Origin of the sequence: Polyangium sp. y55x31 (assembly GCF_029946505.1) — a bacterium.
Classification (GTDB): domain Bacteria; phylum Myxococcota_A; class Polyangia; order Polyangiales; family Polyangiaceae; genus Polyangium.
This window is the reverse complement of record NZ_JARZHG010000009.1, coordinates 1-57,671: the sequence shown is the minus strand read 5'-3', so window position 1 is coordinate 57,671 and position 57,671 is coordinate 1. Positions and strand designations below refer to the sequence as shown.

Sequence of the window (57,671 nt, the reverse complement as noted above, 5' to 3'; positions counted from 1 at the left end):
GGTCTTTTCGTCGGCCGAGCTTTCGTGGACCTACGTCCTCTGGGAGACGGGAAAGATTGCGATGCGTCCGATCCCCGAGCGCCCCGAGAAAGGCGAGGCGCTGCCGGATGGGGCGCTCGTGCTGCGTGAAAGCAAAGGCGCGCTCGAGCTCCGTCCGCAGGGGCCCGTGTGGGTACAGCGCGCGGACGGAGCTCGTTAGCAGGCTGTTGAGAAACTTGCTGCGCGCCCTGGATCGTCGGTCGTCGTCCTCGGAATACGCCTGTATTCCTGCGTCCTCCTCCCTAGCTCCAGGGCGCTCGCGGCGTTTCTCGACAGCCTGTTGGAGCTCAAACCGATCCGTACATCGCGGCGAACGCTGCGGCTTCGCCCCGCAGCAGGATGTCGATGCGCGAGCTCGTGTTCGCGGAGGTGTGCAGCTTGCCATTGCGCACGTCGAGCACGGCGGGCACGTATTCGGGGTGGCCCTCGCAGAGACCACGTGAAAGAAGCGCGAGGATCACCGCGGTTCGGCGCGGCGTGAGCGGCTCGCTGCGGAAATAGAGCTTGATCAGGTGCGGTTTGCCCGAGATGACGAGCCCGAGCTCGGGGTTCACGTCGATCTCGAGCGCGCCGAGCGAGAGGCCCGCGCGCGGGGGCTCGAAGAAATTCATCGGGCCCTCGGCGAGGAACGCGCGATATCCGGCGATGACGAGCGGATAATGCTTCAGCCGCTTCTCGTCGTCCTGCGCGCGCGCGACGTCCGAAAGCGTGGAGGCCGGCAGGCCGTTCTTGTGCATCTCGACGATGGCTTCCCGGATCGGACGATAAAAGTCCGTGCTGAGCTCGTCCTTGCGCTCCTTGTACTCGCGCACGCCGGTGAGCTTGGGCGTCCCAGATTTCAGAACGAAATCGACGAAGTACGTCAGCGAGACCTTGTCCATCGGATCCTCCTGGGCCGCGGAGGCGCGCCGGCCACTCTCCGTCGCGCGCCGTCCGTGTCGTTTGGAGATGATAACACGGAACCTCCGTCCGTCACGGTTTTTCATCTTATGCCGTGATGAACAATGTCCGGGCCGTTCCGAGGACGAAAAATGTCCTACCGATTGTCCTTCTCGAACACGGGGTAGAGCAGGTGGGGCCTGCGGCGCTCCGAAAAAGCCTTTAGATCCTGCTCGTAGAGCGCGACGAGGCCCGGGAGGTCTTCGCCGCGGACGAGCGCCTCGTGGACGCGGGCGCTGCCGAGCAGGGTGAGGAGGCCCGAAGGTTTCCATTCCTCGGGATGAAGCCTGCGCAAAACGATCGCAATCGCGAGGCCCACGCGGACAGGCTGGATCTTCGCAGGATCGGTGACGTCGAGCGAGACGCCTTCGCAAGGCAGCCCGGCGTGGGTGCTCGACGTGGGGGTGAAGCGGACGGGCGAGAAGCGCACGCCGGGGAGGCTGAAACGTGAGAGCTCGGCGGCGAGGCGCGCGCCGGAGAGGAAGGGCGCGCCCACGCGCTCGAAGGGCTTCTCGGTGCCGCGTCCGACGCTGACGTTCGTCAATTCGAGCAGGCCCACGCCGGGATAGAGGAGCGCCTCGGTGACGCTGCGCAGATTGGGCGAGGGATTCACCCAGGGAAGGCCGGTTTTTTCGAATCGGGTGGAACGAGCCCAGCCTTCGAGGGGCACGACGTGGAGATCGGCGCCGAGCTTTTTTTCAGCGTCGAAGAGCCGCGCGAGCTCGCCGACGGTCATTCCGTGGCGCACGGGGATCGAATGGTACGCGACGAACGAAGCGCGGCCAGGATCGACGAGCGGGCCGTCCAGGTCCACTCCGCCGAGCGGGTTCGGCCGATCGAGCACGACGAAGCGGAGGCTTCGTTTCGCGGCCTCTTCGAGCGCATATCCCATCGTGCTGATGTACGTGTAAAACCGGGTCCCCGCGTCCTGCACGTCGAAGACGAGCGTGTCGAGGCCGGCGAGCATGGCGTCCGTGGGGCGTCGATCGGCGCCGTAGAGGCTGTGAATGGGCAGACCGGTGCGGGCGTCTTTTCCGCCGGGGACGAGGGCATCCTTGTCGGCGCCGAGGCCGTGCTCGGGGCTGAAGACGGCTTTGAGCTCGAACGATTTCGAGGCCGCGAGGACGTCGATGGTGCGCTCGCCGCGCGCGTCCTTGCCCGTGTGATTCGTGATGAGGCCGATCTTGCGCCCGGCGAGGACGTCGAATCGGCGCGCTTCGAGGACGTCGATGCCGACACGGACGCGGGCGGCGGGCGAGCTTCGGGGGACGGCGGCCGCGGCATTCGCGACGTCGCGGCGCATGCGCGCGGCGTCGCCTTTGCCGTCCGGGTGGAGGCGGCTCGCGAGCAGGACGACGGCGTCGCCGCGGCGAACGTCGAGCCAAAAAGCCGTGCCGGTGAAGCCGGTATGCCCGGCGCCGCCGAAGAGCGAGCCGAGGGCGAGGCTGCGGACCGACGGTTTGTCGGGGCTGCCCTCGGGGAGGGGCACGGGCTCGAGCGTGGTCATGGCGCGGACGGTGGTTTCGGCGAGGATCCGGCGTCCCTCGAATTCGCCGCCGCCGAGCAGCATCCGGACGAAGCGGCCGAGGTCGTCGGCGGTGGAGAAGAGCCCGGCATGTCCAGCCACGCCGCCGAGGGCGCGGGCGCGCGGGTCGTGGACCTCGCCGACGAGGAGTTTGTCGTGGACCTTTTCGGTGGGCACCACGCGTGCGGCGAGCCGGGGCCCGGGGCGGAAGGTGGTGTCCTTCATGCCGAGGGGCCCGAAGAGGTTTGTCTGGGCGAACACGTCGAGGGGCTCGCCCGAGGCGCGACGGACGATTTCGCCGAGGAGGATATAGCCGAGGTCGCTGTAGACGTGGGCCTCGCCGGGAGGGTGGAGGAGCTTGGTTTTCTGGATGCGAGCGAGGGCGCGGGCTTCACCGTCGGCGTACGAGGTGATCGCGTCGCCGGCGGGGAGGCCGGAGGTGTGGAGCAGGAGGTGGCGGAGGGTGACGCGCTCGCGGCCGTCGCCGGTGAAATCGGGGAGCCATTTCTGCGCAGGATCGTCGAGGCGCAAGGAATTGCGTTCGGCGAGGAGGAGGATGGAGCTTGCCGTGGCAATGGGCTTGGTGAGGCTCGCGAGGTCGAAGACGGCATCCGTGGCCATGGGCGAAGGGGAAGGTTCCGTCGCGCGGAGGCCATAGGCTTTGCGGAGGACGACGTGGTGCGCCTGGACGACGAGGAGAACGGCGCCCGGGACTTCGCCACGATCGATGGCGCCGCGGATGGCTGCGTCGAGGCGGGTTTCGGCGTCGGGGGCGAGGGCAGGGAGGGCGGAGGCGGAGGCGGAGGCGGAGGCGGGAATGGTGGCGGAAGCTGGAGCGGATGCGGTTGCGGGAGCGGAGGCGGATGCAGAGGCGGATGCGAAAGCGGGAGCGGAGGCGGTTGCGGTCGTGGCCGTTTGGTTCGCCTCGGGGCGCCGCGCCTCGGCGCAGGCGACGCACAGGGTGAGCGCGAGGGTGAGGGCGTGGCGGGGCCGCGGGACGACCATCCCCTTTCTTACGCCTGGCCGCGGCGTATACGTTCGAGTTCGGCGCGAAGGCGTGCATTTTCCGCCTCTGCGGCCTCAGCCCTGGCACGTGCCTCGTCGGCCCGTCTACGCTCCTGCTCGGCCCGTCTACGCTCCTGCTCGGCCCGTCTACGCTCCTGCTCGGCTACATCCGCCTCGGTCGGCAACAGCTCGTCGCCGCTGGGTGCGAGCCCGACCCTCAGGCGTTGCGCCGCGCCGGTCCCGACCACGCGCACGAAGCAATCGAGCACTGTCGAGCGGACACGATCGGCATTCGTGACCTCGACCTGGACGAGCTTGCCGCGGGCGTTCCGGCGGTAAACGCTGAACCGGATGCGGTCGGGCAATTCGTCCGCGTGCGGATCGAACACGATGAGCTCCTTCACCCCGAGTTCGTCGTAGCGACGTGGCGATTGCTCCTGATCCTTCTGGTTCTCTTCCGCCATCACCTCGAGCGCAAAGCTCGGCACGATACCGGTTTCCCACACCTTCCAGCATTTGGGCGCGCTGTCGGGATCGACCCCCGGCAGGACGTAAAGGTCGGGCGCGACCGTCACCGTCGGGGCGTACTGGACCCAGTAGATGAACTGGTCTGCCCCCACGAATGCCCGGACGCCCTGCGACGCGAGGAAGCGGGCGAGCAAGGGGCGAAACAGCTCGATGATGAGCTTCTGAAGCGCGCTTTCACCCATGTCGTCGTGGGTCGGGTAGAAGGTCGGATCGTCGGTGCCGAGGTTGCGCGCCGCGTTGCCCATGTCCGAAGGGTACCATGGCGGACCCTCCGCAGGGAAGGGATCCACGGGATCGGGCGACGCAGCGGCGAGAGGGTCGCTCACCGAGCCCTGCTACCACGGGAGCCCGCCGTCCGGTCAAGAAAAACGTTTGTCCCAGCGCCTCCACGACTTCCAAGACAAACCCCGCGCGCATCCTCGCACGAGCCCCTTGCCATCGCCTTCGCCCCGGGCGATCCTCCCGCCGCTCCCCATGTCCACGCTCCTCCTGCCCCGCCGCGATTTCCTCCTCGGTTCCCTCTCCGCCCTCGCGCTCCCGTCCTGCGCCGGGCAGTGTGGTTCGCCCGGCGTCGTGACGCCCGAGGCCGCGCGGCCGACGATTCCGTTTGGCGTGCAGACCGGTGATCCCGCGGCCGCGGGCATCGTGCTCTGGAGCAAGACGGATCGGCCGGCGCGGCTCTTCGTGGAATGGGGGACCGACGAGCGGCTCGGCGACGCGCGGAAGCTCGAAGGGCCCGTCGCCACCGCGGAGAACGATTTTACGGCGCGCGTGGAGCTCACCGGGTTGCCGGCCGGGAAACGGATCCATTATCGCGTGGTCTTCGAGGCGGACGACGCGGGGCACGCGCGGAGCGAGCCGGTCGTGGGGTCGCTCCGCGCGCCGCCGGGGCCGGGCGAGGATGTGAAGATCGTGTGGTCGGGGGATACGGCCGGGCAAGGGTTCGGGATCGACGTGGACCGCGGCGGGATGAAGACGTATGCGTCGATGTTGAAGCTCGCGCCGGATTTGTTCCTTCATTCGGGGGATCGAATCTACGCGGACAATCCCTTGCCGGAGGTGATCGAGCTTCCCGATGGGTCTGTCTGGAAGAACCTCGTGACACCCGCGAAATCGAAGGTGGCCGAGACGCTGGAGGAGTTTCGCGGCAACTTCGCGTACAACTTCCTCGACGAGCACGTGCGGCGGTTGCACGCGGCCGTGCCGACGATCGTGCAATGGGACGATCACGAGGTGCGGAACAACTGGTGCCCAGGGCAGGTCCTGGAGGATCCGCGGTACAAGGAGCGGCGGACGTCGGTGCTCGCAGGATTCGCGAAGCAGGCGATGTTCGAGTATGCGCCGATGCGGCAAGGGCCCATTCATCGGGTCTTGTCGTACGGGCCGCGCGTGGATGTGTTCGTGCTCGATGCGCGGAGCTTCCGGGGACTGAATGGGCCGAATCGCGAGGAGAAGGAGCCCGCCGTCATCCTCGGGCAACCGCAGATCGAATGGCTGAAGGAGGCGCTCGCGCGGTCCGTGGCGACGTGGAAGATCATCGCGTGCGACCAGCCGATCGGGCTCGTGATTCCGGATGGGCCCACGGCGCAGGAGGGGTTCGCGAACGGAGAAGGGCCGCCACTCGGGCGGGAGCGGGAGATCGCTTCGATTCTGTCGTTCATCCAGGAGAAACGTATCCGGAACGTCCTCTGGGTCACGGCGGACGTGCATTACGCAGCGGCGCACCATTACGATCCTTCGCGGGCGAAGTTCACGAAGTTCGATGCGTTCTGGGAGCTCGTCGCCGGGCCGCTCCACGCGGGTACGTTCGGGCCGGAGCCGCTCGACGAGACGTTCGGGCCGGAGGTGAAGTTTCAGAATCGAAAGCAAGGGGATCCGCCGGTCGGGCCCGCCGGGGGAAAACAATCGTTCGGGGTGCTCGCGATCGACGGAAAAAGCGGGCGGCTGCGCGCGTCGCTGCACGATGGCGACGGAAATGAGATGTGGGTCGTGGACATCGAGGCGGTGAGCTGAAGCCCCGCGCTGCGTGCGTGGTTGCTCCACCCGTGTCGGGCAGCCTCTGATCGACGAACGCGCCAGGCGATCTAGCCTCCGCCGCCATGCAGAAAATGTTGGCCGGATTGGTCTTCGTGTTCGGAATCGGTTCCGTCGTGGCCTGCAACGACAGTGACGTGAGCGGCAAGGGCGGAACGGATGGACAAGGCGAGGGCGCGAATTCGATCGTGGCGCCGCCGCCCGAAACGGGCGAAGGTGGAGGCGGCGGATCCGGTGAAGGCGGCGGTGAAGCGGGCTCGCTCTCGTGCGTCGCCGACAACTTTTGCCACGAATCGTCGGGTGGCAATTGCTCCTGCAGTGGTACGTGCAACGGAGAGTCCGTCAGGATCGTTTGTGGATGGGCGACGGGTGAGCCCAGATGTTATTGCTTCGTCGATGGGGTCGAGATCGGGAGGTGCACGCACCCGAACGGCGGGTATCTCTGCGGGCTCGATACGACGTGCTGCAATCAGTTCTTCGACTGAATCAGAGCGCCTTCCATCCGAACGCGACCGCGCCTTGCGGCAATCGCGGCGGGTCGAGGGCGAGGATGTAATCGACGCGGCGGTTCTTCGCCTCCGCGACCTCGTCCGCCGTCTTGACGATCGGGCTGTGCTCGCCGAACCCCTCGTATGCGACCGGGATCTTCAGGCCGCGGCCGCGGAACCAGGCGGCGATCGCGCGCGCACGCTTGCGTGAGAGCGTGAGGTTGTGCTCGGGGCTGCCCACGGTGTCGGTGTGGCCCGCGATGAAGAGCGAGATGCCCTTCAAATCCTGGTGCTTCGAGAGCGCGTCCTTGACCTTGTCGAGGCTCGCTTCGAGCTTCGGCACCTCGGAGTCGCGGATCTTGTCCGAGTCGGTCTCGAAATTGACCTCCTCGTGGTCGATCTTCACGTTCCACGGCGTGATCGCCACGCCGACGTAGTTGCCCTCGGTATCGTGGCCCCAGACCTCGATACGCGAGACCGTCTCGGCGCGGATCGGGCTCCAGTCGATCGCGAGCACCGTGCCCGCCGCCGCGCCGTCGAACGCCTTCGCCGCGTTCGCCAGGATCTTGCCGGATTCACCGATGACCTGGAGCTCGACCTTGCACGCGGCCCGCGTGAGCTTCACTTCGAGCTTGTGGCCGTCGAGGTCGACGCGGGACCGATCCACGCTGATCTCGAGCTTCTTTTTCGGGCCCGCAGCCGCGCCGGCCTTGGGCTCGCACGTGATCGACGGCGCCTTCGGGGCCTCGCCGAGCTCGGTCGGGGCGGGTTTGTCCGGGGCAGGCTCGGCCTTCGCTTCCTCGGGCGGAGGCGGCTTCGGGGCCTCGTCCGTGTTCGCGGGCGGCGGGGCGGGAGGCGCGGAGGACGTGGCCTCGGCGGTGGGGGCCTCGGCCTGTGTCTCGGGGTTCGTCTGAGCGCCCGCGCCGCCGCAGCCGCAGGCGAGCGCCAGCAGCACGAGGGGCGCGATCGACGAGGTTCGGAAGATCGCCATGGAGAACGTCTACCAAAACCCGGAGGGCGACTCCAGGCTTTCGTGGACGTCCCCGACGGCGTGGATCACTTGGGCCAGCGGACGTCGAGGACGACGCGGCGGCCATTGCGGAAGAGCTCGAAGACGGCGCCGCCCTTTTCGCGGGAGGACGCGTAGCCGCTGAGCGCGCGGTCGGGGCTATCGACGCCGTAGCCATTGATGGAGACGAGGACGTCGCCCGGCTGGACGCCCGCGAGCGATTCGATCGCGTCGGCGCCGAGGCGGGAGTAACGCACGCCGACGGTCTTTCCGCCCTTCTGGACGGGGCTGATGCGCGTGCGGAGGTCGCTGCCGCCGTCGAAGACGTTCTTGCCGATGTTCGTCCGGACGAGGAAGATGTCGAGGCCGGCCTCGCGGAGCTTCTGGACCCGCGCGAGCAGGGCGTCCGGATCGTGGGCCTCGGGCCGGAGCTCGGCGAGCACGCTCGTGAGGGCCGGGATGCTCGTGTCGTCGAAGGTCTCCGCGCGCGGCGGGGGCGGGGCGGGCGTCGCCGCAATTTGCTTGGGCGGCGCGGGCGTCTTCGGTTTGCCCTTGGACTTCGACTTCGCGCGGTGCTTTCCGGCGGGGTGCGGCGCGGCGCGGAGCTCGGTGATGCGTCGCGCCGTGTCGACGAAGACGAGCGTATTGAACGACAGAATGCCCACGGTGAGGACGGCGAGCGCGACGGGCAGCCAGCGCAGGACCGCCTTGGCGCGCTTCGGGGCGGTTTTTTCGGCGCTCGCGCGCGCGACGACCCGGCAGGCTTTGCGGAGGCAAGGGTCGCAGGCGTCGGCGCCCGCGACGCTCGGGACGAACGGCTCTTCGCAGAGCTCGCAGATGCGCACTTGCTCGACGTGAGACGCAGCGCAGGTGGGGCAAGAGGGGGTGCGGTAAGGCTCGGGCGGCATGGAGCGGGAGGATATCAAGTTCGGTGCCAGGCCGGTACGAGCGTGTTTTGCAGAGAGAACCAGCGCCGCGTTCGCCAGGATCGCGACAATCCGGCGCGGCGGGCGCCCTGGTCTGCCAAAATGACACGCGCTCCCGGAGCAGGATTTTCTGCTGTGGCAAGATTCCGACCGGGGAGGCTGTTCCGACGGAATTGACGCGTTGTGCCCTGCGCGGTAGTCGTTCGGGATGGAGCTGCTCCCGGTCGACAAGGCCGAAACCACGACGACGGCGCGAGCGACGGTGCGGCTGTGGCGGCCCGCACGGCGCGTGCTCGTGACACGAGTGGCGGGCCACCTCGACGACCAATGCGCGACGGTGATCGAGGCGATCGCGCGCAGGGTCGTGGCCGAGGACGGGCGGATCATGGGCTTTCACGACTGGGAGGAGATGACCGATTACGATTCGCGGGCCCGCGCGCGGCTGACCGAGATGGCGCGCGATTTCGGGAAGGGGAACGAGGGGGCCCATTTCCTCGTGCGGTCGAAGCTCGTGGGGCTCGGCATCCAGGCGGCGAGCGTGGTGATGCCAGGGATGCGCGTGCACCCGACCCGCGTGGACTTCGAGGCCGCGCTGCGCGAATGCATCCAGCAGCGAAGCCGCCCGGCGTGAGCGTCGCAAGGGCGTCGTGCGTCGATATGGGGGACGGTCACCGGGGCGGAGCTCAGGCTCGCCGGGTTTGGCGCCGTGCGCCTCGGCGCCGAGGCCGTGCCCATTCCCGCGGAAGTGATGGCCGATCCATATCGTTCGCAGAGCGCCGGGGATCACCGCGGGGACCAGATTGTCACGTTTGTCGTGAGGGAACCGGACGAGGACGGGACGGACAAAACGTTCGAGCTCCAACGATCCTCGCAGAACCAGCGTCTTTTTCGGACGGTGGCGCTCGCCGCGGCGCTGATCGCGGCCGTGATCGCGGGGCTCGTCCTCGGGCGTTAACTTCGTAGCGGATCCAGGGCGCGAGCACGAGGACGGCGGGGCGGGGGACACGCCGCGGCGAAGCCTGGAACGGCTTCCCTTCCGTGCGGGAACGGGGTACAGGGGGTGTACGCGGCGCGACGAGCGCCAAATCCTTGTCCGAGATCACCGAAAACGTACTTCGCTCGCGGCGCTCGCCTGCGGGGTCACCACGAAGATTCTGGCGTGGAGGAATCATGAAGCGCTCTGCTCGATATGCCACGGCTCTCATCACGCTGCTCGCCGGCTCCGCGGCGCGCGCGGGCGACATGGATCTGCCGAATTACCATGCGTACGACGACGCCCCGGCGGTGGAGGTGAGCCCGCTGCAAAGCCTGCACGACACGGGCGTCGGCGGCGTGACGGGCGTGGACGAGAAGCGCGGCGTGCCGACGTTCTTCTGGGCGCCGAAGGGCGGCTGGAAGGCGCCGGGCGCGACGACGGCGACGCCCGCCGCGTCGGCGCGGCTCTACCTCGAGCACTACGCCTACCTCTACGGCGTCGGCAAGAAGGCGATCGACGCGGCCGTGCCCGTGGTGGTGAACGACGTGACGGGCGGGGGCATCATCGTGGTGTTCCGCCAGAACGTCGACGGGATCGAGGTCTTCCAGAACGACGTGAAGGTGCTGATGACGCAGAGCCGCGAGCTCGTGGCGATCGCCGGCAACCTGCACCCGTCGGCGACGCCGGGCATGAAGCGCGGCAAGAACTTCAAGCTCGACGCCGCCACCGCCGTCTCCCGCGCGTTCAACGATTTCTTCGCGACGAAGGTGCCCGCGAGCTCGTTCAAGGACAAAAAGCAGCCCGAGCACGGTTATGCCTTCTACGACCTCGTCGATTCGCCCGAGACGGTGCACATCGAGCTGACGCGGCCGGCGCGCATCAAGAAGGTCTATTTCCCGATGCCGGATCAGGTGGTGTCGGCGTATTACGTCGAGATCTGGGGCGGCCAGAAGGGCCTGCACAACGACGAGCTCTACGCCTACGTGATCGCCGCGGACGACGGGCGGCTGCTCATGCGCGCGGACCGGACGCACGACGCGGCGTACACGTACCGCGTCTGGTCGGACGGCGCGCCGAAGTACACGCCGACCGAAGGCCCGATGGCCGACTACGCGCCGCACCCGACGGGCGTGCCCGACGGCTCGGCGCCGGCGTTCATCTCGCCGATCCTGGTCACGATCGACGGCTTCAACACGAACCCGCAAGGGACGTTCGATCCGTGGCTGCCCGCAGGCGCGACGGAGACCTCGGGCAACAACGTCGACGCATACGTCGATCACCAGGATCCGCAGGGGCTCAGCTCCGGCGAGTATCGCGCGAACGTGACGGCGACGGGCGTCTTCGATCGCGTCTACGACACGGCGCAGAACCCCGATGTCACGCAGGATCAGGTGAAAGCGGCGATCACGCAGCTCTTCTTCCTGAACAACTACCTGCACGATTACTGGTACGACTCGGGCTTCAACGAGGCGGCCGGCAACGCGCAGGTGAACAACTACGGCCGCGGCGGCCTTGCCAACGACGCGATCCTGGCCGAGGCGCAGGACGGCTACCACAACGCGGATCCGTCGCTCGACAACGCGAACATGAGCACGCCGGGCGACGGCGCCCAGCCGCGGATGCAGATGTTCGTCTGGAGCGGCCCGCCCAACGCGAGCCTGACCGTGAACCCGGGGGGCGCGACCTATCCGACCGGCGTCGCGAGCTTCGGCCTGCAGACGTTCACCACCACGGCGGGTGTCGCGCTCGCGGTCGACAACTCCACGGACACGACGAATGCCACGCCCGGCACGTTCAATGACGCCTGCCAGACGCTCGTGGGCAATTACGCCGGGAAGATCGTGCTCGCGGATCGCGGCTCGTGCGATTTCAACGTGAAGGCGGCGAACATCGAGGCCGCCGGCGCGGTGGGCGGAATCATCGCGAACCACCTGACGCCCGGCCTGCCGCCGAGCCCCATGGGCGAATCGGATCCGCCCATTCCCGTCGGCATCGGCGTGCTCGGTGTCACGAAGGACGTGGGCACGGCGCTGAAGACGGCGCTCCAGACCGGCCCGGTCTCGGCCACGATTTTCCGCGGCGAGAACACGAGGCGCGACGGTACCATCGACAATGGCGTGGCCGCGCACGAGTGGGGCCACTACATCCACAACCGCCTCGTCGCCGTGGGCTCGGTCCAGTCCCGCGGCATGGGCGAGGGCTGGGGCGATACCGTGGCGCTCCACATGCTCATTCGCGAGGGCGACGATCCGAATGGCGTGTACGCGACGGCGGTGTACGGCGGCGCGACGTTCGGCGACAGCGCGTATTTCGGGATCCGGCGTTATCCGTACACGACCGATTTCTCGAAGAACGCGCTCACGTTCAAGCACATCCAGGCCGGCCAGGCGCTCCCGGCCGGCATTCCCACGCAGCCGCTCTCCGCCGACAACGAAGAGGTGCACAACACCGGCGAGATCTGGGCGATGATGGTGCTCGAGGGGTATGCGAAGATCCTCGAGGACGCGTACTCGGCGACGCCGCGCCACACGTTCGACCAGGCCAAGCGCAAGATGGCCGATTACCTCACCGGCGGCATGCAGCTCGCACCGGCGAACCCGACGTTCACCGAGCAGCGCGACGGCATCCTCGCGACGGCAATCGCGGCGAACGTGGATGACTTCCAGGACCTCGCGACCGGCTTCGCCATCCGCGGCGCCGGCTCCTGCGCGATCTCGCCGCCGCGCAACTCCACCGACAACGTGGGCGTGACCGAGAGCTACGAGGCGGCGCCGCAGCCGGTGCTGGTCTCGGTGAACGTCGACGACAGCGTGCTCTCCTGCGACAACGACGGCGTCCTCGACAACAGCGAGATCGGCAAAGTCACGATCGAGGTGCGCAACCAGGGCTGGGCGCCGCTCGTCGGCGGCACGGTCACGGTGAGCTCGTCGAACCCGAACGTGTCGTTCCCGAACGGCGCGTCCGCGGTGCTGCCGTCGACGAACATCCTCGCGTCGAACAGCGCGACGGTGCAGATCGCGCTCGCGGACTCGGTCGCGTCGATCACGGACCTGCAGCTCAAGGTCGACGTGGCCGCCCCCGGGTCGTGCACGCCGACGATCAGCAACACGGGCGTGCGCAAGGTCCATTTCGACAACATCCCGAACGCGGCGACGCAGGAGCTCTGGGAGAGCAACCTGGAGACGTGGGCGGCGAAGAACGCGTCGGGTCCGAGCAACAGGTGGGCGCGGATCCGGCCGCTCACGACGTCGTCGAACGTGGTCGCCCACGGCGAGGCGAGCGCGGGCATCTCCGACGAGCGTTACGAGTCGCCGGACTTCGTGGCGGGCAATGGCAACGTGACGATGTCGCTCGTGCACCGCTATCAGTTCGAGCGGAGCGGGACGCCGGCCACGAACTGGGACGGCGGCATCATCGAGCTGAGCCAGGACGGCGGCCAGACCTGGGTCAACATCAACACGTTCGCGAACCTCGGCGCGAACTACAACGGCACGATCGGCACCGCGAACGCGGGCAACCCGCTCGTCGGCCAGAAGGGTTTCACCGGGCAAAGCACGGGCTTCGCGAACGGCACGAACATCACGACGAGCATCAACCTCGGCAATCAGTTCGCCGGCAAGACCTTCAAGATCCGCTTCCGCATCGGCACGGACGAGGCGGTCGGGACCCAGGGATGGTTCGTCGAGAGCCTGACCGTCAACGGCCTCGCGAACAAGCCGTTCTCGAGCATCGCTTCGGATCAGGGGACCTGCGACGAGGCGAACCAGCCGCCGGTCGCGAACGCCGGCCCCGATCAGACGGTGACGAGCGGCGATACCGTGAAGCTCGACGCGGCGCTGAGCTCGGATCCCGATAACGATCCGCTGACGTTCGCCTGGACGCAGCAGGTCGGTCCGGGCGTGACGCTGACCGCGCCGAGCACCGTCAGCACGGACTTCGTCGCGCCAAACGTCCTGACGGAGACGCTGCTCACGTTCCAGGTGGCCGTGAACGACGGTCAGGCGTCGGCGACGGATACGGTCGACGTGCTCGTGCAGCCGCCGAGCGGGACGAGCAGCAGCTCGACCGGCGGTGGCGGAATGGGCGGTGCCGGTGGTGCCGGCGGCGCGGGTGGCGCAGGCGGTGAAGGCGGAATGGGCGGTACCGGTGGCGCAGGTGGTGCCGGTGGCGCAGGCGGTGCCGGTGGCGCAGGCGGTGCCGGTGGTGCTGGTGGCGCCGGTGGTGCAGGCGGTGCCGGTGGCGCAGGCGGCGCAGGCGGCGCGGGTGGCGCAGGCGGCGCGGGCGGCGTCGGCGGCACGGGCGGCGACGGCGGCATGGGCGGCGCAGTCACCGCAGTCACCACCGTCACGACCGGCGCGGGCGGCGCGGGCGGCGACGATGAGCCGGTCGTCGTCGGCGGTTGCGGCTGCTCGGTGCCGGGCGACGAGGCGCCGGCGCGCGGCGTGGGCGCCGTGGGCGGCTTCCTCGCGATGGTGGGCGCATTCATGGCCAAGCGCCGCCGCAGCAGCAAGCGGTCCTGAGACCCTGAACGGCCGAGGCGCGAGCCCCTCGCGCCTCGAAAAAACCGCCCGCGTCGTCCTCGCGACGGCGCGGGCGGCGCCTTTTTGTGGTTACGCGATTCTGCGTCGCTTCAATGCGAGGCCGGGTGGCGCGCGACGACCTCCAGCGCGCCCTCGAACGGCGCGCGCTGGGCCGCGAGGGCGCGGACGAGGTCGTTCATCGAGGGCAGGTCGTCGGCGACGAAGACGAATCGATACACGCCGGGGCTCTTTTGCGTCGAATACACGAACGCGCGGGCTCGCTGGGCCTCGGCGGTGATGGCGGCGACGGCGGCGGCGCCGATCGGGCCCTCGAAGCGGGCGAGGTCGGCGACCTCGGCGTGTGTCACGAAAAACGCGCCGCCCCAGTGCGGGCGAGAGGCGAAGAGGTTCAAGGTCTCGGGGGCGCGCATGGCGTCGGAGGCGGTGGAGCCGCCGAGCGAGGAGGCCATCGCGGCGCCGTCGAAGGCGTGGAATGCCGGCCATAGGTCCGGCGCGACGACGGCGACGAGGGGCCGGGCGTACGCGAGGGGCGGCAAGCCGTCGGGGAAGGCCTTGTGGACGGCGGCGAGGAAGCCACTGGCGAAGCCGGGGTCGTGCAGGCCTTTGCCTTCGGCGAGGCGCGCGTCGAGGAAGGGGAGCGCGGCCTTGGCGACGCGGTCGATCGTGGGCTCGGCGTAAAGGCCCATCGGCGCTTCGAGCTTTTTGGACAAACCCGGCGGATCGAGGCGCCCCATGGCCTTCGCGGTGCCGAGCGCCGTGGCGAGGGCCTCGTCGAGGACCGCATACGAGGCCGCGGCGAGGGGGTCGTTCGTCTCGACGAACGATCGCGAGAGGGCGGCGAGGCGCTCGTCGGTCGCGGCGGCGTGCAGGTGGTGGAGCATTTCGTGGACGACGACGGGGGCGCGGTCCTCGGGGGGTTCGCCGGTCGGCATTTCGATGACGGCGTGGCCGCCGATCTGGCGGGCGGCGTCGACGGAGCGGTGGGCCGGGCGGGCCATGAGGTGGAAATGGAGCGGCGCGCCCTCGGGGAGGTCTGCCTGGTAAAACCCGACGAGCGCCTCGACGTGGCCCGTGAGGCCCTCGCGCTGGAAGAGGGCGGCGAGCTTCTCGGCGGACGCCTCGCAATGGGCGCGGCCCTCGCGCTCCCAGTATCGATCGAATCGAGGGCGGAAATGGTCGACGAGGGCCTGGGCGCGCTGCGCGTCGACGGGCGTGGTGACGAGGCCGAGGTAACGGACGTGCTCGTCGGGCGTCCGCGCGACGAGGCCGGCGATGGAGAGGCGCGCGGCGACGGTGCGATCGGCGTGCGGCAAGGGGAGGGGCGCGGCGGGGGCGGGGGGGCGTAGCTCGATGCGGCCGTTCCAGGCTTCGCGGATCTTGCGGAAGGCTTCGAGGGTGCGGCGATCCTCGTCGTCCCAGCCGAGCTCGTTTTGCCAGAGGGCCTCGTATGCGGCGCGGGAGCAGGGGTGCCGGCCGGCCATGCAATCGAGCTGGTAGACGAGGTTCGGGAGGGGATCGGCGTGAAAGACGAGGCGGAGCTTCGTGCCGCGGGCTTCACGCTCGAACGAGGGGTTTTGGGGGGGCGCGGGCGTCGTGGCGGCGGCGGGCCGCTCGGGCTCGATGGGCGGGGCGCTCGCTTGCGAATCGGGCTTCGGCGAGGGTGAGCACGCGGCGAAGCCGAGGAGCGCGAAGCGGGCGAGGGACCTGGGCGCGAATCGAGGGGCCGGGGGGAAGGCCATGTGGCCGTGAGCGTGGATCGAATCGAGCAGGCGCGCTCGCGCCTTGGAGCGGCTTTTGCGTGTGGAAATAGCGAATGGCTCACCGTGTTACCATGATGTCGTGAAAATGGTGTTCACGGGATTCGTGCTTTCCGTGGTAGGGTGATCTCGGAAAGGGGATGCTTGTCATGATCAAGATTCGATCTTTTCTTCCCGTCGCGCTCGTTGTGGGGATGGCGACGCTCTCGGCGGCTTGCACGGACGAGGGCGAGAACGGCTCCGGAGGCAACGGGGGAGCTGGCGCGACCGGTGGCACGGGCGGTACGGGGGGCACCGGCGGCATTGGTGGAATGGGCGGTACGGGCGGAATGGGGGGCACGGGTGGAATGGGGGGCGCCGGTGGAATGGGCGGGGCCGGCGGGATGGGCGGCGCGGGCGGCTCGATGGCCGCGCCCGACCTGAATACGAATCTGCCGTGGTACGGGCAGAACCGCGATGCGCTCGACAAGATGATCGACGATGTCGGGGTGAACAGCCCGTCGTACGATCCCACGGAGAAGCCGGTCGCGATTTTCGACTGGGACAACACGGTCATCAAGAACGACGTGGGAGACCTCGTGTTCTTCTGGCTCGTGAAGAACGACAAGATCATGCAGCCGCCGAACAAGGACTGGCGCGCGACGAGCCGTTTCCTGACGAATGACGCGCGCAACGCGCTGAACCAGGCGTGCGGGAGCCTGGCCGAAGCGGGGATGCCGCTGCCGACGAGCACGAACGCGGAATGCGCGGACGAGATCCTCGCGGTGTATACGACGGCGAAGACCGTGGGCGCGAAGGCGGCGTTCGCAGGGTGGGATTACCGGACGATGGAGCCCGCGTATGCATGGGCCGCGCAGATCCAGGCGGGATACACGCCGGCCGAGATGAAGGCATTCGCGAACACGGCGATCGAAGAGGGGCTCGCCGCGGCGGAGGGGTCGAAGCAGACGATCGGGACGACGTCGGTCAATGCATACGTGCGGATCTACGAGCAGATCAAGGATCTGATCGACGTGATGCAGAAGAACGGGCTCGACGTGTGGGTGATTTCAGCGTCGCCGCAGCCCAACGTGGAGGCGTTCGCGGAGCGCGTGAGCGTGGGCGCGGATCACGTGATTGCGATCCGGAACCTGCTCGACGGGGGCGGAAAGCTGACGTACGACTTCGAAGGCTGCGGGTCGGTCGTGGATGGATCGGGCAACGGTGGGAACCCGGTCGGCAATACGATGATCACGTACATCGAGGGCAAGCGCTGCTGGATGAACAAGGTGATCTACGGGGTGGCCGGGGCCGAGGCGGAGATGCCGAACGCGGACATGAAGAAGCGGCCGGTGTTCGGCGCAGGCGATTCGGATACGGACATCTCGTTCCTGCACGACGCGACGGTGCTGAAGCTCGCGATCAACCGCAACAAGAACGAGCTCATGTGCAACGCGTACGCGAACTACATGAACAAGTGGATCGTCAATCCGATGTTCATCCTGCCAAACCCGCAGAAGGCCGCGCCGTACCCGTGTTCGTTGACGGGGTGCAAGGACGCGTCGGGCGCAGGCATTGCGTGTGCGAACGAGGTGGGAGAGGTGATCCCGGATCAGATGGATACGGTGTTCTGATCGAGGAAACGAATGGGGAGGGCTCCACGCGGGGCCCTCCCCGGCCGTTCACGGGTTCCGGACGCAACGAAAGCCGAGCCCGGGGACCTCGTAGGTGTGAATGGCGGCGCCGCGGAAGGCCGTCTGGATGCCGAGGTTCGAGCGATTCCAGCCGCCCCCGCGCACGACGTGCACGAGGACGCCGGGCTTTTGCACATGGGGATCCGTGACCGGGTCCGCGCCATATTTGGCGTAGGTGTCGTCGCACCATTCCCAGACGTTGCCCGCGAGGTCGTGGAGGGTGCCCGTGGGCCAGGCGCGGTCGCCCTTCGGATGCGAACGCACGGGCGAGGTGCCGCCGCCGTGGCAGCCGGAGTCGCCGCCGGGCGAGACGAGGACGCCGATCGTGAAATCGGCGTGCTCGCAGGTGGGTTCGTCATTGCCCCAGGGCCATTTGCGTCCGTCGCCGCCGGTCGCCGCCCATTCCCATTGCGCTTCGGTGGGGAGGTCCTTTCCTTGGGCCTTGCAATACTTCTTGGCTTTGTCCCAGGAGACTTCGTTGGCGGGGTGATCGGGGCGGCGGGGATAGTTCGCCCAGACTTCGAGGGTCTTCGGCGGGTCGCAGGCCTTCGCGTCGACGCATTGTTTCATGGCGGCGACGGTGACCTCGGTCTCGTCCATGCAAAACGGGCGGGTGAGGACGACGCGGTGGGGGCGATCGGAGTCGGGCTGGTGTCCCTTGCGGAGGCGGCGCGCGCCGCCGTTCAAGGTAAAACCTTTGCCCATGACGAACCCATCGGGGCCGGTTTTCGGGATGTAAACCTCGCCCGCAGGGCAATGCGGGACGCACGCGCCCGTGGCCTCGTCGCAGCGCTCGATGGAGGCGCAGGCGACGGCGGCGCAGCGGGAAGGTTCGGGCGGAGGCGCAGCCGAGGGGAGGGGAGCGGGCGCAGGCGGCGCAGCAGCCGCAGACGCAGGCGGGGTGGGCGCAGGCGAGGCGTCCGGGGAGGAGCAGGCGGCGGCCCCGAAGAGGAGGGCCGCCGCGGAGGGGAAGAGGCGCGAGGGCAAGCGCGGGCGGGAGGGATCAGTCGAGGCCGAGGCGCGCGCGGGCGTCGGCGTAGGCGTCGCTCACCGAGAAGACGATGAGCTCGCGGGCCTCGGCGTTGCGGCCGATCCAGGTGAGGCGCTCCTTGCCCGAGGCCGGAGGCTGGTTCGTGTGGCCGCCGGCCCAGGCAATGCCCGTGAGCGCGATGTTGGGATCGCCGACCGCGAGCAAGCCCGCGCGCGCACCCCAGCCGTTCACCGCAGTGTTGAGGGTCGAGGCGCGGTTGCCGATGTTGGCGATGACGTCGGTCGCGAGCGTGCGCACCTGCGGATCGAGGCTCGCCGGCAGCGCCTTGGCGACGCGCGTCGAAGCATCGTTGAGCTTGGCCGGGTCGACACCTTGCGGGGCAAACCCGGGGCTCAGCGCCTTGAGGTACGCGGCGAGCAGCGGCCAGAGGTCGATCGGCGCAGTGCGCGCGAAGGCCGTGGCGTTCGCCTGGACGACCTTGAGCGCGCGGTGAACGAGGAACGTGCGAACGGCCTCGTTCGTCGCAGAAACGAGCGGCGCGCCGAGCACGATCGTCGGGGGATGCGCGCTCGCCGCGATGCAGACCGAGCCGAGCGTCGACGACTGGAGCACCTTCAGATCCTCGATCCCGTAGGCGTGGGCGAGGGCCTTGATCTCCTCGGCGAGGTGCGCCTGCGGCGGCGGGAAGGGCGTCGCGCGGACCGACGTGACGTCGAACGGCACGGCGGTGTCGAGCATCGGCCCCGTGCGCTGCAGGAGGTCGCGGAACGCAGGCGTCATCACGTCGGGCGCGAGGAGCTCGTCGAGCGCGAGGTCGCCGGCCGCGGCGCCCGCACCCGGGAGATCGACCGCGCCGCCGTCGAGGGCCGACACGCTGCCACGCGCGATGCGCGCGACCTCGGGCCGACCGCGCAGATCGGCGACGGTGGCGACGGTGCTGAAGAGGTACGGCTCGAAGCGGCCGGTGCCGAGCGCGCGGCGCGCGTCGGCGACGGCACGATCGAGCAGGACGTTCGCAGCCTGCGCCTGATCGGTGCGCTGGTAGAAGCTCGCGAGCGCGCCGAGCGCGACGTCGTCCTTGGGCCAGGTCTTGCGCGCCTGGAGCAAGGTCTGCTCGGCCTTCTTGAGGTCGCCCATCGCCTCGTAGATCTCGGCGAGCTGCGTCGTGCGACGGCACTTCGCCTCGGGCTCCTCGACGTTGTTGATGAGGATCGTCTGCTGCTCGAGGGCCTTCGCCGTGTCGCCGAGATTCTTGTAGAGGTCGACGAGGCGCTCACGCGCAGCCTCGTTGTTCGCGAAACGCTTCAAGACCTCCTGGTAGGAGAGCTCGGCGCGCTCGGCGTTCGGCAACGGGCCGTTGTAGAGGTCGCCGAGGCGCATGTAGAGCTCGGCCTGGCGCTCGGGCTCCGCGACGAGGCGCGCGAGCCGGATCCAGGCCTGCTCCGCGCCGCCCCAGTCGTCTTCCTTCGCGCAGACGTCGGCGAACGTCGTCAGAGCCTCGACGTGGTCGGGGTTCTGATCGAGCGCCGCCGCGAGGGCCTGCTTCGCCGCCGCCGCATCGCCGACGTCGGCGAGCGCGCGGCCACGCAGGACCTCCATCTCGACACGCTCGGCCGGATCGGTGACGGCGTCGAGGCGACGTTCGAGGAGCGCAGCGAGCTCGGCCCGCGCGCCGCTCGCGACGTAGATCGCCTGCAAGCGCTGGAAGACGTCGAGGTACGAGGGATCGACCGCGAAGACGCTCTCGAAGGCGCTGCGCGCGCGCTCGGTCTCGCTCGTCTTGTCGGCCCAGAGGACCGCGGCGAGGTAGAGGTTGCGCACGCGCTCCTCGGCCGTCGCGCTGGTCTGCGCGGCAGCTTCGAGCGCGGTCGCGGCCCCGACGAAGTCGCCGCTCTGTTCGAGGGCGCGGGCACGTTCGAGGTGCACCACGAGGTGACCAGGCACGAGCTCGATCGCCTTTTCGAGCAGCTCGCGGGCCTTCTCGGGTTGCCCCGCGCGCGTCGCGGACTCGGCGGCGCGCAGCGAGAGCGTCGCGATCTCGGAGGCGCGCTCGGTGCGGTTCGCGAGCTCGAGGTCGGCTTCGAGCGCCGTCGCCTCGTCGCCGCGCGCGCGGGCGTGCGCCGCCATCTGGCGGAGCGCCCAGAGCCCACGAGGCTCGTTGCGGTAGGCGATCTCGACCGGCTCGCGCGCCTCGTCCCAGCCGTGGATGCGGAGGCGAAGGCGCGCGGAGAGGTGCGCGTGCGCGATGGCCTCGGGGCCTTCGAGCGTCCTCGCGAGCGTGAAGACGACCGGTTCGAGCTCCTCGTCGCGGCCGCCCGCGATGAGGGCGCTCGCGACGCGGCGGAGCGTCGGCAGGTGCGCCTCCGTCTCTTCGAGGATCGTGCGGCGCCAGAGCAGGCCGCTCGCCGCGTCGCCGCGGCCGATCTCGTCGAGCTCGGCGAGGCGCTCGTACGCTTGGAGCCGCTCGACGGAGTCCTCCGTCGCGCGGGCGTACTGCAAGAGGCCGTCGACGAGATCACTCGTGCCGTGGCCCGCGAGCGCGGCGCGGTACGCGCAGAGCGGCGCGAGGAGCGTCTCGCCCGCAGCGATGGCTTGCCGCGCGAGGGCCGCGGCCTTCTCGAGGTCGCCGTCGCGCTCGTACTCGAGCGCGGCTTCGAGCGAGAAGCGCGCGGCGTCGGAGCCCGCAGAGGCCGCCGCACGCTCGGCGCGCCAGGCCGCGCGATCCGCGGGGCGCTCCGGCGAGAGGCGCTCGTAGAGCTCTCGCAGGCCGATGTCGTCCGGTCGCGCCGTGAGCGCCTGCGCGAGCAGGCCTGCCGCGTGCGCGGCGCCTTCCGGCGTGATGAGCGCTTCGCGCACGAAGTCGCGGGCCTGCTCGATCGGATCCTCGCTCGCCTGGCGGCGGAGGTGGAGCCACTCGATGAGGCCGTCGCGATCACCCACGCCGCGCGCCGTGCGCTCGCCGAGGTGCACGGAGAGCGGGAGGCGCGCGTCGATCTCGGCCGCGCCGCGGAGGAGTTTGTCGCGCTCGTCGTCGATCGAGGTGTCGGGGACCTCGACCTCGAGCAAGCGGATCGCCGCCTCCGTGAGCAAGAGCGCGGCGCGCGTGCCCGGCTCGATCGACTGCGCGAGGCCGGCGAGGACGCTCGACGCGGTGGTGGCGTCGGCGCCCGTCGCGCGAGCGCGCGTGGCGCCTTCGTGGGCCGGATCGGCCTGGCGCGCGCGATCGTACCCCTCGGCCGCGAGCTCCGCGTCGCCCGCGAGCTCGGCGAGGAGCGCGCCCGCGAGCGCGCTGTCGCGATCCCCGTCCTCGGCGCCGCGCCACGCGGCGACGGCGCGAGCGACGCTCGCGCCGGCCTTCGACTCGAGGTCGAGCTCCAGCTTGAGCGCGCGGCCCGTGCCGCCATCGGCGGCGTGTTCGGTGTAGCCGAGGATCGCCGCGGCGAGCGCGTCGTTCTCGCCGAGGGGCTTGCCGTCGGTGCGCGCGTCGGCGAGGGCGCGGCCGAGCGCCGCGGAAGCACGCGCGCTCGGGCTGCCCGTGCCGACGACGCTGCTCGAAGCCGTGTCGGCCTCGCGGGAGGCCGCGCTCGCCGCAGCGAGCAGCGGCGCGAGCTCGTCGTCGCCCGCGGCCGCGTCGACGGCCTGCTCGAAGAGCTCACGCGAGCCTCCGATGAGCGCCGTCAACGACAGGCGATCGGCAGCCGAGAACGCGATCGTGTCGCTGCCCTCGACGGCCGCGCGCGCCGCGGCGGCGTCGCCGAGCTCGATCGCGCGGGCCGCGAGGGCGCGCCGTGCGTCGGCGTCGTGCGTGCCGTCGAGCGCGCCGCGCAGGGCCTCGATCGAGCCCGGCCGCGTGTCCTTGCTCGCGGCCGCGAGCATGCCCGCGAGCCAGCCCGCGCCGCCCTTGAGGGAGGCGGTGCTGCGCAGGCGGCCGAGGCTCGACACCGCGAGGGACACGTCGCCCGCTTCGAGCGCCGCGCGCGCACGGAGGAGCGCGTCGTACGCGGAGACGACACCGCGGAGGCCACGCGGCACCACGCCGCGATGGATCGCGACCTGGGTGAACGCGTCGCGCAGCGCCGAAAGCTCGCTCGTCTCGGGCGCGCGCACCTTCGTGAAGGCGTCGCCTTCGCCGCCGAGCGCCTCGCAGAAGCGCTGCACGTGCGGGCGCGGATCCGTGGGCAGCGCGCGCTGCGCGAGGTCCATGCGTTTCTGCGCGCCTTCCTCGTCCTCCTGGCGGATGCGCAGGACCTCGGCGCCGAGCACGGCTGCGTGGGCGCGCGCGGCCGGCGTCGGCGCGATGCGCGCCTCGGTGTCGAGCACCTCGATCGTGCCTTGCCAGTCCTGATCACGCGCGAGCAAGCCGCGGATCTGGCGATGCGCGAGCGGAGAGCTCGGCGCGAGATCGCGCGCCTCTGCCGCGATCGCGCGCGCCGTCTGCTCCTCGCCCGCCATCGCGTAGATCTCGGACACGGCCACGAGCGCTCTCGCGCGCGCAGCCTTGTCCTCCATCGCCTCCGCTTCCGCGCGGAGCCATGCGGCCCGCTCGGCCCACGCGTCACGCTGCTGCGTGCGCACGAGGTGCGCGCTCGCGTCCTGCTCGTCGTCGAACTTCGGCGCTCCCGCGACGGGCGCGCGCTCGCGACGCGACGGCGCGGCCGGGACGTCGTCCTCGGGCTCGACTTCCAGCTCTTCCACGGCCGCGGCGACTGGCGTCTCGACGACGGCAGGCCCTGCGGGCGTCACCGCGTCGTGGGCGCTCGTGTCCGCGGCCGGCGGCGTCTTCGTCTCGTCGACGAGGGCCTCCACGAGCCCGTCATCCTCGGGCCTCGTGGGCATCTCGTGCCGCACGTCCTCCTTCATGCGCGCGGTCACCTCGCCGATCTCGGGCTCGCTGCGGGAGTTGCGCAGCGACGCCATCAGCTCGTCGGGCACGTGCGCCATGATGGTCGCAGCGTCGTCGTCGTCGTCTTCGATCGCGTCCTCTGCGAGGTCGATCTCGTCTTGGGGCTCGCTCACGGGACCTTGATCCTTTGCTCCAGAGTCGTGGCTCACCGGACACCCATGCCGAGCTTCTTGCGCAGCTCGAGGTAGCTGGGGGAAAGCACGAACGAGAGAAGGCGGCGCGAGCGCTCGCTCTCGGTGACCACCGAGCCGAGCTGATCTCGCGGCACGCTCAGGATGTCGCTCAGTACGATCGAGACGTCGCCGGCGGCGATCACCGACATGCGATCCAGGCTGCGACGCGCCGCGTTCGTCCACGCGCGCGCGTCCTGCTTGCTCGAAACGACCTTCTGGCAAACCTCGCCGATGCTCTTGCGGATCTTGCGCGAGATCTCCTTGTGCACCGCGCGCTGGATCTCGCCGTAGACCGCGTAGCCGGGGTTCGCGACCTTGATGTCGACCTCGTTGCACGCCGCGATGACCACGGACGCGACCGTGGCCTCGTCGCGCGTGCGGAGCGAGGTGATCCCGCGCCGCAGGGCGAAGACCGTGCGCGCGATGGCCGAGCGCGCCGCCGCGTCGAGCGGCGTCGTGATCCCGGACCCGACGACGATCGCGGGCACCTCGCCGGCGACGCCGTGCACGCCCTTCGGCTCGGGGCCGCCCACGTAGAGCTCGAAGTCGCCCTCGAAGCCCACCGCGCCCATCCACTCGGCGACCGCTACGCGCAGCGGGTGGCCGCCGCGCGAGTCGATGCGCTCCTTCTTGCCGACGTTCAGCGAGCCGAGCGTCGGGCCGAGCGCGAGCGTCACCGTCTCGGCCATGAGCACGAAGAGCTCCGCGATCGGGCCGTTGTCCTCCGGATCGGCGATCTCGGCCATGGCCTTCGCGTCGAGCACGATCTGCGGCCGCGTCGCGACGCGACCGTCGATCCGTTTGAGCTCCGTCGAGATCGCGTCGTCGTCGCGACCGAGCGAGACGAGGCAGCCGAGCGTCGCCTGCCGGAGCGCCGCGTCCTGCCCTGCCTGCGCGATCTTCGCGAGCCGCTCGACGCGGTCGGCGTCGCACGGATCCTCGGAGAGCTTCTGCACGAGCACGCTCTTCGCGCGCCCGAGCAAGCGCTGCCGGAGCGCCGCGTCGTAGCTCGTGGTCAGCACGAGATCGAGCGCCTCGCCGTCGTCCGGCGACTCGTCGAGCAGCTTCACGACCGAGCTCTCGGCCTTGAGCGGATCGTTCAGCTTGTCGCGCCAGATGGCCATCGCGAGCCGCGCGGCCTCCATGCGACCCTCGCGCTTGTCACGCTCCTGCATGAGCTGCTCGAGGATCCCCGTCGCGCGCGACCACGCGCCCGTCTTCGCCGCGACGCGCGCGAGGCGCTCGCGCACGGGCGGCGTGGACAGGCCGGCCTCGTGGAGACCCACGAGCACCTTGAGCGCCTTCTCCGGGGCGTTCAGCTTGTTCTCGTAGATGTCCACCGCCGCGACGCCGGACATCAGCCGCTGCTGCGCCGGCGCCTCGCCGATGCCCGAGAGCCGGCCGAGGAGGTCCGCCGCCTCGGCGAACTTGCCCATCGTGATCGAGATCTCGCCGGCGAGCGCGAGCGCGCCGACGTGATCGGGCTCGAGCATCGTGACGTTCTCGAGCGCCGAGAGCGCGCCCTCGCGATCACCCTTCTTGCGGAGCACGCGCGCGCGCTCCCAGAAGAGCTTGCCGATCTCCGCCTCGTCGTCGGCCACGTCGAGGCGGCGCCCGATGATGTCGAGCAGCTTGTCGTCCTCGTTGCGCGAACGTACGCGGCGGAAGAGTTTGTCGAAGGCGACCGACCGGCTCGGATCCCGATCGAACGCCCGCGCGAACGCGATCTCCGCGTCGTCGTGCGCGTCGGTGTGATCGAGCAGGATGATGCCCGCGGACTCCCAGAACGCCGCGCCGCGCGCGTCGTCCTTGCTGAGGGCGCCGAGCTGCGCGAGCGCGAGCGCCGTGGAGACGTGGTCGCCGAGCGCCTCACTCGCCGCGCGCACGCCCTCCCACGACACGATGTCGTCCTGGCGACGCTCGACGGCCGCGCGGAAGGTGGCGAGCGCCGCCTCCACGTTGCCCGCCGCGAGCTCCGACCAGCCGGAGAGCGCCGACGCGTCGCTGCCCGCCTCCTCGCCGAGCGCCCCGCCCACGTTCTGCAGGGCGAAGGCGCGGCGGCGCGGATCGCAGCCGGGCATCGCGAGCTCCAGGTTCGCGAGGCGCGTCGCATCCGACGTCCCCGCGAGCAAGGGCTGCGGCGTGCTCGGCTGATCCAGCATCGCCACGAGCGCGGCCGACGCATCCATCGCCGACCACGGCTCGTCGTCGAGGAACGAACCCACCGCCTGTCGCGCGGCCACCTCGGCCTCGCGATCCTTCGCGGCGAGCGCCGACCCGAGCCACTCGAGCGCGGCGTAGAGCTTCGGCTCCGCGTCCGCCCAGGCCGCCGCGCGTGTCACCGCCGCGCCCGGGTCCTGATCGACCACGCGCGCGAGCCGGTACGCCTCGGCGCGGGCGATCGCCGTCGCCTCGTCGCCCTGGTCTTCCAGACGATCGAGCGCGCGATCGATCGCCGCCCGATCACTCTGCGCGTCGGGCCACGTCAAGCGCGCGAGCCCCGCAGCGACCGTGATGTCGCCCGAGCCCTCGGCCTCGGCCGTCTCCAGCGCCGTGAGCGCCTCGGCGCGATCGCCCGCCTCGCCCTGACCCACCTCCAGGCCGAAGCGCTCGATCGCGATGCTCGCCGGATCCGCGCCCGCCTCCGCCGCCGTGAGCAGCGCGCGGCGACGACCGTCGAGGCTGTCGGGATCAGCCCCGCGCAGCGCCCACGCGAGCAGCGCCGCAGCCGCCTTCGACGCGCTGCCGCGCGCCTGCTCGATGAGCTCGATCGTCTTCTGCCGATCGCCGATCCGCCACGTGAGAAGCGCAGCTTCCAGGTAGAGCGCGGCGCCGAGGTCGATGTCCTCGGTCGCCGTCGCGCACGCCGACAGGATGTTCGACGCGGCCGCGAGGTCCCCTGCGCGACGCTCGAGGTCCGCGAGGAAGAGCGCCACCACCTCGTCCGACGGCTGCGCCTCGTGCAGCTCGCGCAGCCGCGCGCGCGCCGCATCGAGGTTGCCCGCGCGCGTGCTGCGCAGCGCAGCGACCACCCAGAGGCCACGCGCGAGGCTCGGGTCCGTCTCGACCTTCGCGAGCTCCTCGATCGTCGCCGCGATCGGGCGGAACGTGATCACCTCGCCGTCCGCCGGCTTCTTCGCGCCGAGCGCATACGCCGCGAGCACGCGGCCGAGCCACGTCGAAGCGTCGCCTTCGAGCGTCGCGAGCTTCGCGAACGCCTCGGCCGCGCCATCCGCGTCGCCCCGGAGCGCGCGGCTCCGGCCGAGCTCGAACCAGAGGCTCGCCTCTTCGCCCGGCTCCGCGCCGCTGCCCACGAGCTCCGCCGTCACCTGCTCGTACCACGCCGCGTCGCCGCGGACGGAGGCGAGGGTGCGGGCGATCCGCGCGAGGAGCGGCGCCGGCGTGCCGAGCGCCGCGGCCCGGCCGAGCGCCGCCTTCGCGGCGTCCGACTCACCGGCCTGGCAAGCCCACACGTAGGCCGCGATGATCTCCGCGCGCGCCCTCGCCTCGTTCGTCGGGCACGACGCGCCGGAGGCTTCGAGCGATCGCGCGAGCGCCGCCGGATCCTGCGCGTCGCTCAGCAGATCGAGCTCGAGCGCACGCGCCATGATCGACGCCGGGTCCGCTTCGAGCGCGCTGCGCAGCGCGGCGAGCGCGCCGTCCCGATCGTTGTCGAGCATCGCCGCCTCGGCGATGCGCAGCCAGAGCGCCGCCGCAGCCGGGCCCGGCGTGCCGCGCGCAAGCTCGGCCCGCGCGAGATCGGCCGCGCCCTTCGCGTCGCCGTTCGTCTCCAGCGAGGCGAGCCGCGACCGCGCGATGAGCGACGATTGCGGGAGCTGCTCGGCAGCCCGCGCGAGGAGCTTCACCCAGCCTTCTTGATCACCCGCGCGCCGCTTCAGCTCTGCCGCGCGCAGCCACGCGTCGGCCGCGTACTCGGGGCGCCGCGCGTAGCGAGGCACGCCGCTCGCGTCGCCGCGCTCTGCGTCCTCGAGGGCGTCCTCGATGAGCTGCGCTTGACCTTCGAGGGCCCGCGCGAGCGCCGTCGTGTTGTCCTCCCGCGCCGCGATCGCTTCGAGCGTCACCTGCGACCGGAAACGGCCCTGACCATCCAGCGCGGCGGCGGCGTCGATCAGATCGTACGCGCGCTGCGTGTCGCCAGCCTTGGCCGACAGCTCCGCAAGCTCGATGAACAGGAACGCCTTCCACGTCGGATCGGAGGCGAGCTCGGCGCGCGCTTCGATGGCGCGCATGCGGCCAGGCAGATCACCGTCCTTCGCCGCGATGAGCTCGAGCTCGAGCCACGGCGTCGGGTCCTCGGGGCTCGCGCCGACAGCCTCTTCGAGCGCTTCTTTTGCGCCCGGAAGATTCTGCTCGTAGTCCTGCAGGAACGCAGCGCGCTCCCAGAACGCGCGAGCGCGCTCCTCCGGGGTCACGGAGGCGCGTGTCAGCGCTTCGAGCAGTTTTCCGAGGTTCTTGATGGACTTGCGTCGGGTCAAGATCCGGACGAGGGCCTCGAGCGACTCGCGGTTCTGCGGATCCGCGTTGAAGGCGGCGAGGTAGTCCCGCGCGGCGGACGGCTCCTCCCCGTGCTTCTCTTCGAGGACGCCGCACTCGTGCAGGAGCAGCGCTTGGAGCGCGTTGTCCTCCTGCGCGGCGTGCTCGGACCGTAAACGATTGAGGAAGGCCGCCGCATCCTCGGCCTGCCCCGTGGGCATGGGTGTCTCTACCGTCATTGGGCTCGACGCGCCTCCCGCGGAGACGGGTTTCTGGTCCATTGCATGCTGCGTGGGGAGACTAGCCAAACGGTGCGTCGGGAGTAAAGCGTGCTCGCGACGGATCGCGACGATCCCACACCATGCCGCGACGCGCGGCCATTCCCCCGCGGCACGCGTTCGCCACGGCCACCCCGATCGTGGGCAAGGGCCCCGCCCGCGCCCCCATGCCCCAGCTTCGCCTGCTCGCTCGCTCAGGGGTTCCACAGGGAGGCGCGGAGCGGGGCTTTGCCCCGTACCCCAGCAGGGGGCTGTCCGCCCCCTGCACCCCGGACCAGGCACGGCCTGGACCGAAGGCGGAGAAACTGCGCGATGCGCAGTTTCTCCGACGGGCCCGTGGCAAGACCGCGAGGGTTCGTCTCACGCGGCGACGGGGTGTGGCCTGTCGAGCCGCGCTGCCGTCGTGGCTGGCAGGGTCGTCGCCGGTCTTGCCACCGGCTGTTTGATGAACTGCGCACCGCGCAGTTCATCAACCCCGAGTCCAGCGCTTGCGCTGGTCCGGGTCCAGGGGTGGACAACCCCTGGTCGGGGTCCGGGGTGAAACCCCGGCGCGACGCCCTCAGGCCTTGCCGAGCATCGCGTCGAGCTTCTCGTGCAGCTTCGACTCGACCACGGGGCGCATCGCGCGCAGCAAGAGCGGCAGCTCCACCCGGATCCGTACGGCCTCTGCGGTCACGCGCACCGACCCCCGCGTCCCTTTTGCCGGACCGCTCGGTGCGTCGAGACGCAGCTCGTCGCCTTCCCAGCGCCAGCGCACCCCGCGGCGTTGTTCCAGGCGCCTCGCCAGATCCTCGGCGCGACGCCGCGCTGCGTCCTCGCTCATGCCGTGGGGCCTCTGGATGTCGATCTGCGCCATCGCGTCCGTCCCCTTCGCTTCGTGCCTACTCGATACGCTGCACGATCCAGTAGCCGCGCGGCGTGTCGACGACCTCGCTCACCGCGCCCTTGGCCAGGCTGAAGAGAACATACTCCGGCGCAGGCTCCAAAATTCCGCGCGGCAGTCGCCCCGCGTTCTCCATCGAGCCCTTGTCGCCCTTCGCCACCGCCGCCTTGAAGTCCGTCTTCGCCTCCTCGGCGAGCTGCTTCGCCAGCGTCAGCGCCTCCTCGCGGGGCCGCGCGTTCGGCAGAGCGCCCTGCGCGCCCTTGTACTGCACGAGGATCACCCCGAACACGACCGACTTCGGCGCCTCGCCCGCGAGTGGCGGCGGCGCCTCGCCCGTGAGGAGCAACGTCCCGCCCGCGTCGACCGGACCTCCGGGCTCCGGTTCACTGCCGGGCTCGCCGCTCGCGCCTGCGTCCGAGGGCTCCGCGCCTGCGTCCGCCGTCGTCGCTGCGCCTGCGTCGCTCGGCGTGCCTGCGTCTGCTGCCGCCGTCTCCGTGGACGAACTTCCGCTGCGACCGCGCGGAACGACGACGAGCGCGATGGCCCCGAGGACCAACGCAGCGAAGAGGAAGGCGGTCGCTTTCTGCATGGGGCGAGCGCGTTAGCACATTTCCCCGGCCCAGCGGAAGCGAGAGGACGAATCCGCGCTGCTCGGCTGCCTGCTCGGCCCGCGTTCGCCGCCCCCCTCGTGTCGCAAAAGAGCCGCGAAGCCTCAAACCCTGGTAGAAGTGAGCAACGCGGAACGATCGCGCGCCCCAGGGCCCCTCGAAGGCATGAGCATGGTCAAGGTCGAGTGCGACTCCTGTAGGTCGCCGTACCAGGTGGAGGAACGACGGATCCCGGCGACGGGGCTCAAGATGCGCTGCTCGAAGTGCGGCACGAGCCTCTTGGTCCGCAAACCTGCGGAGCCGGCGGAGGCCGAGGAGATCGATCTCCCCTCGCCGGTCGCGCCGCGCGCGAAAGGTGGCACCGAGCCGCTCCTGCCGCGCCCTGCGCTGGGCAAAGCGCCGGCCGCTCCGGTCGCGCCGAAGCCGCCCGTGCTCCCTGCGAAGCCCAAGCCTGCTGCGCCCGCGCCCGCCCCGAAGCCCGCTGCGCCCGCGCCGAAGCCCGCGGAAGCCACGGAGCTCGATCTGTGGGGCGGTGATGACGATCCGGGGTTCGGCGAGATCGATCTTCCTTCGCCCGCGAAGGCGACGGTGCGGCAGATGCCGGCCGCCTTGCCCGCGGCCGAAGAGGAAGAGCTCGTCGACCTGCCCATGCCCGCGAAGCCGACCGTGCGGCAGATGGCCGCGGTCGTGAACGAATTCCCCCTCGATGATGAAGAGGAGGAGGACGCGGCGCTCGCGGCGATCGAGCTGCCCCCCGGCGTACCCTCGAACAAGCCGACGGTCCGGCAGATGGCGACCCCGGTGACGGCCTCGCTCGAAGTCGATCTACCGTCGCCGTCGCCGTCGCCCACGCGCGCGGCCGCGGCGAAGCCTGGTCCTCCGAAGCCGGACGACAAACCGACCGCGCCCGCGCGCCCCGCGGCGAAGGGGTTCGGCGAGATCGATCTGCCCTCGCCCGCGCGCCCCGCCGCGCCGAAGCCGCCGCCGCCGAAGCCGGAAGAGAACCTCGCCGCGCCCGCTCGTCCCGCGGCGAAGAACGCGCCCGCGCCGGAGATCGATCTGCCGAGCCCCGCGCGCCCCGCGAAGAAGAGCACGCCCGAGCTCGATTTGCCCGCCCCCGCGCGCCCCGCGCCCGCGGCCAAGGGGTTCGGCGAGATCGATCTCCCCGCGCCGGCGCGCCCCGCCGCTGCGCGCCCCGCGCCGCCTGCGGCGAAGGGGTTTGGCGAGATCGATCTCCCCGCGCCCGCGCGCGCTCCCGCGAAGAACGAGCCTGCCGATCTCCCCGCGCCGGCCGCGCCCGGCCCGCGGCACCGCTCCTCCGGCGCGATGACGGCGCTGCGCGGAAAACCGCTCAGCAGCTTCGACCTGCCCGCCGTCTCCGCCGACTCCGACCTCGGCAACTTCGGCGAGATCGATCTCCCGGCGCCCGATCTCGGCGCCTTCGGCGAGCTCGACCTGCCCGCGCCCGAAGAGCTGCCGCCGCCTGCGGGGGCCGCGTCCCGGGGCGACGCGAACCGCAAGCTCGATCCCGGCGCGACCGTCCCGGCCGCCTCGATCGCGGCCTTCGATTCGGGCGGCGACTTCGGCGAGCTCGAGTTTCCCCTCGCGAGTGAGCCGCCGCCTGCGCCTGCGGCATCTCCCGCGTCGCGGCCGCGCGCCGCCGCGTCCGCGACGGCCGGCTTCGAGCTCGACGACGCGGCCTTCGACGCCGCGTTCGCCGATCCCCCGCCGAACAAGGCCGCCGCCGCGCCCAAGCCGGCCACGCCGGCGCCGCCGGCGAGCACACGCGCTGCGGCCCCCGTCTCCAAGCCGGGCGAAGAGTTTTCCCTCGGCGAACCGGACATGGACCTCTCGACGGGCGCGCCGATCAGCACGGGCGCGGCGACCCAGCGCGCCGACGTCCCCGCGGCCGCCGCGCCCCGCGCGCCCGCGCCTCCTCCGGAGGACGACGCGGGCATCGGCGACGAGGTCGACCTCGCGCCGGGCGAGTCCGAGGGGCTCGACACGGCCCTCGCCAAACGCGACAGATCCCCGAAGAGCCTCGCGCGGCCCGCCGGTGAAAAGCGGCCCCGTGGCCGCGGCCGTGTGTACGGCATCGGCGCGGCCGTCCTTATCGCGATCGGCGGCGGCGCGCTCGCGCTCCTTCCCGACATCGGCCCGTTCGGCGCGCACGCCGTGAGTGATCTCGTGAACGCCTCCGCGCATGCCGAGGCGCTCAGCGGGCTCGAAAAGAACACGCAGGCCACGCTCGACGAGGACACCGCCGCGGCCGCCGCGCGCGCGCTCGCAGCTGCCAAGGCTGCGCAACTCTCGCGCCCGCGCCACCGCGCGACGGCCGCGTATGCCGCGTATGTCGCCTTCTCCCGAAGCGTCCGCCATGGCCGCCGCGGCGACGACGAGACCCTCGGCAAGCAGCTCCTCGGACAGACCGAGAGCCCGAGCCGCGAGCGCACCCTCGCGGTCGCCGCGCAACACGCGCTCGCGGGCCGCCTCGATCCGGCGCGCCGCATGGCCAAGGACGCGCTCGACGCCGACGCGAACGACATCGACGCCGCTGTCCTGATCGGCGAGATCGAGCTTGCCTCCGGCGCCACCGCCGACGCGCTCGTCGCGTGGAAACGCGCCGTCTCCATCCGCAAGGGCGCCCGCTCCCTCTACGGCCTCGCCCGCGCCGAGCTTGCCAAGGGCGACGCCGCTTCTGCCGAGAAGAGCGCCCGCGCCGCGCTCGAAGCTTCTCCCAAGCACGCCGGCGCGCGCACCTTGCTCGCCTCGATCCTCGGCCGCGACCCCGCCAAGGAAACCGACGCCCTCGACCTCCTCGGCAAGGTCACCGCCGAGGGCGACATCCGCGCCTCTGCCAGCGAACGCGAGCTCGTCGAGGCCTACCTCGAAACCGGCCGCATCCACCTCGCCCGCTCCCGCATCACCGCGGCTGAACAGGCCTTCGCCGCTGCGCTCAAGATCGACCCGCGCAGCGGCGCCGCGCTCATCGGCGACGGCGAGCTCTTTTATCGATCGAGCCGCTTCTCCCAGTCCCTCCTCCGTTTCGAGGAGGCCATGCGTGTCGACGAGACCAGCTTCCCGGCCCGCATCGGCGCGACGAAGACCCTCCTCGCGCTCGAACGCCTCAAGGACGCCAAGGCCCTCGCCGAAAAACTCCGCGCCGACAAACCCGACGCCGCCGCGTCCGCCTACTGGCTCGGCCGCGTCGAGGATGCGCTCGGCAACAAGAAGGAAGCCGAGGCCCTTTACCTCCAGGCCATCAAGCTCGGCGGCACGCAGACCGAGGCCGTCGAGGCCTACGTCGCGCTCGCCTCGCTCCTCTCGGCCGCCGGCCGCAATGACGAGGCGCAGGCCAAGCTCGCCGAGGCCAGCGCCAAGTTCCCCGACCTCCCGGCGCTCCACCGCGCCAAGGGCGAGGTCTTCTCGCAGGCCGGCCGTTATCCCGAGGCGCGCACCGAATTCGAGGCCGCGCTCGCCAAAGAGGACGACCTCGGCACGCGCTTCCGCCTCGGCGTCACGCTCCGCCGCATGGGCGCGTTCGAGGAATCGCAGAAGGTCTTCGACCAGATTGCGACCGTCGACAAGGAATTCCCCGGCCTCTCGCTGGAGCGCGGCCTCCTTTACGAGGAGACGGGCCAGAGCGAGCGCGCGCTCGAGATGTATGCGGCGGCGCTCGAAAAGGCGCCGACGGACATCGACCTCAAAATGCGGGTCGGCTCCGCGCAGGTCATGGCGGGCCACGCGGCGCAGGCCGAGCCGATCCTGCGCGAGGTCTTGAAAGAGCGCGCCGGCTCCGCGGACGCGAACCATTTCCTCGGCCGCGCCCTCCTCTTGAAGGGCGGCTCGTCGGCAGCGGGCGAGGCCATTCGATTCCTCGAACGGGCCACGGAGATCGACGGCAATCGCGCCGAGTATTTCCTCTATGTCGGCTGGGCGGCGAACGTCCTCGGTCAGTTCCCGAAGGCCGAGGCGGCCTTGAAGCGCGCCCTCGAGCTCGACCGCGAGCTCGCGGACGCCTACTGGCAACGCGGCGTCTTGCTCCACAAGCAGGGCCGCACGCTCGACGCCCTCGCGGACCTCGAAATTGCCTTGCAAAAGCGCCCCTCCCGGCACGAGGCGCACGCCACGATGGCGCTTTGTTATCAGGAGCTCGGCCGCTGGCCGGAGGCGCAGACGGCGTGGCAAAAGGCGATCGCGGGCAATGGCTCGGTCGCCGAGTGGCATTATCGGCTCGGCAAGATCTTCGAATCGAACGGCAACAAGCTCGCGGCCACGCCGGAGCTCGACAAGGCCGTGGAGCTGCTCTTGCAGAAGAACGGCCCCGCGGAGAGCTGGCACGCCGACGCGTATTTCCTCCACGGCGAGGCGATGCGCGCCACGGGGCAAAAGGACAAGGCCGTGAAGAGTTATCTCCGCTTCAAGGAGGTCGCGGCGATGGACAATGCGTACCGCACCGACGTGGAGCGGGCGCTCGTGTCGCTGGGGCAGGGGCAGGGTGGAGCTCCCCCTCGCCCCAACCCTTGATCGGGTTTCCTTCCTCGCGGAGCTGGACCCCAGAAAGCCCTTCTTCCATCCGCTGGCGCGTGGTAGAGGTCCCCTTCCACGATTGAGCAGTGTGTACTGCTACAGTGGATGAGGGGTTATGTCTGGACTCGTATCTTCGTGTCCGAGAAAGGGAGCCGCGTCCCGCGTCGCGGCTCGTGAGCGTATTCGGCGCGGCATCGGGGCCGCGCTCGTCGTCTGGGTCGTCGCGCTCCTCGCGTCGTGCTCCGCCCGTGATGGGGAGCTCTCGCCGCGCGAGACCACGCCTCCGGAGCCGGCAGCTCTGCGCTCGCCGGGGAAACGCACGCAGGCGTCCGCTCCGTTTGATCTCGACGGCGTCATGCGGCAGGTCCATTTCGCCTTCCGGAAGGACGGCGAACGCTGGGCGGGCGGGCATTCGACGTACGGGGTGCGCGCCTCGACCTCGGCATTCTCCGTTCGACCCGCGTCCGCCGCGGGCGAGGGGGCGGAGGCCACCTTCGAAACCGTCTCTTTGACCCGCGGCGCGGCCCGCGATCTTCGCGGCGTCGAAGGCCGCGTCGAGCAGGACGGCCACCTCGCCATCACGCGGGGCGACGTCACCGAGCACCTACGGAACGACGACGAGGGCGTCGAGCAGAGCTTCTCGTTCGATACGCAGCCGAAAGGACGCGGCGACCTCGAAATCCGCGTCCGGGTCACGGGCCAGGCGTACGCGGGCGAGACCGCGGCGGGGCACCATTTCGTCGATCCGGCGACGGGCCTCGGGCTTCGGTATGGCCTGGCGACGTGGATCGACGGGCGGGGCGAACGAACGGCGGTCCCGGTCCGGTATACGAAGGCCGAGGGCGAGCTCGTCTTGACCGTACCCGAGGCCGTCGTGGAGGGCTCCGCTTACCCTGCGGTGCTCGACCCGACGATTGGCCCCGAGTTCGGCAGTGATACGCCCATTTATTTCCAGGTGACCACGGCGCAGTCGTCCCCGCAGGTCGCCTTCGACGGGACGAATTGGCTCGTCGCCTGGATCGACGCGCGGCAGCTCAACAAGCTCAGCTCACTCACAGTCGTGGGCACGCGGGTCACACCCGCGGGCGTGATCCTGGACCCGGGGGGCTTCGAGATCGGAGCCGGGCCCGGCCCTAGCGCCAGCTCCAACAAGCTCGCGGTGACCTTCGCCAACGCCCACTACCTCGTCGCATGGGGGGCCTTCGTCGGCAGCAACGGCCTCGTGGTTGGTGCGCGGGTCTCGCCGGCCGGCGTCGTGCTGGACCCGACGCCGAAGAAGTACGGGAGCTACCCCAATCAGAACATCAACTCGCTCGACGTGGCCGCCGCCGGTACGAATCACCTCGTCGCCTGGGAAGTCGTTGGGGACGTGTACGGCGCTCTCGTCGACGCCACGGGTACGGCCATCGGGAGCCAGTTCGGCATTTCGACCCCGACTAGCACCATCCAGAGCGATGTCTCGGTTGCGTCTAATGGTACCGATTACCTGGTCGTCTGGACGGACACGCGTAACAACAGCATCGCGGATATCTACGGCGCCCGCGTGACCGGGACCGGGGCCGTACTCGAACCCAATGGCTTCGCCATCTCGCTCTCGGCCCAGAGCCAAGGGGCTCCTTCGGTCGCCTTCGACGGGACGAACTACTTCGTCGTATGGAACGACGGCAAGTGGGGAAACCCGGACATCTTCGGCGCGCGGGTCTCGCCCTCGGGGACCGTGCTGGATCCGATCGGCGTGGAGGTCTGCAAGAGCGCGGGGACGCAGTCGACGCCCTCTGTCGCGTTCGACGGCACCCAGTACGTCGTCACCTGGACCGACAATCGCACGGGTGATCAGGACATCTGGCAGGGACGGGTCTCGGTCGACGGCGTCGCGCTCGACGGGACCGGCACGCCCCTCGCGGTCGCTGCGAACCAGCAATCCGGGCCGGAGGTCGCGTGCGGCGGTGGTGCTTGTTTTGCTACATGGGAGGACCTGCGCGCGGGCGGTAGTACTCCGATCGCGTACGGCGCGCGCTTCACGGGGAGCACCGTCCACGATTCGCAAGGCTTGAGGCTCCTCTCGGCGGCCAACCAGCAGGACGCGCCTTCCATCGCCTACGACGGCACGAACTACCTCGTCGTCTGGCAGGACATGCGAGACAACGCGACCGTGGACCTCTACGCCACGCGGATCTCGCCTACCGGCGACGTGCTCGATCCCTCGGGCATCGTGATCTCGGCCGCGACCGGCGAGCAATCCTCCCCGAAGGTCGTCTGGGGCGGCACCCAGTACATGATCGTCTGGCAAGACAAGCGCTCGGGGACCTATTACGACATCTATGCGGCGCGCGTGAGCGCGGCCGGCGTCGTCGCCGATCCTGCCGGGATCCCCCTCGTCGCGGTGGCGAACCGGCACGAGCAAGCCCCGGCGATCGCATTCGACGGCACGAATTACCTCGTCGCCTGGCAAGACGGCCGTTCGACATCGGGTGTCTACGGCGCCCTGATGACGCAGGCCGGCGTCCTCCTTCAGCCGACTGGCTTTCTGATCAGCAGTGCTGCCTTGAGCGGATCGGGCCCCGGCATTGCGTTCGACGGCAACCGATACTTCGTGGTCTCGACGTACGGAACCCTGCGGGGCACGAGGATCACGACCGCGGGTGTGCTCCTCGACGCGCCGCCGGGGATCATCATCCGCCCCAATGCGACCGGCTCCCCCGCGGTGGCGTTCGATGGGCTGAACTTCACCGTCGCCTACACCAACAGCCGTGTGTTCCTGGCCCGCGTCACGGGCGCCGGCGTCGTCATCGATACCCTCGACGTCGAGCTGACTTCCAATTATCAGAGCGGCAATCCGGCCATTGCCTTCGACGGGACCGATTGCCTCGTCGTCTGGCGTGACGGGCGGCATGGCGTCAATGGAGCCATCTACGGGAGCTGGGTGACCGAAGCCGGCGACGTCCTCACCCCCGGCGGCCAGCCCTTCGCCGGCCTCGGCGCCGCGCACCACGACAAGCCCGCGCTCGCGAGCGACGGCGCCGGCCACCTGCTCCTCGCGTACATGAAGGGAGAGACCGCGCCGCCCTACGGCAGCAACCGCATCCGCGCCCGCCTCCTCACGACCTCGCAATCCCTCGGCGCCGCCTGCTCCGCGTCGACCGATTGCGCGAGCGGCTTCTGCGCGGACGGCGTCTGCTGCAACTCGAGCTGCGGCAACTCCGCACCCGATTGCCAGGCTTGCGCTGTCGCGCTCGGCGCCTCCGCCGACGGCACCTGCACGCCGCTCACGGGCGCTGTCTGCGACGACGGCAATGCCTGCACGCAAAGCGACACCTGCGACGTGGGCGCGTGCGTCGGCGCCGATCCAGTCGTCTGCACGGCCGAGGACGAATGCCACGAGGCCGGCACCTGTGATCCGGCGACGGGCACCTGCGACGACCCGACGAAGCCGGACGGCGAATCCTGCGCGGGTGGCACCTGCATGGGCGGCGTTTGCGAGAGCAGCGGCGCCGGCACGGGCGGAAGCGGCGGAAGCGGCGGAAGCGGCGGATCCAACTCCTCGGGTGCGGGCGGCGGCGAGGACCTGGTTCCGGGCGGCGGCGCCGACCAGGCCAAGGGCTCGGCCGTCAACGCCGGCTGCCAGGCCTCGGGCGGGCCCGCGTCGGGCGCTCCGATCGCCGCCTTGGTGCTCGCCGCCGGGCTCCTCGCTCGTCGACGCGTGACCTCGCGCCGCGAAGTCCCCCCTTCGCGAGGCTGATTCGAGCCTGCGCCGAACACGCCTTCATCCTCCCCGAAGCTGCCCTCCTCTACATAGGAAGAGGAGGTCCTCCTGGACGAGGACTTCCTCATCCTCCCCGCCTCCCCTCGTCATCCTCCCCCGAGGATGAAGGCATCTTCCTCCAAAGCCTCATGGGTCCTGCACGACGATGCCATCCTCATCGCAGGAGGCTCTCCTCATCCTCCCCAGAGGACGATCTCATCCTCCCCAGAGGACGATCTCATCCTCACCACCCCACCACATCACCCCCACCCGCCGTGCCCTCCTCCTTCCCAGGAGACGACTTCGTGCTCCCCCTTCACGACCTCGCCCTCTCGACCGTCGATCGCGCACCCCTACCCGGAGGTGCTCCATGACGACCGGTCCGATGCTCCCGTATGCAGGCCCCCTCGACGTCTCCCTCGCCGACGTGAAGGACGACCTCTTCGACCTCCCCCCGGGCGGCGCGAAAGGCTTCCGCGGCGTGCAGCCGGGAATCGAGGACGTCGTCCACGAGCTCGCCGCGAGTTTCCCTCTGCTCGGCGAGTCCGCCGGCATCTCCCCCAAGCTCTACGAGCGGTTCGTCGCCGAAACGAAGAGCATCGACGCGCTCCTCCAGAAGGAGATGCTCCTCGAAAAGCTCCTCGAGGTCACCCGCGAGTCGCGCCGCTTGAAGACCCATCAGCGCGAGAACACCATCGCCCGGATCGTCGATATCACGAAGTCCACGGCCCAGCGCACCCGCGACAAGGCCCTCCTCGCGCCCTTCGAGAAGACCCTCCGTTACAATGCCCAGATCGCCGTGAAGGGCGCGAAGACCCGCCGCAAGAACCAGGCGGCGAAGACCGAGGCCTCCGCCGCCCGCGATCGCTCCGAGGGATGACGGCCGTCATTCCCGGATCGAGACCTCGAACACCTTGTCGGAGTCGCCTGCCTTCACCTTCAGCGTCGCCGTCCCGACCTTCGCCCCCGCGAGCGCCACGCAGCTCGGCGGCGACCAGAACGGCGCATCCCACGGATGGGTATCCGACGGCGGCGACGGCCGCGCGATCGAGAGGTTCTCCGACGGCTCGAATCCCCACGGCGCCCCGACCACCGTCTTGTCGTCCGATTTGGCCAGGAAGCAGAACGTCTCCGCCGCCGCGCCGACCTGGATCTCGATCGGGCCCGGCTGCTCGGTGCTGTCCTGCGGCTTGCGCGTGATGTCTTTCACCGAGGAGACGACCTGCACCTCCACCGGCTCCCGATGATCCCCCGCCCGCACCATGAGCGTCAGGGAGCCCTCCGAAGGCGCCGTGACCTCGCGACGATCCCACGTGCGCCGTGAGATCTCGGCTCCGTGGGCGCGCACGTCGAGCGTCTCGTCGATCACCTGGACGTTGTTCGCATCGAAGAGCAAGACGCCGAGATCCGCCGGGTTCCCGGCGAGCACCGCCCACTGCGTGGGGGTCACCGTCTCGTACCGCAGCTCCCGCGGGATGACGGAGATCCGCGCGACCGCGGCGGTCTTGATCTCGACCCGGTCGAGCAGCGCGTTCGTCCCCGGCTCGACGACCCGGAGCAGCGTCTTTCCCTCGGTGGCGCCTTGAAGGACCAGCTCGGAGAGGCTCTGCGATTCGAGCGTGGCGATCGTGGAATCGACGGGCCTCGCCTCGAATCCGGCCACGTAGGGCACGTTGGGCGAGCCCGCGTAATAAAGGGTCACCGTCTGCGTGCCCCCGATCGCCGTGGGCAGGAGGTCCGCAGTGTCCGCGTCGTTGACCGTATGCGCGCCGATGAAATTCAGGCCCTCCGGTGTTCGATCCGAGCACGTCTCCCCGGGCGGGCATTGGCCTTTCGCGCTCGCGCGCTCCCCTTGTTTGCAGGCCAGGAACGCGAGGGCCGCGAAGGCCACGCTCAACGCCACCGTCAGCCGATGCTCCCGTTCTTCGTGAAGCCGCGCCGGCGTCGTCGATTGCATCTTCCTCATGACGCCCCCCTCCTCGTGTGCTGTCCGTACCCCGTCACGAATGCATGTGGAGCCGTGCGCACCGCGCAGCAAGCGGGGCGCGGCCATCCTTCGCCCCCGCGCGCCTGCCCTCGGGGAATCGCTGAATGGGTGCGGCGCCGCCCGCCGCGAAAGCCATACGCTCGCGTAGCGCATCGCGAGGGAGGCACGACGCGCGCGCGGGCAGGGAACGCGGCAGGTTTTGCCGAGATGCACACGAGGACCGCGGCACGCGTCGTATTCGTCGTGGTGGGGCTCTCCCCGTGGCTCCTGACGCTCGCGCGCGCATGGAGGCTGCTCGGCGAGGACGCCGGGCCCTTGGATTCGGTCTTCTCGGCGATATGTCATCGCCTCCCGGAGCGCACGCTCCGGCTCGCGGGCGTGGTGATGCCCCTTTGTAGCCGATGCGCCGGGATCTTCGCCGGCCTCGCCGCAGCCGCGCTCGTCGGGTGGCCGGCGGACGCCCGACCACGCGCGCGGCGCGGGTGGCTCCTTTCGGCGGGCCTTTGCATGGTCGTCGACGTGATCGCGCGGGCCGCGGGCCCCTACCCGGGAGGACACGCGACCCGGCTCGCGACCGGCTTCGCCTTCGGGTACGCGCTGGCCGTCGGGCTCCTCCCGCCACGAGCCGCCCCCACGTCAAGCCTCGACGCGTAGCCTCGTGTTTCCCCTCCGCTTCGCCCCGCTCGGTCCCCTCTTTCGCCGTCCTCCCTCCTCGGCCGTCCCACAGCGGTCCACCCTAACCCATCGATTCCACTCTCCTCTGTAGCCTGCCTTCGCGAGTTTGTAGACCCGTCCCGCACGATCGCTCTACCCTTACGTACGCATGGGCTTCTCCAAGCACCGTCGGGGCGGGACGATGGGTTGGGCGCGATGGATCGTAGCGCTCGCTCTGGTCTTGCCGTCGGGCCTCGGCTGCTCCTCGGGGCCCCCGCCGACGAGGTTTCTCGTCGAGGTCGCAATCACGGCGAAGGCGAACCGGAATTCGCCCGTCCCCCTGACCCTCGTCGCGGTGCAGGACGCGAAGCTCTTCGACCAGATCGTCAAGCTCACCGCCAAGCAGTGGTACGAGCAGCGCGAGCAGATGCGCCGGGATTTCCCGAGCGGCACCGCGTTCACCGAGTGGGATTGGGAATTCGTCCCCGGTCAGGCGCCGCCGCCCATGGTCGTCGAGGTCTCTGGCAAGGCCGTCGGCGCCGTCATCTTTGCCAATTACCGCTCGCCCGGCGATCATCGCTTTCGGATTGGCCCGCAACGCCGGATGCGGGTCGACCTCGGCGACGACGACCTCGTCGTGAGCCCCCTCGATGCTCCGGAGGAATGACATGCGCGCCGACGACATTCCGCTCGCGATTCAATGGCACGACGGGATGCTCCTGTCGCCGCAGCACTTCCAGGAGGCCGATCGCAGATCCGAGCGCCTCCTCGCCTATCACCTCGGCCAGGCCTCGCCGTATCACCACGGCATCATCGACCTCAAGCTCGCCGAAGGCACGCTCGGCAGCGGCCTTTTGCGTGTCCAGAGGGTCGAGGCCATCATGCCCGATGGCACCCTCGTCCATCACACCGGCGGCAAACTCGACCTCTCCGTCGATCTCCGCCCGCAGGCCGCGCTCGTCCGCGACGCACCCGCCACCGTCTACCTCGCCGTCCCGCGCGCGCAGATGGGCACCTCCGCCTCCGCCGCGGACCTCGCGCGCAACTGCTCCGCCGAAGGCGCGCCCGTCGTGGACGAGCACACGGGCGAAGACCCGCTCGAGATCCCGCGCATCGCGCCGAGCGTCCGCCTCCTCGTCGCGGCCGAGCCGCCGCCGCGCCTCGTCTGCTTGCCCATCGCGCGCGTCCGCCTCGAAGGCGAGGCGTTCGTCGCGACCGACTACATCCCGCCGACCCTCGGCGTCGCACAGGGATCACCCCTCGACGAGATGTGTCAACGTCTTGCCGGACGCCTCCGCGAGAAGGCCATGCGCCTCGCCGAGAAGGCGAACTTCCTCTCACGCACCACCGATCGCGAGCTCATCGGCGAGGTCCGTCGCCAGATCCAGTGCCTCGTCTCCGCGCTCCCTCCGTTCGAGGCCGTCCTCTACTCCGATCGCCCGCACCCCTTCTCGCTCTTCGTCACGCTCACCGGGCTCGTCGGACAGATCTCTTCGCTCGCGCGCACGCCCGTGCCGCCGCTCCTGCCCAAGTACCGGCACGACGATCTGCGCGCGACCTTCGAGAACGCCCGCGATCACATCTTCCGCATGGTCGACGAGGGCATCATCGAGTCCTTCACGGCCTACCCGTTCGACCTCAAGGACGGCAAGTACAACGTCCTCTTCCAGCGCGAGTTCCGCACGCGCGCCCTCGTCGTCGCCGTCCGCGCGGCGCGCGGCGTGCGCGAGGATCAGCTCCTCAACTGGATGAACGGCGCGCTCATCGGCGCCCCGGCCCGCCTGCGCACCATGCAAGAGAGCCGTATCCTCGGCGCGGGCCGCAAGCGCGTCGAGCGCCACGGCGATCTCGTCGCCACGCCCGGCACCTTGCTCTTCGAGCTCGAAGAGCAGAGCGTCTACCTCGACCCGGGCGAGCCGCTCACCTTGTGCAACACGGCCGATCCGACGGGAGCCAGCGGGCCCTCCGAGGCGGTCCTCTACGTGAAGAGCGGGTAGGGGCGCGATGGCTGCTTCTCCGGGACGATCCGCCCTCGGCCCCAAGCAGGCCGCCCTGCGGGACCAGCGCGTCCTCGTCGACGCGTTTTGCAACTTCCACGCGGACGTCGTCACGCAGAAGCGCCTCGTCGTCGCCTCGGGCGGCGCCCTCCCGTACGACGCCGTCCAGCAGCGCCTCCTCGACGCCTTCGAGCAACAAGCGAACAACATCCAGGGCTCGCTCCCCGAGCACGAGCGCCGCCTCTTCGAGGAGACCCGCTACGTCATGATCGCCATGGCCGACGAGGTCTTCCTCCACCTCGACTGGTCCGGCAAGGAGTTCTGGGCCGACAAACCGCTCGAATCGATCGTCTTTCAGACGCGCGACTCCGGAGACCGTTTCTTCAACCGCATCGACGACGCCCTCAACGGCCGCACGCCCGCGTCGTCGCAGCTCCTCACGGTTTATCTCACGGCCCTCGCCCTCGGCTTCCGCGGGAGGTATGCGCCCCTCGGCACCGGCGAGCCCGAGACCTACCGCGCGCGGATCGTCGACTTCCTCGCCCGCACCGATCCCGAGATCGTCCGCGGCGAAGACCTTTGCCCCCAGGCGCACGAGCACACCGCGGAAGGCGCCCCCCAGAAGCGTTTGCCCTCCCTCTCCCGAGGCATCCTGCCGTTCCTCGTCGTCATCCTCGGCTGGATCGTCATCGGTGAGATCCTCTGGCTCTATCGCACGGCCGAGCTCGACGACGTGCTCGACCGCATCGAGGACGCCACGTGACCGTCGGCACCCTCCTCAAGATCGTCGGCGGCCTGATCGCGCTCGCAGTGATCGGCGTGGGGATCTACGCGTTTTACCTCGCGCAAAAGAAAAAAGCGCAGAAGGCCCTGGAGGCCGCCAAGCGCGACGGCACGCCCGATCCCATCGCCGAGATCCGCGCCTCTTTCGACAAAGCGAAAGCCGCGCTCGTCAAGAAGGTCCAGGACAAGACCGCGCGCGAGGAGATGCCGCGTTACCTCGTCCTCGGCGAACCCTCGTCCGGAAAAACCACCCTCCTCGGCGGCTCCGGCCTCAGCGTCCAGCTCATCGAGGGCGGCGATCCCGCGCCCGGCGACACCGCGGCCGTCAACCTCTGGATGCTCGGCAAGGCGCTCATCGTCGACGTCGCCGGCCGCCTCCTCTTCGGCGAGGGCGGCACGGCCGCGCCCGATCCGCCGTATCGCGCGCTCCTCCACGAGCTCAAGCGCCTCTATCCCGATCGCCCCGTCGACGGCATCCTGCTCACGGTCCCTTGCGCCGAGGTCATGCAGACGGCGCGCTCCACGCCCGCCGAGCGCAAGCGCAAGGCGACGGTCCTGCGCGCCGCGATCTCCCTCGCGCAGCAGACCCTCGGCATGAACGTCCCGGTCTACGTGATCGTCACGCAGACCGATCGCCTCGCCGGCTTCCGCAGCCTCGGCGTCGAGGTCACGCAGACCGGACGCGACGACATCCTCGGCTGGTCGAGCCCGCATCCGCCCTTCACCGACGGCGCGGAGGACTGGGCCTCCGAGGCGCTCGGCACCGTGCGGGATGCACTCCTCCGTTACCAGGCGCGGCGCTTCGCCGGCGCCCCCGTCGTTCGTTCGCCCGACGACTTCTTCCTCTTCCCGAGCGAGATCGAGTCGCTCGGCGACGGCCTGCGCACGTACGTCGATCCCGTCTTCCTCGAAGGCGCCGGCCAGGAGACGCTCACCCTCCGCGGCATCTACTTCACGGGCCTCGCCGATCCGCCCGCCGGCCCTCCGCAGCTCACGGCCCCCGGCGCCACCCCCGCCGCGCTCGCGCCCCCGCAAAAGCCCTTGCCTGCGGCTGCCGCCGCGCCGGGCAAGGTCCTCTTCGCGAAGGATCTCTTCGAGCACAAAGTGTTCGCCGAGCGGAACCTCGGCAAGCCCGCGGCCGCCGCGCTCCGCCGTCGCCAGCGCATCAACCTCGCGCTCCAGATCGTGGCGTGTTGCCTCGGCGGCGCCTTCCTCGCCGCGCTCTGGATCGACGCCTCGCGCCTCGAACGACGCACCACAGCGGTCATGCCCTTTTTGCGCGACGTCCAGAGCAGCGTGCTCCAGGCGAAGAGCGAGGCCCCGGGCACCGAGGCGAGCTTCGACACGAAAAAGCTCCGCGCGAAGGCCCTCATCGAAAAACTCGAGACGATCGAGGAGTCGGGCCGCCTCCGCTCGCCGCTGAACCCCGCGTCCTGGTGGGGTCGCCTCGACCGCCGCGTCGACACGGCGTTCGTCGTCGCGCTCGAGAGTGTCCTCGTCGACACCTTCCGCGCCGGCCTCAACGAGGAGGCCACGCACCTGCTCCGCCCGCTGCCGCCGCAGCCTCCGCCCGACACGTTTTTCCCGCTCAGCGTCGAGAAGAGCCAGGAGTACATCAACCTCGAGACGTGGCTGCGCGAGCTCACCGCGTTCGAGGCCCACGTCGCGCGCCACGACAGCCTGCTCGGCGAGCTGCCCAAGGACGCGACGCCCGACGCCCGCATGCAGAGCGTCGCCGACCTCTCGGATTACCTCCTCGGCTACAAGACCTCGCCGACGATCGCGGTCGAGTATTACCGCAACGCCCTCGCGCGCGGCGCGCGCCGCCAGCCCATCGACCTCGCCCCGCGCCGCGATCCGGCCCGCGAAAAAGCGACGAACCTGTTCAAGGGCCTGCAGGATCGTGTCCTCGAAGCCTACAGCGACGCCGTCGTCCGCGCCGACGTCGAGCAGCTCGTGCAGAGCCTCAAGGACCTGGAGACGAAAGGCACCGAGTACACCGCGCAGGATCTCTGGACCTTGCGCGACGCGATCGCCCGGGTCGAAGCGCACCTCGGCGCGCCCACGCTCGCGTGGGTCTCGAGCGAGTCGCTCCCGCCGAACGAGGGCATCGCGGGCCTCCTGAAGACCGTCAAGAACTCGCGCCTCCTCGGCCCCGACGTCGAGGCGTCCTTGCGCGGCGGCGTCGACGCGCGCCTGCTCGACCTCAAGAACTACGTCGCGAGCGCGGGCTCGCCCCTCTCCGGGCCCATCCTGGAGCGCAAGGGCGGCGTGCTGCTCATGCGACTCTCGCCCTTCATCCTCGGGCTCAAGCCGCCCATCGACGCGCTCCGCCAGCAGACGTTCATGACGGCCGAGGAGGAGAAGACCCTCACGCCCGATCTCGATCGCTCGCGTGTCGACTGGGACGCCGAGGTCCTCAAGGAGGCCGCGCGCCTGCCCAAGGACTACGAGGCCTTCCTCCAGGGCGGCGTCTTGAAGACGGTCGATGCCCGCGTCCGCAACACCATCTCCGACCTCACGGTCCGCCAGATCAAGGCGAGCACCCTCGGCGCCGTCGCCCGCGCCGCGCGTCCCGCGACGCCGCTCCCTGGTAACAACAATCGCCAGTTCGAGACCGTCCGTGCCGACGCCGCGAACCTCGGCCAGGCGATGGCGCCCGTCCGCGAGATGATCGGCGCGTTCGTGCGCCTGCGCATGGACGACGCGCGTGATCGCCTCCGCGAGCTCATGCGTGGCCAGGGCTCCGAGGTCCTCGGCCGCGCCGCCGAGGTGCTCCGCGCCGAGAACCTCTACGGCCTCAAGAAGGGCGGCTTCACCTGGTGGGACGGCAAATCCACGCCGGCGTTCGAGGCCTTCAGCGTCCCCGACGCCGGGCGTTTGTCCGAGTATGCCGCGGCCCAGCGCACCCGCGCGGCCACGCTGCACAAGGAGCTCGCCGAGCCTCTCCTCGCGGCCATGGAGAGCCCCGAGGTCGCGGGCGACGCGGGCGGTGATCCCAACGTCACGCTCTGGCAGAACGTCGCCTGGCCGCTCAAGGATTACGAGAACAAGAAGGCGGGCAACGGGGTCTCGAACCTCGAGACCTTCATGCTCAGCGATCTGCCGCTCATCACGGCGAAGAACTGCATCGCCGAGCTCGACAAACGCGCCGGGGTCGACGGCTCGGGCGGCTTCTTCGCGGGCAAACAGAAATACATGGTCGAGGAGCTGCGCGAGCGTTGCCGCGTCCTCGCCGGCGAGGAGATGCGTGATCGTTATGCCGCGCTCCGCCGCACCTTCAACCGCGAGCTCTCGGGCAAGTTCCCCTTCGTCAAGATCGAGCCGGGCATCCGCGTCGAGGACGCGCGGCCCGAGACCGTGCGTCGTTTCCTCCAGGACGCGGCCGATTTCCGCTCCGATTTTGGGTACGTCCTCGGCAAGGACACGAAGGCCTCGGCCGGCGAGGTCGGGCGATTCCTCGAAAAGATCGAGGCCGTCCGCGCCTTCATGATGCCCATGTGGGCGCAGGTCGAGTCGGCCGAGGACGGCATCTACGACGTCAAGGTCGAGTTCCGCGTCAATCCCGGCCTCGAGGTCGGCGGCAACCGCATCGCCGAGTGGGCCATGCGGCTCGCGGACGAACGCCTCTATCGCGACGGCCCCAAGGCCGAGGCGAGCTGGCGCGTGAACGATCCGGTCCGCCTCGATCTGCGCTGGGCGAAGAGCAGCCTCGACGTCCCGCTGCCGACGCAGGGCCCCAATGTCTTCGTGGAAGATCGGACCGTCACGTTCGAGGAGCGCGGCCCCTGGGCGCTTTTGCGCATGATCGCGTTCCACCAGACCTCGGCGCGTGACGGCTCGCAGAAGACCGAGGGCGGATCCCACGTGCTCGGCTTCGTCGTGCAATCGTCGCCCGATCCCACGGGGGGCTTCATCGAGCGCGTCGGCACCGACGCCAACACCGTCCGTGTCTTCATCCGCGTCGCGATCACCGGCGTCGAGAAGGACCGGCTCCTCAGATACCCCGAGTTTCCGGCGTCCGCCCCGAACCTTTAGGAGACAGAGCCTCGATGTCGACGAAGGCCCCGCTCATCGATCTGGAGACGCTGCTCCAGCCCATCTCCGAGGAGGCGCCGAGTGGCTCGTCTCTCCGGTACGAAGGCACCTACGATCGGGTCCGCGAGGCGCGCCGCGAGGACGATCCCTCGCTGCCGATGGGCGAATGGGAGACCAAGCTCAAGGTCGCCGACTTCGCGCTCGTGGACAAACTTTGCCAGGAAGCGCTGCGCAAGAAATCGAAGGACCTCCAGATCGCGGCCTGGCTCGTGGAGGCCTGGCTCCGGCGCTACCGCGTGAAGGGCCTCGGCCATGGTTTGTCCCTCGTCGCAGGGCTCTGCGAGCGGTTCTGGGACGGCCTCTTCCCCGAGGTGGGCGACGATCCGGACGCGTCCGCGCGCGTCGCGCTTTACGAGTGGATGGACGACATCCTCTCCGATCGCCTGCGCCGCACGCCCTTCACGGACGGCGACGCCTCGTTTTCGCTGCTCGATTGGGAGCTCGGCGGACAGGCCTCTTCCGATGGGGAAGGGGAGGGCGGGCGGCCCACGCGAGAATCGATGCTCGCCAAGATCTCGCTCGGCGGCGCGGGCACGCGCTGGACCGACATCGCGCTCGACGCGGGCACGGCCGTCATGGCGGCCGAGGCGGCCGAGGCGGCGATCGGCGCGCAGATCCCGCGCCCGCCCACGCTCCGCCGCGTGCGGGAGGTCCTCACGCAGATCGAGCTCCTCGCGCGGGATGCGGCGCGCATCAACGGCGAGAGCGCGCCGGAGCCCGCTCTGTCCGCGGCAAACCCGCCGCCGCTCGGATCGGCCGCGGCGGCTGCGGCTGCGGCGGCGTTCACGGCGCCCTCCGGGGGAGGAGGGGGCGGCTCGTTTGCGATCTCGAGCCGCGCCGACGCTTATTATCGGCTGGCCGAGGCGGCCGAGTACCTCATGCGGACCGAGCCGCACAGCCCTGTGCCGTACCTGGTCAAACGTGCGGTGCAGTGGGGCAACATGTCGCTTGCCCAGCTCCTCTACGAGTTCGTGGGAAACCCTGATGATCTCGTGGCGATACAGCGCTTGCTCGGGATGCGCGGGAGGGAGGAGTAAACGGGGGACAGGCGCGCGCCCCTACGAGGGTGTTGTGTTGACGAGCCTGGGCACGGTAAAAGGGTAATGCGCCAGCCTTACACGCCGAGCGCGGGCCGGTTTTCGGAGAGTTCGCAAAGCCGCGGCGCCGCCGCGAGAGCCGAGGAAGGGAGCCATCGATGGCAGAGAGCAAGCAGCACTGGCTGGACCGGAACCGTCCGCCGCGCGTGCAGATCACGTATGACGTCGAGACGGGCAACGCAATCGAGAAGAAAGAGATCCCGTTCGTGGTCGGCGTGCTCAGCGACCTGGGGCAGAACCCCGCGAATCCGCTGCCCAAGCTGAAGGATCGCAAGTTCGTCGAGATCGACCGCGACAATTTCAACGACGTCCTCGCCTCGACGAAGCCGGAGATCACGGTGAAGGTCGACGACGTCCTCAAGGGCACGGGGAAGATCGCGATCCCTCTGACGTTCACGCACCTCGACGATTTCCGGCCCGAGCGCCTCGTCGAGCGCATCCCGGAGCTCCGCAAGCTGCTCCGCGCGCGCGAGCGCCTGAACGACCTCCTCGCCAAGCTCGAGGGCAACGACGAGCTCTCGGCGGCGCTGCGTGAGGTCATGGAGAGCACCGAGGCTCTCGAAAAGATCAAGGCGGAAGTTTCGAAGGACGAACAGAGCTAGGCCGCGCGGAGGATACGAACATGCCGGTAACGAGCAGCGCGAAACAACACATCGACACGAGCGCGGACGGCGCGGCGATCATCGATCAGATCCTCGCCGAGGGCGCGATGGTTCGCGGGGACAACCCCGTCCAGAAGAAACACGCCCGCGACATCGTGGGCGAGTTCTGCCAGCAGATCCTCGACGAGCGCGACCCGAACGACAAGCAGCGCGCCCTCGATCTCGGCGCGGTCGCGGCCATTCAGGATCGCATCAACGAGATCGACGAGATCATCGGCAAGCAGCTCGACGCGATCCTGCACGCGCCCGAGTTCCAGTATCTCGAGGCGCGGTGGCGGGGGCTGCACTACCTCGTCATGAACTCGGAGACGAGCACGCGCCTCAAGATTCGCGTGATGAACGTCCGCAAGGACGAGCTCCGCAAGGATTTCGAGGCCTCGCCCGACTTCGATCGCAGCTCGCTCTTCAAGAAGGTTTACGAGGAGGAGTACGGCACGTTCGGCGGCGCGCCCTACGGCCTGCTCCTCGGCGACTACGAGTTCGACGGATCGAGCCCGGACGTCGGCCTTTTGACCGAGCTTTCGAAGGTCGCGGCGGCGGCGCACGCGCCGTTCATCTCGGCGGCGAGCCCGTTCCTCTTCGACATGGAGAACTTCGGCCAGATCGGCGTGCCCGGCGATCTCGCGAAGCTCTTCGAGAGCACGCAGCTCATCAAGTGGAAGGAGTTCCGCGAGAGCGAGGACAGCCGTTACGTCGGCCTCGTCCTTCCGCACGTCCTCATGCGCCTGCCGTATGGCCCGAAGGGCGTCCCCGTGGACGGGTTCGTCTACGAGGAGAACGTCGGCGCGGAGGACAAGAACTTCCTCTGGGGCAACGCGGCGTATGCGCTCGGCCAGCGCATCACGAACGCGTTCGCGCATTATGGCTGGTGCGCGGCGATCCGCGGCGTCGAGGGCGGCGGCCTCGTCGAGAACCTCCCGGTGCACGTCTTCAAGACGAGCGAGGGTGATCTCGCCGTGAAGACGCCGACCGAGGTGGCGATCACCGATCGCCGCGAGAACGAGCTTTCGGAGCTCGGCTTCATCTCGCTCTGCTATCGCAAGAACAGCGGCCAGGCCGCGTTCTTCGGCGGCTCGACCGCGAACAAGCCCAAGGTGTACAACCTGCCCTCGGCGACGGCGAACGCGCGTCTGTCGGCGCAGCTCCCGTACATCCTCGCGACGAGCCGCTTCGCCCATTACATCAAGGTCATGATGCGCGACAAGATCGGCAGCTTCATGACGAAGGACAACGTGTCGTCGTACCTCAACAACTGGATCGCGGATTACGTGCTCCTGAACGACGACGCGGGGCAGGAGACGAAGGCGCGGCTGCCTTTGCGTGAGGCGCGGATCGACGTGACGGACGTTCCCGGCAAGCCCGGCGCGTACCGTGCCGTCGTTTTCTTGAAGCCGCACTTCCAGCTCAACGAGCTCACGGTCTCGATGCGCCTCGTGGCGGATCTTCCGCCGCCGGCTGCGTGACGGGCCTGGCGAATCGGTGTAGGGTAGATCAGGAAGTTGCCGTCCCGCGCTCAAGACTCGAGCGCGCGGGCGGCAACCGTCGACGGGGACGCGGAGGATTGGACGATGGAAACGAGTTTTTTGGAGATTGCAGGTATCAAGGGCGAGAGCACGGCGGCGCAGGGCAAGGACAAGATCGAGATCCTCTCGTTCAGCCACGCCGTGGCGATGCCGTTGACGAGCGGCGCCTCGGCGAACGCGCGCGCGCACGGCCGCACGGTCCACTCGGACTTCACGTTCAGCAAGTATCTCGACATCTCCTCGCCCACGCTGAACCTCAAGTGCAGCGGCGGCGACAACATCAAGACGGCTGAGCTCACCGTCTTCCAGGCCGACAAGGCCGACGGCGACATGGTCCTTTATTACAAGATCACGTTCGAGGACGTGATCCTGACGAACGTCTCGGTGAGCGGCGGCAGCGGCGGTCGCCCCGTGGAGACCGTCACGTTCAACTATCGCAAGATCAAGTGGTCGTACGCGCAGCAGGGCCAGCCTTCGCCGGCCGGCAAGAAGGGTACGGCCGAAGGCACCTGGAACCTCGAAGCCAACACGAAGTAAAGCCAGCTCGGCGCCCTCGGGGCGCTCGTTCGTCCTTTGGAACATTGAATGGCAAAAGCCTGGGGATCCACGAGCGCCGGCAGGGTACCTCTCTTCGATCGCCTGATCGACGAGAACCCTGCCCAGAAGCAAGAGGCCGTTCCTTATTGCACCTTCGATCGAGACGGGCTGCGCGCCTCGGTGGCCCGTGAGCTCGGTCGAATTCTGAGCACCCGCAGCCCCATCTCCGGCGACGAGGCTCTCTCCCGGCAGCGCACGACCATCGATTACGGTTTGCCCGACCTCGAGCTCGGCGGCCGTGCGCTCGTCCCGGAGGAGCTTCGCCGCCTCGTTCGCCTCGTGCAGAAGACGATCGAGGCGTACGAGCCGAGGCTCCAGAACGTACGCGTGGAGATCAAGCGACGCGAGGACGCGGCGCCGCATGCGCGCCTCGTGGTCGCGCTCTCGGCGACGCTCGTCACCGAGGAGGTGCGTGAACCTCTCTCGTTCGAGGCGCCGCTCGACGCGGGGCCGGGGGCCGCATGAGCAAGGGAGATCCCGATCGCGAAATGCTCGAGCTGTATGCGCGCGAGCTCGCGTATCTGCGCGAGCGCGGCGCCGAGTTCGCGAAGGACTATCCGAAGATCGCGGCGCGCCTCGGCACCTCGAACCAGGCCTCGTCCGATCCACACGTCGAGCGCCTGGTCGAGGCATTCGCGTTCCTCTCGGCGCGCCTCACGCGCGACATCGAGGCGGAGCTACCGATTTACACGACGTCGCTGCTCGGCGTCCTTTATCCGCAGCTCGCGTGTCCCGTGCCGGCGATGGCGATCGCCGGCTTCGAGATCGACCCGAAGGAGGCCAAGCTCGGCTCCGGGTACACGGTCGACAAGCACACGCCGCTCTTCGCGGCCTCGCAGTCCGGGCCGGTTTGTCATTTCCGAACCGCGTATCCGGTCACGCTCTGGCCGATCGACATCATCAATGCGGGCATGGTCCCGCCCGAGAACCTCGACCTCCCCTCGTGGCTGCTCACGAACGCCGCGGCGGCGCTCGAGATCGAGATCTCGACGGGTGGCGTTCCGCTCGACAAACTCGGCATGCGCTCGCTCCGCTTCCACATCACGGGCGGCGGCATGGGCGCGGCGCGCCTCTACGATCTGCTCGCGGCGCACGCCGTGCAGGTCCTCGTGGTCGGGGAAAAACCCTCGCAGGACTGGGCCTACGGCAAGATCCGCCCCATCGGCTTCGAGGCGAACGAGGACGTGCTGCCGTATCCGCCGCACGCGCACCGCGGCCACCGGCTCGTGCAGGAGTATTTCGCGTTCCCGGAGAAGTTCCATTTCTTCGACCTGGAGCTGCCGAAGCTGCCGCCGCGCAAGAACGCGAAGATCCTGGTCCTCTTCGATCAGAAGCCGCCGGCCGGCGTCGCGGTCCGCCCGACCACGCTGAAGCTCGGCTGCACCCCGATCATCAACCTCTTCCCGCGCAGCGCCGAGCCCATCCGTGTCGATCACACGCGGCCCGAATATCGCCTCGTCGCGGACGCGCGCCGCGAGCGGACCACCGAGGTCCATTCGATCACCCGCGTCGCGGCGACGGCGCCCGGCGAGCCCAAGCAGATCGACTACGCGCCGTTTTTCTCCTTCGTGCACCACCGCTCGGGCGAAAAACCCCGCGCGTTCTGGCACGCGCGCCGCGTCGCCACGGGCCGCAAGGATCTGCCGGGCACCGACGTCTGGCTCACGTTCGTCGACACCGACTTCAAGCTCTCGCGTCCCCCGTCGGAGACCGTCTACGCCGGCGTCCTCTGCACGAACCGCGACCTCGCGAACGAGATCGCCAAGGACACGCAGCTCTCGCCCGAGCGCCCCGTCCCGGCGAAAAAAATCGTTTGTCTCACGAAACCGACGCCCCAGCGCGCCGCGCCGATGGGCGGCGACGCGCTCTGGCGGCTCGTCTCGAACCTCTCGCAGAACCACCTCTCGATCACCGACGGCAAGACCGGCGTCTCCGCGCTCCGCGAGATCCTGCGCGCCTACGTCTTCGGCGATTCGCCCGACGCCGAGCGCCAGATCGACGCGCTCCTCGAGATCTCGAGCCGCGTCGTCACGCGCCGCCTCGGCAGCGACGCGTGGCGGGGGTATTGCCGGGGCCTCGAGATCACGCTCACGCTCGCGGACGAGCAGTTCGCCGGATCGAGCCCGGTCCTCCTCGCCTCGGTCTTGAGCCGATTCTTCGCCTTGCAGGCGCACATCAATGCGTTCACCGAGCTCGTGCTCAAGCGCGCCTCGCGCGCGGAGGTCTGGAAGCGATGGCCGCCCACGGCTGGCGAAAGAGCCCTTCTGTAGAGGCCTGGCTCTTCGACGAGGGGCACGCCTTCGATTTTTATCAGGCCGTGGCCCTCCTCGAACGCTGGCGCGAAGGCGACGCGGTCCCCGTCGGCGAGGGCTCCGATCCCTCGCGCGAGGCCGTGCGCTTTTCGGGCAGCGTCGCGCTCGCCTTCCCCGAGACCGACGTCGCGCGGATTCGCTCGCCGCACCGCGAGGGCGAGCCCGCGCCGATGCTCGTGAACTTCCTCGGCCTCGGCGGCGCCCTCGGCCCGCTGCCGCCGCCCATCGTCGAGTCGATTTACATGCGCGCCGTCCGCGGCGACACCGCGGCGCGTGATTTCCTCGACATCTTCAACCATCGCCTCGTCTCGTTCGCTTATCGCATCCGCAAGGGCCATCGTGTCGGCCTCGGCGTCTCCTCGCCCGAGAAGGACGGCGCGGCGCGGCACCTCTTCGCGTTCATCGGCCTCGGCTTTCAGGCGCTCGAAGGCCGCCTCGCGGTCCAGGATCGCGCGCTCCTCGAACACGCGGCGACCTTTTCCAGCGAGTCGCGCTCGCTCGAAGGCCTGGTCGCCATCCTCCGACGGCATTTTGGTGTTCCCATCGAGCCCATCCCGCTCACGGGCGCCTTTCATCCGATCGAGGCGACGGATCGCACGGCGATCGGCCGGTCCGGACAGAACCGCGCGCTCGGCCGCGATGCTTGCCTCGGGGGGCGTTTCTGGGATCAGGAGTCCACGTTCGACCTGCGCATCGGGCCCATGAAGCTCGATGAATTCCTGCGATTCCTTCCGGACGGCGATGCGCTTCGGCCTCTCTGCTCCCTCGTCCGTTTTTATGCAGGCGCACGATTCCACTTCGGCCTCATCCTCGTGCTCGCCGAGGGCGAGGCGCCGCGGGTCGAGCTTGGCAGCGCGACGCGCGCGCTTCTTGGCCAGATCGCCTGGCTTGGAAACGTGAACAAGCACGGCGGGAAGATCCGCGAGGTGCGTTTGTCCCGTGCGGCCATTCGGAAAGGGCTAGGCGGTTGAAAGACTCCCTCACCCCCAACCCCTCTCCCTCTCGGGAGAGGGGAGAAGAGGGGGGAGAAGGCTTGTCAACTGCGCGCGCGCCGCGGTATCGTGGCATCCCGATTCGTGGGCATCGCTCGCCGTGACCGCGCCATTGGGAGAGGACGGGGCCTAGCCACATGACGACCGAAGAACAGAGCCAAGGCGCCACGGAGAGCATTCCGAGCAAGCTCGGGAAGTTCGCCACGGAGCAGATCGACAAGGCCGAGGTCACGGTCACGAAGGGCGTCTCCACCGTCCGGGACTCGACGAACCAGATCATCAGCAAGGCCGAAGAGCAGATCCTCAAGCTCAACAAGGCGCTCTACGAGACGAAGAACGGCATCTCGTCCGGGATCGACAAGGCGATCAAGGAGACCGAGGACCAGCTCAAAGGGATCACGCCCGAGCTCAAGAAGATGGGCGAGGACGCGATCAAGACGGCCAAGGGCAAGCTCGACGGCCTCGTCGACGAGGTCGAGGGCAAGCTCGAATCGCAAAAAGACACGCTCGTCAAGACAGCCCAGGATCAGATTCAAAACGCGGCGAACGCGGCGAAGGGCAAGATCGACGAGATCGGACAGCTCGGCGAGGATCAGGCGAAGAAGGTCCTCGACACTGTGAAGGCGCAGGCCGACACGGTCGATCAGAAGCTCGGTGATCTCGAAGGGCAGATCGACGGCAAGATCCAGGCGATTGGCGACGATGTGCGCGGCAAGTTCGAGGCGGCGCTCGCGAAGGTGCCCGATCACGACGGCGCCAAGGTCGAGATGTCGGCGAACATCGACGCGGTCGTCGATGAGCTGCGCAGCGCCACGAAGGACTCGATCGAGCAGGCGCGCGAGACGTTGAAGTCGCTGGTCAAGCAGACCGACGACACGATCATGCAGACGATCGGCGACGTGCGGCGTACGATCGGCGAGGTCCCCGATCGCATCAACCAGTGCGCGCAGGACATCCTCGCGAAGGTCAATGACGCGATCCAGAAGACGATCGACGAGATCTCGAACCTCGCGCACGGGCTCGTTGCGCGCACGGCGGAGCTGCTCAACCAGGCGCTCCTCACGATCACGAGCACGGTGGACAAACTCCTCGCGGACGGCTTCGCGCTCGTGCGAGGGATCAAGGCGGATCTCGATCGTCTCCTCGACAAACTGCTCGAGCAGATCCGCGACCTGACGCTCGGCACGCTGGAGGACGTGCGCAAGGCGGCGAACGAGCTGCTCGGCACGTTCGAGGCCGAATGCAAGAAGATCCTCAAGACGATGGAGGACTCCGTCGTCGCGTCGGTCGAGGAGCTCGGCGGCAAGATGAACGCCTCGATCAAGGCGCTCCAGGCCGACCTGAACCTCGAAGCCGACAAGATCGTCCGGGATCTCGTAGCCGAGGGCGCGAAGGGCCACGACGACGCGCTCGCCGACTTCATCAACGCCGGGTATTCCGAAGACACCTCGGTCATCCCCAAGATCCGGGCCAAGGGCGAGGCTGCGATCAAGCAGATCGAGGCCAAGACGAAGGCCCAAGGGGAGAAGCTGATCAAGGACTTCGAGATGCAGGCGACCCTGCTGAAGCCCAAGATCCAGGCGCAGGGCATCAAGGTCGTCGCGCAGATCGCCGCGCTCGGGCCGAAGCTCGCGATGCAGGCGGTTCAGATCGCGTCGAGCATCGCGGCGTCCATCAAGGACAAGGGCGAGGCGGTCAAGAAGACGTTCGAAGAGCTCCAAAAGATGCTCGTCGACGCGATCACGAAGAAGATCCCCGATTACCTCGAGAACTGCAAGAAGCAGATCAAGGCGGCGGCCGACGCGCTCGTCGAGGCCGGCAAGACGTTCTACGAGAAGACGCTCGCCGACATCATGGGGGCGATCAAGGCGGCCGAGGCGCGGTTCAAGCAGCTCGCGTCGGAGATGAAGGACCTCATCGAGACGCAGGTCCTCGAGCTCGTGGCCTCCATTCGCAGGACGGTGGAGACCTCGATCCAGCGCTTCAAGGATCTCGGCGCGGCGTTCGAGGAGAAGACGAACGCGCTCGTCAACGACATCCCGGCGCGGCTCCTCAAGCTGGAGGAGGTCGCGCGGGTCGCGGTTCAGCGCGAAATCACGCTCGCGCAGGGGCTCGCCAATGCGACGAAGGACGACATCCTCCTGAAGGCGCGGACGGCGCTGTCGGAGATCAAAAAAGCGGCCTACGGGGTCCTCGGCGGCATACGAGGCGATTTCGGGGCGGTGCAGGGCTCGCTCGCGCTCATCGTCCCGGCGGGCGCGGGGCTCGACGCGGCGGGCGCGATCAATTTCGCGGTGTCGGGTGGTCTCGAAGGGATGATCGCGTCGGCGGCGAATGCGGCCGAGGCCGCGGTGACGGCGGGCGTGAATGCGGCCGAGGCCGTGAACAATGCGGCCGAGCAGGCGGCGGCCGCGATGAGCGCGGCCGGATTCGACGGCGCGGCGAAGGCATTGACGGACGTCCTCAACCAGCAGATGGGCGAGGTGCGGACGGAGGGCGAGAAGGCCAAGAACGTCATTGCCGCGGCGAAGGAGAAGATGACGGCGGTCGCCAAGGAGGCGACGGACACCTGCACGCAGGCGGCGGCGGCGGCGCAGGCCGAGGCGGCGAAGGTCGTGGAGGCCGCGCAATCGACGGGCGAAGCGATCAAGGCGTCGGCCGAGAACCTGACGAAGGGCCTCGAAAAGGCGAAGGACATCGTCAAGGACGCCGGCAAGACCGCCATGCAATCGATGAAAGAGGCCCAGGACGTGCGCAAGGGCGGCGACGGCGCGCAAGCCGGCGCAGGCGCACAGGCCAAGGCCGGCGGGGCGGACGGCGCGGCGGCAGGCGCGGACGCGGGCGGCGCGGATGCGGGCGGCGCGGATGCGGCGGGCGCGGAGGGAGCAGCGGCGCCCGAGGCTCCGGCGGCGGATGCGGCCGCGGAG

34 protein-coding genes and 1 pseudogene (1 of these 35 running past the window's edge) are annotated in these 57,671 nt (G+C 69.5%); 23 read left to right on the top strand and 12 right to left on the bottom strand.

What is annotated here, in order from left to right; translation table 11 throughout:
• On the top strand, positions 1–199 hold the end of the coding sequence (locus tag QHF84_RS18170; protein ID WP_281314585.1) for a hypothetical protein. The gene continues 806 nt to the left of window position 1, outside the view; the window shows 199 of its 1,005 coding nt (coding positions 807–1,005); its start codon lies off the left edge, out of view; it ends in the stop codon at positions 197–199.
• A 127-nt stretch (positions 200–326) separates the two neighbouring features.
• On the opposite strand, the gene QHF84_RS18165 is transcribed toward QHF84_RS18170, so the two are convergent.
• The 3 genes from QHF84_RS18165 to QHF84_RS18155 all read right to left on the bottom strand — a co-directional run bounded on the left by QHF84_RS18165 (position 327) and on the right by QHF84_RS18155 (position 4,281).
• On the bottom strand, positions 327–920 hold the full coding sequence (locus QHF84_RS18165; protein WP_281314584.1) for a hypothetical protein: 594 nt from the start codon (positions 918–920) through the stop codon (positions 327–329).
• Positions 921–1,075: 155 nt separating this feature from the next.
• Positions 1,076–3,508 carry an exo-beta-N-acetylmuramidase NamZ domain-containing protein gene (locus tag QHF84_RS18160; RefSeq protein ID WP_281314583.1) on the bottom strand — a complete coding sequence of 811 codons (2,433 nt, stop codon included), beginning with the start codon at positions 3,506–3,508 and terminating at the stop codon, positions 1,076–1,078.
• An 8-nt stretch (positions 3,509–3,516) separates the two neighbouring features.
• Positions 3,517–4,281 (bottom strand): Uma2 family endonuclease, encoded by a 765-nt coding sequence (locus QHF84_RS18155; protein WP_281314582.1) that lies wholly within the window; start codon positions 4,279–4,281, stop codon positions 3,517–3,519.
• A gap of 229 nt (positions 4,282–4,510) precedes the next feature.
• Here QHF84_RS18155 and QHF84_RS18150 point away from each other — a divergent pair, with 229 nt between their 5' ends.
• Both QHF84_RS18150 and QHF84_RS18145 read left to right on the top strand, forming a co-directional pair.
• Positions 4,511–6,049 carry an alkaline phosphatase D family protein gene (locus tag QHF84_RS18150; protein ID WP_281314581.1) on the top strand — a complete coding sequence of 513 codons (1,539 nt, stop codon included), beginning with the start codon at positions 4,511–4,513 and terminating at the stop codon, positions 6,047–6,049.
• A gap of 86 nt (positions 6,050–6,135) precedes the next feature.
• Entirely contained in the window at positions 6,136–6,555 is a 420-nt protein-coding gene (locus QHF84_RS18145; RefSeq protein WP_281314580.1) for a hypothetical protein, read from the top strand.
• A gap of 1 nt (position 6,556) precedes the next feature.
• Here QHF84_RS18145 and QHF84_RS18140 read toward each other — a convergent pair whose 3' ends face one another.
• On the bottom strand, positions 6,557–7,549 hold the full coding sequence (locus QHF84_RS18140; protein WP_281314579.1) for an OmpA family protein: 993 nt from the start codon (positions 7,547–7,549) through the stop codon (positions 6,557–6,559).
• 65 nt (positions 7,550–7,614) lie between these two features.
• On the bottom strand, positions 7,615–8,475 hold the full coding sequence (locus tag QHF84_RS18135; protein ID WP_281314578.1) for a hypothetical protein: 861 nt from the start codon (positions 8,473–8,475) through the stop codon (positions 7,615–7,617).
• Positions 8,476–8,701: 226 nt separating this feature from the next.
• Between QHF84_RS18135 and QHF84_RS18130 the strand changes: the two genes are divergently transcribed.
• From QHF84_RS18130 to QHF84_RS18120, 3 genes are all read left to right on the top strand, one after another.
• Positions 8,702–9,124: a hypothetical protein gene (locus QHF84_RS18130; protein WP_281314577.1), complete on the top strand. Its 423-nt coding sequence runs from the start codon at positions 8,702–8,704 to the stop codon at positions 9,122–9,124.
• A gap of 75 nt (positions 9,125–9,199) precedes the next feature.
• On the top strand, positions 9,200–9,448 hold the full coding sequence (locus QHF84_RS18125; RefSeq protein ID WP_281314576.1) for a hypothetical protein: 249 nt from the start codon (positions 9,200–9,202) through the stop codon (positions 9,446–9,448).
• A gap of 215 nt (positions 9,449–9,663) precedes the next feature.
• The gene (locus QHF84_RS18120; RefSeq protein ID WP_281314575.1) at positions 9,664–13,989 is read left to right on the top strand and encodes a M36 family metallopeptidase; all 4,326 of its coding nucleotides are present in this window, start codon (positions 9,664–9,666) and stop codon (positions 13,987–13,989) included.
• 110 nt (positions 13,990–14,099) lie between these two features.
• Here QHF84_RS18120 and QHF84_RS18115 read toward each other — a convergent pair whose 3' ends face one another.
• Positions 14,100–15,749 (bottom strand): hypothetical protein, encoded by a 1,650-nt coding sequence (locus QHF84_RS18115; protein ID WP_281314574.1) that lies wholly within the window; start codon positions 15,747–15,749, stop codon positions 14,100–14,102.
• 167 nt (positions 15,750–15,916) lie between these two features.
• Here QHF84_RS18115 and QHF84_RS18110 point away from each other — a divergent pair, with 167 nt between their 5' ends.
• Complete coding sequence (locus tag QHF84_RS18110; RefSeq protein ID WP_281314573.1) at positions 15,917–17,380, top strand: haloacid dehalogenase-like hydrolase; 1,464 nt, start codon at positions 15,917–15,919, stop codon at positions 17,378–17,380.
• A gap of 48 nt (positions 17,381–17,428) precedes the next feature.
• On the opposite strand, the gene QHF84_RS18105 is transcribed toward QHF84_RS18110, so the two are convergent.
• From QHF84_RS18105 to QHF84_RS18085, 5 genes are all read right to left on the bottom strand, one after another.
• Positions 17,429–18,427 (bottom strand): formylglycine-generating enzyme family protein, encoded by a 999-nt coding sequence (locus QHF84_RS18105; RefSeq protein WP_281314572.1) that lies wholly within the window; start codon positions 18,425–18,427, stop codon positions 17,429–17,431.
• 16 nt (positions 18,428–18,443) lie between these two features.
• Positions 18,444–23,447, bottom strand: coding sequence for a tetratricopeptide repeat protein (locus QHF84_RS18100; protein ID WP_281314571.1), 5,004 nt, complete (start codon positions 23,445–23,447; stop codon positions 18,444–18,446).
• A gap of 32 nt (positions 23,448–23,479) precedes the next feature.
• On the bottom strand, positions 23,480–28,222 hold the full coding sequence (locus QHF84_RS18095) for a tetratricopeptide repeat protein (RefSeq protein WP_281314570.1): 4,743 nt from the start codon (positions 28,220–28,222) through the stop codon (positions 23,480–23,482).
• Between the two features lie 616 nt (positions 28,223–28,838).
• On the bottom strand, positions 28,839–29,135 hold the full coding sequence (locus QHF84_RS18090) for a polyhydroxyalkanoic acid system family protein (protein ID WP_281314569.1): 297 nt from the start codon (positions 29,133–29,135) through the stop codon (positions 28,839–28,841).
• 25 nt (positions 29,136–29,160) lie between these two features.
• Positions 29,161–29,751 (bottom strand): peptidylprolyl isomerase, encoded by a 591-nt coding sequence (locus QHF84_RS18085; RefSeq protein WP_281314568.1) that lies wholly within the window; start codon positions 29,749–29,751, stop codon positions 29,161–29,163.
• A 184-nt stretch (positions 29,752–29,935) separates the two neighbouring features.
• On the opposite strand from QHF84_RS18085, the gene QHF84_RS18080 reads away from it, so the two are divergent.
• From QHF84_RS18080 to QHF84_RS18070, 3 genes are all read left to right on the top strand, one after another.
• Positions 29,936–34,297: a tetratricopeptide repeat protein gene (locus tag QHF84_RS18080; protein WP_281314567.1), complete on the top strand. Its 4,362-nt coding sequence runs from the start codon at positions 29,936–29,938 to the stop codon at positions 34,295–34,297.
• Between the two features lie 118 nt (positions 34,298–34,415).
• Positions 34,416–38,039 (top strand): MYXO-CTERM sorting domain-containing protein, encoded by a 3,624-nt coding sequence (locus tag QHF84_RS18075; protein WP_281314566.1) that lies wholly within the window; start codon positions 34,416–34,418, stop codon positions 38,037–38,039.
• Between the two features lie 373 nt (positions 38,040–38,412).
• Complete coding sequence (locus QHF84_RS18070; RefSeq protein WP_281314565.1) at positions 38,413–38,922, top strand: hypothetical protein; 510 nt, start codon at positions 38,413–38,415, stop codon at positions 38,920–38,922.
• Between the two features lie 6 nt (positions 38,923–38,928).
• Here the strand turns inward: QHF84_RS18070 and QHF84_RS18065 are convergent, their stop codons facing one another.
• Positions 38,929–40,008: a hypothetical protein gene (locus QHF84_RS18065; protein WP_281314564.1), complete on the bottom strand. Its 1,080-nt coding sequence runs from the start codon at positions 40,006–40,008 to the stop codon at positions 38,929–38,931.
• Positions 40,009–40,236: 228 nt separating this feature from the next.
• Here QHF84_RS18065 and QHF84_RS18060 point away from each other — a divergent pair, with 228 nt between their 5' ends.
• The 13 genes and pseudogenes from QHF84_RS18060 to QHF84_RS18000 form a co-directional block, all read left to right on the top strand.
• Positions 40,237–40,683, top strand: a complete 447-nt coding sequence (locus QHF84_RS18060) for a DUF2085 domain-containing protein (protein ID WP_281314563.1) — start codon at positions 40,237–40,239, stop codon at positions 40,681–40,683.
• Positions 40,684–40,852: 169 nt separating this feature from the next.
• Entirely contained in the window at positions 40,853–41,350 is a 498-nt protein-coding gene (locus tag QHF84_RS18055; protein WP_281314562.1) for a hypothetical protein, read from the top strand.
• Position 41,351: 1 nt separating this feature from the next.
• Complete coding sequence (gene tssK, locus QHF84_RS18050) at positions 41,352–42,680, top strand: type VI secretion system baseplate subunit TssK (protein WP_281314561.1); 1,329 nt, start codon at positions 41,352–41,354, stop codon at positions 42,678–42,680.
• Positions 42,681–42,687: 7 nt separating this feature from the next.
• A complete protein-coding gene (locus tag QHF84_RS18045) occupies positions 42,688–43,443 on the top strand; it encodes a DotU family type IV/VI secretion system protein (protein ID WP_281314560.1) in 756 nt (251 codons plus the stop codon).
• Positions 43,440–47,501, top strand: a complete 4,062-nt coding sequence (locus tag QHF84_RS18040) for a type VI secretion protein IcmF/TssM N-terminal domain-containing protein (RefSeq protein WP_281314559.1) — start codon at positions 43,440–43,442, stop codon at positions 47,499–47,501. Before QHF84_RS18045 ends, QHF84_RS18040 begins: the two co-directional genes overlap by 4 nt.
• Positions 47,502–47,515: 14 nt before the next feature.
• Positions 47,516–48,598, top strand: coding sequence for a type VI secretion system protein TssA (gene tssA, locus QHF84_RS18035; RefSeq protein WP_281314558.1), 1,083 nt, complete (start codon positions 47,516–47,518; stop codon positions 48,596–48,598).
• A gap of 158 nt (positions 48,599–48,756) precedes the next feature.
• Positions 48,757–49,260, top strand: a complete 504-nt coding sequence (gene tssB, locus QHF84_RS18030) for a type VI secretion system contractile sheath small subunit (RefSeq protein WP_281314557.1) — start codon at positions 48,757–48,759, stop codon at positions 49,258–49,260.
• A gap of 20 nt (positions 49,261–49,280) precedes the next feature.
• Positions 49,281–50,783 (top strand): type VI secretion system contractile sheath large subunit, encoded by a 1,503-nt coding sequence (gene tssC, locus QHF84_RS18025; RefSeq protein WP_281314556.1) that lies wholly within the window; start codon positions 49,281–49,283, stop codon positions 50,781–50,783.
• A gap of 105 nt (positions 50,784–50,888) precedes the next feature.
• Positions 50,889–51,380, top strand: coding sequence for a type VI secretion system tube protein Hcp (locus tag QHF84_RS18020; RefSeq protein ID WP_281314555.1), 492 nt, complete (start codon positions 50,889–50,891; stop codon positions 51,378–51,380).
• A 48-nt stretch (positions 51,381–51,428) separates the two neighbouring features.
• Positions 51,429–51,905, top strand: coding sequence for a type VI secretion system baseplate subunit TssE (tssE, locus tag QHF84_RS18015; protein WP_281314554.1), 477 nt, complete (start codon positions 51,429–51,431; stop codon positions 51,903–51,905).
• The gene (gene tssF, locus QHF84_RS18010) at positions 51,902–53,710 is read left to right on the top strand and encodes a type VI secretion system baseplate subunit TssF (protein ID WP_281314553.1); all 1,809 of its coding nucleotides are present in this window, start codon (positions 51,902–51,904) and stop codon (positions 53,708–53,710) included. The genes tssE and tssF overlap by 4 nt, the downstream gene beginning before the upstream one ends.
• A complete protein-coding gene (gene tssG / locus QHF84_RS18005; RefSeq protein ID WP_281314552.1) occupies positions 53,674–54,723 on the top strand; it encodes a type VI secretion system baseplate subunit TssG in 1,050 nt (349 codons plus the stop codon). Before tssF ends, tssG begins: the two co-directional genes overlap by 37 nt.
• 158 nt (positions 54,724–54,881) lie before the next feature.
• Positions 54,882–57,671, top strand: a pseudogene (locus QHF84_RS18000) (hypothetical protein); the annotation flags it as partial.

Excerpts from the sequence above, each read along its gene's own strand:
- QHF84_RS18165 (WP_281314584.1), bottom strand. The coding sequence starts at position 920 with ATGGACAAGGTCTCGCTGACGTACTTCGTCGATTTCGTTCTGAAATCT.
- QHF84_RS18160 (WP_281314583.1), bottom strand. The coding sequence starts at position 3,508 with ATGGTCGTCCCGCGGCCCCGCCACGCCCTCACCCTCGCGCTCACCCTG.
- QHF84_RS18155 (WP_281314582.1), bottom strand. The coding sequence starts at position 4,281 with ATGGGCAACGCGGCGCGCAACCTCGGCACCGACGATCCGACCTTCTAC.
- QHF84_RS18150 (WP_281314581.1), top strand. The coding sequence starts at position 4,511 with ATGTCCACGCTCCTCCTGCCCCGCCGCGATTTCCTCCTCGGTTCCCTC.
- QHF84_RS18145 (WP_281314580.1), top strand. The coding sequence starts at position 6,136 with ATGCAGAAAATGTTGGCCGGATTGGTCTTCGTGTTCGGAATCGGTTCC.
- QHF84_RS18140 (WP_281314579.1), bottom strand. The coding sequence starts at position 7,549 with ATGGCGATCTTCCGAACCTCGTCGATCGCGCCCCTCGTGCTGCTGGCG.
- QHF84_RS18135 (WP_281314578.1), bottom strand. The coding sequence starts at position 8,475 with ATGCCGCCCGAGCCTTACCGCACCCCCTCTTGCCCCACCTGCGCTGCG.
- QHF84_RS18130 (WP_281314577.1), top strand. The coding sequence starts at position 8,702 with ATGGAGCTGCTCCCGGTCGACAAGGCCGAAACCACGACGACGGCGCGA.
- QHF84_RS18120 (WP_281314575.1), top strand. The coding sequence starts at position 9,664 with ATGAAGCGCTCTGCTCGATATGCCACGGCTCTCATCACGCTGCTCGCC.
- QHF84_RS18115 (WP_281314574.1), bottom strand. The coding sequence starts at position 15,749 with ATGGCCTTCCCCCCGGCCCCTCGATTCGCGCCCAGGTCCCTCGCCCGC.
- QHF84_RS18110 (WP_281314573.1), top strand. The coding sequence starts at position 15,917 with ATGATCAAGATTCGATCTTTTCTTCCCGTCGCGCTCGTTGTGGGGATG.
- QHF84_RS18095 (WP_281314570.1), bottom strand. The coding sequence starts at position 28,222 with ATGCCCACGGGGCAGGCCGAGGATGCGGCGGCCTTCCTCAATCGTTTA.
- QHF84_RS18090 (WP_281314569.1), bottom strand. The coding sequence starts at position 29,135 with ATGGCGCAGATCGACATCCAGAGGCCCCACGGCATGAGCGAGGACGCA.
- QHF84_RS18085 (WP_281314568.1), bottom strand. The coding sequence starts at position 29,751 with ATGCAGAAAGCGACCGCCTTCCTCTTCGCTGCGTTGGTCCTCGGGGCC.
- QHF84_RS18080 (WP_281314567.1), top strand. The coding sequence starts at position 29,936 with ATGAGCATGGTCAAGGTCGAGTGCGACTCCTGTAGGTCGCCGTACCAG.
- QHF84_RS18075 (WP_281314566.1), top strand. The coding sequence starts at position 34,416 with ATGTCTGGACTCGTATCTTCGTGTCCGAGAAAGGGAGCCGCGTCCCGC.
- QHF84_RS18070 (WP_281314565.1), top strand. The coding sequence starts at position 38,413 with ATGACGACCGGTCCGATGCTCCCGTATGCAGGCCCCCTCGACGTCTCC.
- QHF84_RS18065 (WP_281314564.1), bottom strand. The coding sequence starts at position 40,008 with ATGAGGAAGATGCAATCGACGACGCCGGCGCGGCTTCACGAAGAACGG.
- QHF84_RS18060 (WP_281314563.1), top strand. The coding sequence starts at position 40,237 with ATGCACACGAGGACCGCGGCACGCGTCGTATTCGTCGTGGTGGGGCTC.
- QHF84_RS18055 (WP_281314562.1), top strand. The coding sequence starts at position 40,853 with ATGGGCTTCTCCAAGCACCGTCGGGGCGGGACGATGGGTTGGGCGCGA.
- tssK (WP_281314561.1), top strand. The coding sequence starts at position 41,352 with ATGCGCGCCGACGACATTCCGCTCGCGATTCAATGGCACGACGGGATG.
- QHF84_RS18045 (WP_281314560.1), top strand. The coding sequence starts at position 42,688 with ATGGCTGCTTCTCCGGGACGATCCGCCCTCGGCCCCAAGCAGGCCGCC.
- tssA (WP_281314558.1), top strand. The coding sequence starts at position 47,516 with ATGTCGACGAAGGCCCCGCTCATCGATCTGGAGACGCTGCTCCAGCCC.
- tssB (WP_281314557.1), top strand. The coding sequence starts at position 48,757 with ATGGCAGAGAGCAAGCAGCACTGGCTGGACCGGAACCGTCCGCCGCGC.
- tssC (WP_281314556.1), top strand. The coding sequence starts at position 49,281 with ATGCCGGTAACGAGCAGCGCGAAACAACACATCGACACGAGCGCGGAC.
- QHF84_RS18020 (WP_281314555.1), top strand. The coding sequence starts at position 50,889 with ATGGAAACGAGTTTTTTGGAGATTGCAGGTATCAAGGGCGAGAGCACG.
- tssE (WP_281314554.1), top strand. The coding sequence starts at position 51,429 with ATGGCAAAAGCCTGGGGATCCACGAGCGCCGGCAGGGTACCTCTCTTC.
- tssF (WP_281314553.1), top strand. The coding sequence starts at position 51,902 with ATGAGCAAGGGAGATCCCGATCGCGAAATGCTCGAGCTGTATGCGCGC.
- tssG (WP_281314552.1), top strand. The coding sequence starts at position 53,674 with ATGGCCGCCCACGGCTGGCGAAAGAGCCCTTCTGTAGAGGCCTGGCTC.